Here is a 57,671-nt window from a genome sequence, read left to right on the forward strand (position 1 = left end):
ACCTGGGCACGGTCCGTCACGTCGGCCGCGGCGGCCAGGGCCCGGCCGCCCGCCGTCCGGACCGCCGCGGCCGTCTCCTCGGGGGCCTCCAGATCGGCCGCCACGACGGCCGCCCCCTCCGCCGCGCACCGCAGGGCGGCCGCGCGGCCGATGCCGCGCGCCGCCCCGGTCACGAGCACCGTCGTGCCCGCCAGGTCATCCACGACGGCCACCGGGCGCGGCCTGCCATCGCGCGAGCGCGTCCCAATTGAACCGCACGCCGTGCCCTGGCCGGGCCGGCGGGGTGAAATATCCGTCCGCTGTGCGAATGGGCTCCTCGAGCGCCTCGAGCTCCGTCAGGTTGCCGCCGTCCAGGTCCTCGATCATCGACGCGTACCGGATCGCGCAGCAGAGCTGTCCCGACAGCTCGAGCACGAGATGCGGCGCTGTGGGGATGCCGTAGGCTTCGGCGAGGTGCGCAATCTTGAGGAACGGGGTGATGCCGCCCACGCGCACCACGTCCGGCTGCACGACGTCCACCGCATCGTGGCGGAGGAACTCGTTGAACGCGGCCGCGGAGAACACGTTCTCGCCGAGTGCGATCGGGCACCGGACCTGCGCGCGCAGCCAGGCGTGGCCCGCGACGTCCTCCGCGGGCAGCGGCTCTTCGATCCAGTAGGGATCGTAGGGCTCGAAGGCCCGGATCCGCTGCGCCGCATCTCCCGCCGTCCACTTCTGATTCGCGTCAAGCATCAGGATCGCGTCCGGCCCAATCTCTTCGCGAACGGCCCGTACCCGCTCGAGGTCGCGCCGCGGGTCGTCCGACCCAACCTTCATCTTGAAGGCACGGAACCCGCGCGCCCGCCACCGGCGGAATTGCGCCAGCAGGTCCGGGACCGCGAGGTTCAGGTTGATGCCGCTCCCGTACGCCTGCGCGCGGTCGCGGCTCGCCCCGAGCAGCCGGTACAGCGGCTCCCGCGCGGCCTGGGCCTTCAGGTCCCACATCGCGACGTCGACCGCCGACAGGGCCAGCAACGCGAGCCCGCCGGGCGCGGCGTCGCGGACGGTCCCGTGCAGCGTGGTCCACGCCCGCTCCGTGAGCGCGGGGTCGAGGCCGTTCGCGGCCGGCAGGAGGTCGTCCGTGAGGAAGGCGGCGACCGCCGTCCCGCCCGCGCCGACGGTGAACGCCCACCCGACGCCCTCTTGCCCCGCGTCCGCGCGCAGCCGCGCCGTGATCAACTCGAAGACGGTGATCGTGTGGCCGGAGCTCTGCCACGGCTCGCGCAGCCGGATCCGGTAGCACGCCGCGTCGCCGCCGGTGATCTTCATCGTCCGGCACCCCGCGGCGCGGCCGTCACCCCGCCCCCGCCGGGCTCCCGCGCGGCGAATTCGGCGGCGGCCTCGTCCATGCGCACGAACGTCGCGCCGAGGCCGCGCGTCGCGTCGATCAGCCGCTCGAGCGCCAGCAGGCGGTGGCCGCGGCCGCTCACCTGGGGATGGAACGTGTAGGTCAGCACCCCCCACTCCGCGACGCGGGCCATGTAGCGAAAGTCGTCCACCCAGTTGTCGAGCACGCCCGCGGCGTGCATGAGCCCTGGCTGGAGGCCGTTCGGCCCCGCCGCCCGCTCGAAGTGCGGGTAGTCGTCGAGCGACCACGACACCGGCATCTCGATGAGCGGCGTCGTCTCGCCCCAGCGCACCGAGCCGTCCGGCCCGATCTGGTCGCCCTGCCGGGCCCGGTACGGCAGGTGGTCGTGCGCCATCATGCTCGAGTCGTAGACGAACCCGTGGGCGAGCAGGAGCGGAATCGTGTGCGCGCTCAGGTCCCACGCCGGGGAGCGGTAGCCGCGCGGTGCGCCTCCGGTGACCCGCTCGATCGCCTGCAGGCCGCGGGCGAGCACGTGCTCCTCATCCTCCCGGGAGAGCGCGGCCGGCGGTTCGTGCAGGTAGCCGTGGTGCCCGATCTCGTGTCCTTCGGCGTGGATGCGCCGGCACGTCTCGGGATACGTCTCGAGCGTGTGGCCGGGAATGAACCACGTGGCGATGATCCCGCGGCCGCGCAAGAGATCGAGAATCCGCTCCGCCCCGACCACCCCGAACTCGCCGCGGGACAGCGCGGTCGGCGTCGTCTGCCCGCGCCTGATCCAAATCGAGATCGCATCGAAATCGAACGTCAGGCAGACCAGATGCCGCGCCACCGCTCCACCCCCGCCTCCGGTCATTGATCGAACAGATTGTTGAGGGATTCCGCGAGCGCCGGATGGGCGATCACCGCGTCGCGCAGCGCGGTGTAGGGCAGACGGCCCATCATGGCGGTCTGCACCACCGTCATCACCTCGCCGCCCATCACGCCGAGCACGGCGCACCCGAGGATCTGCCCGGTCGCCGTGTCCACGACCGCCTTCATCAGCCCGCGCGTCTCGTCCATCTCGTCCGCGCGGGCGACGTGCGTCATCGGCATCGTAAAGACGCGGATCGGGCGGCCCGTCCCCCGCGCCTCCGTTTCGGTGAGGCCGACCCGGCCGAGCTCCGGGTCCATGAAGACGCAGTACGGGACGAGGCGGTCCCTCGTACTCGCCCCGCCGCCGTTCAGCAGGTTGGCCTGCACGATCCGGAAGTCGTCGTACGAGATGTGCGTGAAGGCGGGGCCGCCCTTCACGTCACCGAGGCCGTACACGCCCGGGGCGCTGGTCTCGAGCCGGTCGTTCACCCGGATGAAGCCGCGTCCGTCGGTCTCGATCCCGGCGGCGGGCAGGTCGAGCCGGTCCGAGTTGGGCGTCCGTCCGGCCGCCACGAGAAGGTGCGACCCCGCGAGCGTCCGCTCCCCGCCTCCCGCCTCCCGAACGGTCAGCCGGATCGCCCCGTCCGCGCCCCGCTCCACGCGGCGCGCGTCGGCGCCGAGCAGCACCTCGATGCCGTCGTCGCGAAGGATGCCCCCCACGGCCTGCGCGACGTCCGCATCCTCGCGCGCGAGCAGCTGCCCGCCCCGCTGCACGATCGTCACGCCCGCGCCGAACCGGCGGAACATCTGCCCGAATTCGATGCCGATGTACCCGCCGCCGAGCACCAGGAGGTGATCCGGCACGGAGTCCAGTTCCATAATCGAGGTCGAATCGAGCGCGGGCACGTCGTCGAGCCCGGCCAGCTTCGGCCGCGACGGCCGGCACCCCGTATTGATGAAAAAGAGGTCGCCCGCGAGCGCGACGGTTCCCCCGGCGGCCGGCGCCACGTCGATCGCCCGGGGCCCGGTGAAGCGCGCCTCGCCCCGGCGGAGATCCAGACGTTCCATCCGCGCGAGACCGCGCTCGCTGCCGCTGCGTGACCGGGCCACGACGGCGCGCTTGCGGTCCCGGACTGTGACCATGTCGATCGACACGGGACCGGTACGGACGCCGTAGCCGGCGGCGCGGCGCGCGAGATAGGCGACGCGGGCGCTCGCGACCATCGTCTTCGTCGGCGTGCACCCCTCGTTGACGCACGTGCCGCCGACGTGCTCGCGCTCGATGAGCGCGGTCCGGCGGCCGGCGGCGGCCAGGGCCCGCGCGAGCGGGGTCCCCGCCTGGCCCGATCCAATCACGATCGCGTCGTAGTGCGTGACTGCCGGGAGCATGCGCGTCCCTCCCGCTGGCGGCCGTCGAAGCCGGCCCAGCGTCGGTTCTTTGTTCCCGGGAGAGCATCGCCCTGCCGTGGAACCACCTGGACATGAGCGCGCCGGCACGCCCGTACACGATCGCGCTGATGGAAGGCGACGGCATCGGCCCCGAGATCGTCGCCGCGGCGCTGCCGGTGCTCGAGGCCGCGGCGGCGTCGCACGCCTCCGCCGCCGGGGCGCGCCTTGTGTGGCGGCGACTCGATGCCGGCACACGGGCCTACGCGCGCAGCGGCACGAGCGTCCCCCCCGACGCGCTCGAGGTCTGCCGCGCGGCGGACGCGATGCTGAAGGGCCCCGCGGGCCTGCCGGGCGTCCGGCACGCGGATGGCACCGAAGCCGGCATGGTCGCTGGACGGCTGCGCAACGCGTTCGTGCTCTTCGCCAACGTGCGGCCCGCCCGGCGAGTCCCCGGCGTCCCGGCGCTCGCCCGCGAGGGCACCGACTACGTGATTGTGCGCGAGAACACGGAAGGCGCGTACGCGACCCGGGGCGGCGGCGACGTCACCGACGACGTCGCCGAGGACCGTATCCGGATCACGCGCGAGGGCACGGCGCGGGTCGCGCACCTCGCGTTCGACCTGGCCCGGCGGCGGGCCCTGGCAAGGCGGCGGGCGGCCGGGGCGGACACCCCATCATCCGGCCGGGACGGGGATCCCGTGGGCGGGCCGCGGGTGACCTGCTGCGACAAGGCCAACGTGCTGCGGTCGTTCGCCTTCTTCCGCCGCGTCGTCACCGAGGTCGGCGCGGAGTATCCCGACGTGACGCTGGAGGCGATGCACGCCGACGCCGCGGCGGCCGCCATCGTAGAGCAGTCGCGCCGGTTCGACGTGCTGCTGACCGAGAACCTGATCGGCGACATCCTGAGCGACGCGGCGGCGGCCACGGTCGGCGGGCTCGGCTTCTGTCCGGCCGCGAACCTCGGCGGGCGGCATGGGCTCTTCGAGCCGGTCCACGGATCGGCGCCCGACATCGCGGGCACCGATCGGGCCAATCCCGTCGCGATGATCCTGGCCGGCGCCATGATGCTGGAGTGGCTCGGCCTTCCGGAGGCCGGAGACCGCGTCCGGCACGCCGTCGACCGGGCGGCCGTCGCCGGTGTGCTCGGTCTCAAGCCGGGCGGGACGGTTGCCTCGACGCGCGCGGCGGGACGGGCGGTGCTCGACGCGCTGCCTTAGGTTCACGGCGGCCCGGGGGGAACGGGCTGGAAACCGACCTCGCTCACGTCCCGCATCGCCTTGCGCCACAGCGTGTCGAACCCACCGGCGAGACTGCCGGCCAGGTCTCGATCCCGCACCAGCAGCGATGCGAAGCGCCCCTCGGGAACAAACGGATGGTCGAGCGGTAACACGACGGTCTCGTCGTCGACGACGTGAAACGGATGGCCGAGCTCGCCGGAGTAGCGCACGCCGGTCAGGTGGCGGATCTCCGCGCGGTGGCGCCGGAGGAATTCGATCAAGACGGGCGCGCTCTGATAGGAGAATCCGAAGACGACGCGGTGTTGAATCTTGCGTTCCCCGGCGTTACGGGCGATGCGCCGCAGAATCGGAAAGCCCGCCGTCACCGCCTGGTCGATCGCCGCGAGGTCGCCGCGTTCCATGTAGGAGAGGATCCGTGCCGTCGCGGTCGCCAGGTGCATGAGATGTCGCCGAACGTGGCTTTCCATACCGAGGGCGAGGTCGACGAAGGTCTGCCGGCCGCGCAGCCGCTCGGGAAGGGCGGCGAGGGTCCGCCGGAGGTCCTGGGTTCCGCGGGCGAAACGCTCGGTCCGCTCGCGGGCCAGGTCGACCACCCGATCGACGACCACGTCGGCCGGCAGCGCGGCGTACTGTTTCGGGCGGGTCGGCTGGATCTGCACGAGGCCGAGTTCCGCGAGTTTCTCCATCGCCCGGTAGATCTTGGACGAAGGGATCTCGCCTTCTCGGCAGAGCGTCGCCGCATCGGAGACCCCGAGACTCATAAGCGCGGCAAGGGCGCTGCGCTCGTCCCGCGAGAGGCTGATCTCGCCAAGCAGGTCCAAGTCCGGTAGTCTCATCTAACGACTTTCTACTACAAAAAGTAGTTGAAATGCAACCCCGGTATCCCCTAAGATCGAGCCGCAGGGTACGAATCAATGCCGGGGAGGGACGACATGACCAAGCAACCGGCCAGGACCGTAATGCCGATCATCGCCGTCGATTCCATCGACGAACTGCACGACTTTTACACGGAGAAGCTCGGATTCAAGCGGGTGATGGGGATGGTCGGGAAAGACGGACAGTTTGACTTCGTCTCGTACGATCTCAACGGAGCGCAGATCATGTTCACGCGCACGCGCCAGCCGATGGACGCCGCGAGGCCCTCCGCCGGCAAACGGCCCGTGGAGATCTACCTGGAAGTCGACGATGTCGACGCGTACCACCGCGCGGTCTCGCAGCACGGCGTCAAGATCACGACTCCGCTTACGACCCAGTGGTGGGGCGATCGGACCTTCACGATCATGGACCCATACGGCTACCAGATCTGGTTTCACCAGAAGCAGGTGGCCGAAATGAAGCCGCCGCAGGGCGCCAAGCTCGTCTAGCGCGCCGCGAGACGATCATGAGCAGCGTGATACGCAGTTACGCGGAGCGCATCTTCGCGTAACCCGCTAGACCCGGCCCAGCGCCTCCGCGGTCTCGAGCGCCAAGGCCGACGCATCCCGGAGCGCCGCCCGCACGCGGTTGCACTCCCGCACCAGTTGCGCCCGGAGGAACCCGTAGTCACGCGTACCGGCGAGCGACGGGAGCGCGGCGGCGGGGCTGAGCCCCGGCAGGACGTACCGGCCGCTCGCCCGCATGATCGGCGACCATTCGGCCGGGTCGTGGAAGAACCGCCCGCGGCGGCTGTACACCACCGGGTTCAGGACGCGGCTGAGGCGCAGGAGCGCCGCGTTGAGACGGCGTGCGGCCGGAGGATCCGCCGCACGGCCGCGCGCCTCGTCGAGACTTCGCGAGACCGCGATGAACGCGTCCGCGTCCGCGACGACCGGGCCTAGGTCGAGGTGCGATCCGAGCAGCGGCCGCAGGTCCGCGGCGACCGTGCGGATCTCTTGGCCGGTGTCCCCGGGCGCGAGCGGCAGCACGCGGGCGTTCGCGAGCTCCCCAACCGCCGTCACGCCGATCCGGGTGTCCGTGGCGAGGATCGCGGTGTCCGCCTTGTCGAGGGTATCGAAGGCCGTGTGCCACCACCACGCGTTGGCCGAGCCGCCGGTCCACGGCCGGTAGTGCTCGTGAGTCTCCGGCAGAAACGGATAGATCGAGAACGACGACACGCCGTTTGGCAGGAACGACTGGTCCGCGGCGCGCGCCGGTCGATGCGCCGGCGGATCGGTCAGTCCGGTCGTCCGGGTGATGATCTGCTTCGCGAAGCGTTCGAGGTCGGCGGTGGTGTTTCGCGCCACGTACCGGGTCGCGCCGCGCACGCCGGGCGAGTCGACGTTGTAGTAGGCGAGGCATCGCTCCGCGAGCTCGAAGAATTTGCTGTCAGCGTACCAGGTCGAGCCGCTGTACCGGCCGTGCGAGTGGCCCGGCCACCAGCAGACGCGGACGCCGCGCGCCAGCCCCGCCCGATGCTCCCACAGCCCGCGCGCCATCTCGAGCAGGCAGGCGTCCCCGGTCGCGTTGTCGGTGACGCCCGTGTTCCAGGCGCAGTAGTGCGCGCCGACCAGCACGAACTGATCCGCCTCGGCGCCGTCGCCGCCGCGGCCGGGAATCGCGGCCTCCGGCAGCAGCGAGCGGAACCATTCCGTGCGCACGTCCGCGACGATGCGCACCCGCACGGGGCCGCCGCGGCCGAGGATCTGCCGCAACGTCCGGCCGCCGTCCGCGTCGACCGAGACCGCCGGGCACTGCGGCAGCCGATCGGTCTGATCGAGGTCCGGCGTGCCCCAGATGGTCGTCCCGATCATGTTGTGGATGACGCGGTCCTGGTTGGTGAAGACGACCGCGGCGCAGCCGGCCCGGCTCGCCCGCAGCACCGTTACCGGCGTCGCGAGACCGCCGACCAGTGCGGCCCGCCCCGCGCCCCGCTCCACGTGGCCGTCCGCGACCTCGGTGAGCTCGGCGACGACGCCATCGGGCCCGGTGGCGCGCGCAAACGAGTGCGTCAGGCACGGCAGCGTAAGCCGCTCCGGCTCCAGCACCTCGAGCGTTGCGCGGATCGGGTAGCTGAGGAACGCGTCGAATTCGTGCACCTGGACCGGCACGCCCCCGTCGCGCAGCTGCGCTGCGATGTACTCCGCCGCCTGCCGCTCGCCCGGCCCGGCGGTATCCCGCCGCACCGTCGCAAACCACTCGAGATGGCGCGCCAGCCGTTGAGGCTCGACCGACGCGGCCGCCGTGTCTATCGCGCCCGCCACGGGACCGTCACCTCCGCCGGAGTCGCGCGGCGGATCGCGATCCCGTCGCGCCTTCCTCCCGGCAATTCGCAGCGCGCGGGGTGCGCCCCTTGGGGAGGCGGGGCGAGGGGCGCACGGCGCACGGGTCGAAGAGCCCTCGGACCGCACGGATCGTCAGGCCACACGCGCGACGAGGAGACCCGCCGATGAGTTCGCCGGAGTTGATCTCGGAGGCACAACTCACCGAGTTCAACCGGACGATCGCCCGCTGGACGCGGCTGTCCGGCACGCCGGACGAGCGCGAGGCCGCCGCCTACGTGGAGGAGCAGCTGCGGTCCTTCGGGTACGCGGCGCAGACCATCGTCCACGACGCGTACATCAGCCTCCCCGGCGCCGCGTCGCTCGCCGTCGTCAGGCCCGAATCGCGGGACGTGCCCTGCATCACGCACTCGATGGGCATCCCCACCGGTCCGGGCGGCGTGGCCGCGGAGCTCGTGTATGCCGGCAAAGGCACACCGGAGGACTACGCTCACGCCGGAAACGCGGCGGGAAAGGTCGCGCTGGTCGAAGGCCGGGCGACCCCGCAGCACGCCGTCAACGCCACCCGCGCCGGGGTCCTCGGCCTCATCTGCATCAGCGGGCGCCACGCCCACGAGATGTGTTGCTCGCCGGTGTGGGGCAACCCCTCCGAGACCACGAAGGACGCGCTGCCGCGCGTCCATCTGCTCTCCGTCAATCGCGGCGACGGCGAAGCCCTGCGCGGGCTGTGCGGGCGCGGCCCGGTCGAGGTCCGGTTCACCGCGGACGTGCGGACCGGCTGGACGGCGACCCCGATCGTCGTCGGCGACCTGGCGCCCGGACACCCCGACGCCGAGCCGGCCTTCGTGCTCTTCTCAGGGCACCTCGACGGCTGGTACCTCGGCGCCATGGACAACGGCAGCGCGAACGCCGCGATGCTCGAGGTCGCGCGGGTCCTGGCGCCGCAACGGGCGGCCTTCCGGCGCGGCCTGCGGCTCGCCTTTTGGTCGGGGCACTCCCACGGCCGGTATTCGTCGTCCGCCTGGTACGCCGACACGAACTGGTTCGATCTCGCCGACCGCTGCGTCTGCCACGTCAACGTCGATTCGCTCGGCGGGATCGACGCGGACACGTTCGCCACCAACTCGATGCCGGAAACGGCGCCGCTCGGCATCTGGGCGGTCCGGGAGGCGGCCGGCGCGGCGCTCGATGCGAGGCGCGTCGGCCGGAACTCCGACCAGTCGTTCCTCGGCGCCGGAGTGCCGTCGCTGCTCGGATCGGTCTCGCACCAGGCCGACGGCAGCCTCGGGTGGTGGTGGCACACGCCGTACGACACGCTCGACAAGATCGATCCCGCCCGGCTCGTCCGCGACACCAAGATCTTCGTCCTCGCGATCTCGCGGCTGCTCGCGGATCCGGTCCTTCCGCTCGACTACGCCGCCGCATCGCGCAACCTGACGCAGAGCCTGGAGGGATTGGCGGTCGCGGCCACGGCCGGCGGCCTCGATCTTCGCGCCGTCACCGCGGAGGCCGCGCGCCTCCAGGAGCTGTGCGGCCGGTTGAGTCAGGCGGCCGCGAGCGTGACCGGCGGGCCACGGGCGCGGGAGATCAACACGTGCCTACGGCGGGTGGGCCGCGCGCTGATCTCCGCCACCTACACGGCGTCGGGGCCGTTTGCCCACGACCCGGCCCTCGAGACCACGTTCCTGCCGCGCCTGGCGGGCGTGCGCCGGCTGGCCGCGCTGCCGCCCGGGAGCGACGAGGCGAAGTTCCTGCGCGTCGACCTTGTGCGCGGCCGGAACGCCGTCACCGCGGCGATTCAGGAGGCCTGCCGCCACCTGGACGCGTGTTTGGAGCGACTGGGGTAGCGCCATCCCGCGCCCCGGTGGTGCGGCCGGGGCGGCCCGCGGGATAGAATGGAAGGAGGGACGGCCTGGGGCGATGCGGATCATCCTCTATACGGGAAAGGGCGGCGTCGGCAAGACCACGGTCGCGGCGGCCACCGCGCTCACCATCGCGGCGCGCGGCGCGCGGACGCTCGTCATGAGCACCGACTCGGCCCACAGCCTGGCCGACTCGCTGGACGTGCCCATCGGCCACGAGATCCGGCACCTCGGCGATCACCTGTGGGCGCAGGAGATCGACGCGCTGCACCAGTTCGAGAAATACTGGGGCGTGCTGCGGCGGTACATCACGTCGGTGCTGCGCGCCCGCGGGCTGGACGACGTGGTCGCGGAGGAGCTCGCCAACCTGCCCGGGATGGACGAGATCGCCAGCCTGATGCAGCTCACGGCCGTGGCCCGCGAGGACCGGTTCGACGTCATCGTCGTCGACTGCGCGCCCACCGGCGAAACGATGCAGCTGCTGAGCTTCCCCGACATGGCGCGCTGGTGGCTCAACAAGCTCTTTCCGATTCAGCGGGCGGTGGCCCGCGTCGCCCGGCCGATGGTGCAGCCGTTCCTCGATGTCCCGCTGCCCACGGACGAGGTCTTCGCCGCGGTCAAGGATCTCGTTCTGAACGTGGACGAGATGCGGACGCTGCTCGCGGATCCGGACGTCACCTCGATCCGGCTGGTCGTGAACCTCGAGAAGATGGTGATCCGGGAGGCCCAGCGCGCCTACACGCACTTCAGCCTGTTCGGGTACGCGACGGACGCGGTCGTCGTCAACCGCGTGCTCCCCGACGTTCGGGACAGCGCGTTCCTCCGTAACTGGGTGGAGGCGCAGCGCGGCTACCGCGAAATGGTGGAGGAGGCGTTCGCCCCGCTGCCGATCCTGGAGCTGCCGCTCGCCGACCGGGAGATCGTCGGCCGGGCGCGGCTCCTGCAGGCCGGGCGCACGTTGTACGGGTCGCGCGATCCGGCGGCCCGCTTCTACACGGGGACCCCGCAGACGGTCCGACGGGACGGCGCCGGCTACGTCCTCTCGCTCGTCGCGCCGTTCACGACGCGGCGCGCCGTGGACATCCTCCAGCGGGGCGACGAGCTCATCGTGCGCGTCGGCGACTACAAGCGCCACCTCGCGCTGCCGCGGGCGCTCGCCGGACTCCGCGCGACGGATGCGCACGTCGACGAGGGACGGCTGCAGATCACGTTCAAGAAGGAGGCGACAACCGATGGTCGCGAGGATACGGCCGCTCAAGCGCGCCGCCGAGGCCGAGGACCGGTTTTGGAACGCCGTCGATGAGGTGATCCCGCCGCCGGTGCGGACCCACCTCCGCAACGCCCGCCGGGAGGCGCTCCTGGCGCTGCGGGCGATGCTGGACTACGCGATCGCGCACGCGGAGACGTCCCCCCGGCCCCGCAACCTGCGGCGCGTGCGCGTTCGCTGATCCGCCGCTACGCCGTGCCCCCGGTCCGCATGGGGCGGAGGGTGCGCAGCTGATCGCGCTCGAGGACGAGCGACGTCGCCGTCCCGACGACGAGCGACCAGAACAGCGAGCCGAACCCCAGGTACGAGAGATGGGAGACCGCGATGGCAAACGCCAGGAGCGGCCCCAGCACCAGCGGGCCCTGCAGCGCCTCCCGCAGCGTCGAGCCGAGGGCGCCGATCAGCGCCAGGCCCGCGAGCGCGAGCAGCACCGGGAGCGGCACGATGGTCAAGAGCTCGCCGGCGACCCCGGCGAGGACGGCCACCAGCAGCAGGCCGGCGCGCGTCCGAGCCGGAGCGTCCGGTCGAACTGCCCGCCCATCACAACGCCCGCGGGTCCAGCGCGTCCCGCACCGCGTCCCCCACGACGTTGAACGCCAGCGTCACGACGAGGATGGCCGTGCCGGGGATGATCACCAGTTGCGGGCTGCTGGTGATGTAGTCGCGTCCGACGCTCAGCATCGCCCCCCATTCCGCGGTCGGCGGCTGCACGCCCAGCCCGAGGAAGCTGAGGCCGGAGGCGGTGAGGATCGCGGTCGCCAGCCGCAGGGTCGATTGCACCAGCAGCGGCGACAGGATGTTGGGAAAGATGTGCCGCGCCATGATCGTCCGCTCGCCGGCGCCGAGGGCCCGGGCCGCCTGCACGTACACCTCCTGCCGCGCCAGCAGCGTGGATCCGCGGGCGATGCGGGCGAAGGGCGGAATGGAGTTGATACCGATCGCGATGATGACGTTCCCCATGCCGACGCCGAGCGCGGCGATCACGGCCACCGCCAGCAAGAACCCGGGGATCGCCAGCAGGACGTCCGTGGCGCGCATGATCACCGTCTCGCCCGCGCCGCCGTAGTATCCCGCGATGACGCCCAGGGCGGAGCCGGACACGAATGCCAGTACCACGGCCCCGAGCGTGATCAACAGCGTGGTGCGCCCCCCCCACAGGAGACGGCTCACGATGTCCCTGCCCAGCTCGTCGGTGCCGAGGGGATGGACCCACGACGGCGGCGCGTCCGGATTCCCCACGTCGACCAGGTTGGGCGGGTGCGGCGAGAGCCACGGCGCCGCCGCGGACACCACGATCGCGAGCAGCAGAACCGCCAGCCCGCCGACCGCGACCCGCCGGCGCGCGAACTGCCGCGCGGTCCGTGCCCACGGCGCCGCCGGGACAGGCCCGCGCGAGACTGGCGCCGCCCCGGCCGTCCGTTCAGTCAAAGCGGATCCTCGGATCGAGGTACGCGTACAGGAGGTCGACGGCGAGGTTGACGCCGATGAACGTCACGGAGAACAGCATCACGGTGGCCTGGACGACCGCGATGTCGCGCGTGCGAATCGCATCCACGACGAGGCGGCCCAGCCCTGGACGCGCAAACACCGTCTCCGTCAGGACGGTCCCAGCGAGCAGATAGCCGAGCTGCAACCCGACCACGGTGACGATGGGAATGACCGCGTTGCGGAACGCGTGCCGCATCACGAGCGTCCGGCCTGTGACCCCTTTGGCCAGGGCGGTCCGCAGGTAGTCCTGCCGCAATACGTCCAGCATCGCGGCGCGGGCCTGGCGCGCCACCGTCGCCGCCGACGCGGCGCCCAGCGTCAGCGCGGGCAGGATCAGCTGCGCCGGTGTGCCCGCGCCCGTGCTCGGCAGCCACCGCAGCGAGACGGAAAACAGCATCATCAGCATCAGTCCGAGCCAAAAGATCGGGACAGAGATCCCGAGCGCGGTCGCGAGTGAGGCCGCGGCGTCCCAGGCGGAGTGCTGGCGGGTCGCCGCCGTGACCCCGGCCCCGAGCCCGACGGCCACGGCGAGCGCCATCGCGGCGAGCGCGAGCTCGGCGGTGGGCCCGACGCGGCTGGCGATCTCGTAGGTGACCGGCCGCCGGGTGACCGCGGAGCGGCCGAGGTCGAGCCGCACGCACCGCCCGAGCCACCGCGCATACTGCACGTACACCGGCTGGTCCAACCCCAGCAGATGGCGGATTGCCTGGACGTCCGCGGCGGTGGCGTCCGGCCCCGCCATGACCTGGGCCGCGTCGCCGGGAATCGCCTTCAGAATGCCGAAGACGATGAGCGAGACGCCCAGCAGCACCGGGACCGCCCACAGGATCCGCTCCGCGATGTGGCGGAGCATCGTGCCGGCCGGCGGCCCTCAGCGCTGCAGGCGGGAGGGCACGAAGTCACCGGTCGGCAGCACCGTGAACCCCGATACCCCGTTGCGCGCGCCCCAGATGTTCACCAGCTGCAGCAGGTAGATGATCGGCTGATCCTGCCAGATCAACCCCTGCGCCTCCTTGAGGATCGGCAGACGCGCCGCGGGGTCGAACGTGCGCCGCTCGGCCGCGATCAGGGCGTCCACCTTCGGATTCGCGTACCCGGTCCGCTGCTGCGTCGCCGGGACGTTCGTCGCGGCGGAATCGTACATGCGGTAGAGGTGGTAGTCGATGAAGGGGCTGCCCTTGAGGAGGCACGTCGCCGTCCCGGGCCGCCCATCCGGGTCCGACGAGCTGAACGCGAGCAGGTCGGCGAACGCCATCTCCCGGATGGTCATCTGCACGCCCACGTTCGCCCAATAACCCTGCACCGCCTGGACCACCTGCGCGTCGCCGGCCCACCGTCCGCTCGTGAGGTTCACGGTGACGTGCATGCCCGACGCGTATCCCGCCTCCGCGAGCATCCGCCGCGCCCGGTCCGGATCGTAGCGAAACGGGGGGAAGTCGAAACTGCCCCACAAACCGGGCACCCCCGGGCTGTGGAGTGACCGGGCGAAGCCCTTCATGATGCCCTTGACGATCGCGTCCTGGTCGATCGCCATGTTGAGCGCCCGGCGGACGCGGACGTCGGAGAACGGCGGCTTCGTGTCGGCCGTCTCCAGCTCCGCGATCGTCTGGCTGGGGGTGGCGCGGACGTAGAGCCCGAACGTCTGCCTGAGCGCCGGCACGTCCGCGGGCGGGAGGTTGAGGACGGCGTCGGCCTCTCCGGTCTTGAGCACGATCACGCGCGCCGCCGGCTCGGGGATCGGCCGGTAGACCAGGCGGCGCATCCGCGGCTTGGGCCCCCAATACTCCGGGTTGGCCGTCGCGGAGACGTGATCGTTCGGCACCCATTCCTCGAACTTGAATGGCCCCGTCCCCACGGGATGCCGGCCGAAGTCCTGCCCGTACTGCCGGACGGCGGCGGGGCTGATGATCTTCGCGGAGACATCGGCCATCAGCAGCGGGAAATCCGGGTTCGGCGGATCCGTCGTGAAGCGCACGGTGTGCTCGTCGACCGCGGCGACGTCCTTGATCAGGAGATAGTTCCCGCGGCGCGTGGCGGGCACGCTCCGATCGAAGATGCGGTCGACCGTCGCCCGGACCGCCTCGGCCGTCAACGGCGTGCCGTCGTGGAACTTGACGCCCGGGCGCAGCGCGAACGTCCACGTCCGGCCATCGGCGCTCGGCTTCCACGAGGTCGCAAGCTGGGGCACGACCTGTCCCTTGTCGTTCCACGCCACCAGGCCCTCGTACATCGCGTTCATGATCGCCTGAAACGGCCCCGTACCGACGGCCGGTTCGAGGCTGTTGGGCTCGGTGCCGTCGACCACCACAAACGTCTGCGCCCGCGGCACCGCGGGCGCCACGTCGGCGCGCACCGGCCCGACGCCCGCGCCCGCGGCCAGCACGACCGCCGCCGACCCCAGCGCCCCCTGCGTCAACAGCTCACGACGGCGCCACCGTCTCATCGCCCGCCTCCTTCGAATGGCTCAACAGTACGCGTCGTACTCGCGGCCGTCGACCGGCACGGCCACGACGGCCGGACGATCCGACGCCAGCGCCGTCGCGACCATCCGGCCGAGCGCGTCCAGCGATTCGACGCGCGCGCCCTCGATCCCGAACCCGCGGGCGACCGTCTCGAACTCGGGCGGCGGAAAGTCGACGCCGTAGGGCTCGAAGCCGCGGCGCCGCTGGCCGACCCGTATCAGGCTCAGGCTCGCGTCGACGAAACAGACGATCGTCACCGGCACCTCGTACTGCCGCAGGAACGTGAGGTTGTGCAGCATCATCTGCAGCCCCCCGTCGCCCGCGACCGAGAGCACCGGCCGGGCGGGAAACTGCAGTTTCGCCGCGATCGCCGCCGGGACCCCGTAGCCCATCCCCGACAGGCCGTTCGACATGAAAAACGTGTGCGGCCCGTAGCTCTCCCAGAACTGGCCGCAGTAGTACTTGTGCGACCCGACGTCGCAGGTGAGGACGGTATCGCGCGGGGCGGCCTCGCGAAGGACGCGCATCGCGGCGAGCGGACTTAGGCCCGCTGCGCCGTCGCCCACCGGCGTCCGAGGCTCCGGACGCAGCCGGGCGCGGCAGGCCGCCAGCACCGTCTCCGGCCACGGGCGCGGAGGCAGGCCGCCCAAGGCGGCGAGTGATTCCCCGACGTCTCCGATCGCTTCGACCGGCCGGTAGGCGCCTTCGCCGGTCGGGGCGCACGACAGGTTCGCGATGCGCCGCCGCACGTACCAGTCTTTGTCGCACTCGACCGGATCGAAGCCCGCGCCGAGCAGCGCGTCGGCCCGGTCGACGGTCTCCATCACGGCGCCGTCGAGCGCCATTCCCCCGACGACGCCGAGGAACCCGGGCGCGTCTTCCGGCAGCATCCCCTTCGCCTTCGGCGTCACGACGAACGGCCAGCCGGTCCGGTCGATGAACGCCCGCAGGACCGGCGCATCGCGCGGCGTGCAACCGATGCCCACGACGACGAGAGGACGCTCCGCGCCGTCGAGCAGGTCCCGCACCTCGGCGAGGCCCGCCGACGATTCGGACGCGGCCGCGCCGGCGGGCGACGGGTGGGACGGGGCGAGGTCGGCCGGCGAGGCGCCGCCGCCGGCTGCCGACCCGGCGAGATTGCTGGGGAGGGCGAGGTGCACCGGTCCGGGGGGCGGCGCGACCGCGAGCGCGACCGCGCGGCGAACGAGGTCTTCGGTGCCCCGGCCGTCGACGGTTGCGCTCGACTTCGCGATCGCGCCGAACAGGCGGCGGAGCGGCAGCCGCTGATGCGGAAACTGGGGCGCGAGCGCGGTCGAAACCTCGGCCGTGATAGCGAGCATGGGAGAACGGTCCAGCAGCGCGTTCGCGACGCCGAGGCTCAGATTGACGGCACCCGGTCCGAGCGTCGCAAGACACACCCCCGGGCGCCCCGTGATCTGCCCGGTGACGTCGGCCATGAACGCCGCGCTGGCCTCGTGGCCCGTGAGGTAGAATCGAATGCCCGCGCGGCGGCAGGCCTCGATGAGCACCGTGATCTCGCCCCCCGGCAGGCCGAACGCATGCTCCACGCCGGCGTCCGCCAGCGTCGCGGCGATCACCTCGGCGTTCGTGGCCATCCGTCCCTCCGGCGCCGCGCAGACGGGCGCGGTGCGCCGCTTATCGTATCAGCAGGGACGGCGAGGCGACAACCGTTCGGGGACTATTCGTACCGCAGGGCGACGATCGGGTCGAGCGCGGCGGCGCGCTGCGCCGGGTAGAACCCGAACACGACGCCCACCAGCAGCGACGATACGAAGCCCAGCACGATCGACACCGGTGAGACCAGGGTCGGCCAGTGGGCCACGACCGACGCCCCCTGGGCGGTCGCGACCCCCATCACGATCCCGATCACGCCGCCGAGGCAGGCCAGCGTCAGCGCTTCGACGAGAAACTGCATCAGGATGTCGTGGCCGCGCGCGCCCACCGCCATGCGCAGGCCGATCTCGCGCGTCCGCTCGGTCACGGACACCAGCATGATGTTCATGATGCCGATGCCGCCCACGACGAGCGACACCACCGCGATCCCGGCGAGCAGCAGCGCCTGGGTCTGCGACGTCGCGAGCCGCACCTGCTGGATGTCGGCGATGTTCCGCACGGAAAAGTCGTCCGGCTGGGAGGGCGTGAGGTGATGGCGGAGACGCAGCAGGCGGTCGGTCTCATCGATGACCCCGGGCACGCTCTCGGGCGTGCTCGCGGAGACGAGGATCGACCCAATCCACGACTGCCCGGTCAGGCGGTCAAGGAACGTCGTGATCGGCACCATCACGAAGTCGTCCTGGTCGCGGCCGAAGCCGGATTGGCCCTTGGACGTCATGACGCCGATGACCCGGAACGGGACGTTCTTGACGACGACGGTCGCGCCGATGGGCGAACCGGTCGGAAAGAGATTCTCGGCGACCGTCGATCCGAGGACGGCCACCTTGGCGGCCTGATCGGTCTCCTGCTGGGTGAAGAAACGCCCGGTCGCCACCGGCCAGCTGCGGACGTCGGTCCAGGCGGGCGTGCTGCTCTGGACCTGCGTATACCAGTTGGTGCCGCTCGCCACGACCTGCGCGTTCGTTTCGGACAGCGGCGCCGCGGCGGCCACTTCCGGCACGGCCTGCGCGATCGCCGCCACGTCGGGCAGTTTGAGCGTCGTCCGGCTGCCCCCGCCGAGACGGACGCCGCTCGCCGTGATCGAGCCGGGGATCACCACGACGAGGTTCGCCCCCAGGCTCTCGATTTGCGCGAGCACGGCGGCCTGGGCGCCGGCGCCGATGGCCATCGACGTGATCACGGCGCCGACGCCGATGATGATGCCGAGCATGGTGAGGAGCGAGCGCGTCGCGTTGCGCCGGAGCGCCTGCCAGGCGACGCGGAGCAGCAGCCCGAGACTCATACCGGCGCCTCCTGCCGCACCGTGGCGCGCGCGGCCTGATCCACGCCGGCGCGAACGCCCTCCGGCACCGCCTCGGCCACGGGTTTGTCGGAGACGATCCGGCCGTCGTAAAACGTGACGACCCGCTTGGACCACGCCGCGATGGCGATGTCGTGCGTGACCACCACCACCGTCAGGCCGTGCTGCGCGTTGAGCCGCCGGACCAGGGACATGATCTCCGCGCTGCTCGCGCTGTCGAGATTCCCCGTCGGCTCGTCGGCCATGAGCAGCGGCGCGCCGTTGGCCAGGGCGCGCGCGATCGCGACGCGCTGCTGCTGGCCGCCGGAGAGCTCGCTCGGCCGGTGGTCCAGCCGGTTGCCCAACCCCACGCTCGCGAGCAGCTCTTCCGCCCGCGCCGCCCGCGCCTCTCGCGCGATCCCGGCGTACAGCATCGGCAGCTCGACGTTCTCGAGCGCCGTGGTCCGGGCCAGAAGGTTGAAACTCTGAAAGACGAAGCCGATCTGGCGGCTGCGCACGGCCGCCAGGGCATCGGCCGACAGGCGCGACACTTCCTGCCCGGCGAGGCGGTACGAGCCCGATGTCGGATGATCAAGACACCCCAGAAGGTGCATGAAGGTCGACTTGCCGGAGCCCGATGGCCCCATGATCGCCACGAATTCGCCGCGGCGCACCTCGAGACTTACGCCGCGGAGCGCATGGACCGCCATCTCGCCGGCACCGTACACCTTGGTCATGTCGCGGACTTCGATCAGCAGATCCGAGGTGGCCATCACGGCGTCCTCCCCGGCGCGCTGCTCGGCTGGCCGCCCTGACCGCCGCCTTGTCCGCCGCCGTTCGAACTTCCGCCCTGGCCGTTCCCGCGCGCCCCGCGGCTGCCGCCGCGAACGGCGGAGATGATCACGCGGTCCCCCGCCTGCAGATTGCCGGCGGTAATCTCGACGTTCTGGCCGTCCGAGACCCCGATCGTGACCCGGACCGGGACGGGCCGCCCGTTGCGCAGCACCCAGACGACGACCTGCGATCCCGGGGCGCCCGCCACCGGTGCGGCGCCGGCGCCGCCGCCCGCACTACCGCCGGGACCGACGAAGAAGGTGCCGCCGCCGAGGGGACCACCGCTGGTCGACGACGTCGGCCGCGCGCCCTGCTGCAGCGGACGGAACAGCAGCGCCTGCAGCGGAACGGCGAGCACGTGAGTGCGCGTCGAGGTGTTGACGATCACCTGGGCCGTCATCCCCGGCAGGAGCCGGCCCGACTCGTCATGGACCAGCACGACCGCGTCGTAGGTCACCACGTTCTGCGTGACGGTCGGGTTGACGCGCACCTGCTGAACCGTCCCGGCGAAGTTGACGTTCGGGTACGCGTTCACCGTGATCGTGGCATTCTGCCCCGGACGGACGTTGCCCACATCGGCCTCGTCGACCGAGGTATCGACCTGCATGTCTCTCAAATTCGACGCGATCGTGAACAGCGTCGGCGTCTGCAGGGATGCGGCGACCGTCTGTCCGACGCTCACGTTGCGCGCCATCACGACGCCGTCGATCGGGCTAGTGATCACGGTCCGCGACAGATTGTACTGTGCCTGCTGGAGCTGCGCGGAGGCCGAGCCGGCCTGGTGCTGCGCCGCGGCGGCCTGCGCGGCGGCGGTGTCGACCTGCTGCTGTGCGGCGCGGACCTGCGAGGCCTGCGCCGCGGCCTGGGCCTGCGCCACGGCAATCGCCGCCTGCGCCGCCGCGTAATCGTCCGACGCCGCCTGCGCCGCCGTCTGGTCGGTGTCCATCTGATTCTGCGCGATGTACCCTTGCGTCAACAGCGACGAATCGCGCCGCACCGTCGTCTGGGCGAGGGCGAGCTGGCCCTTCGCCTTGGTCGAGTTGGCGCCCGCGCTGCGCAGGCCGGCCAGCGCCTGCAGGTAGTTGGCCTGCGCGGTCCGCACCGCCACCTGCGCCTGCGCCAGGCTGCTCGCCGAGGCCGCCGCGGTCGACTGGGCCGCGGCCAGCGCGGCGCTCTGCTGCTCCACGGTCGCCTGGAACGACGTTGGATCGAGCGTCGCGAGCACCTGGCCCTTCTTGACCCGCGAATTATAGTCCGCGCCGAGCGTGGCCACGGTCCCGGACACCTGGGTGCCGACCTGGACCTGGTCGACCGGGTTCACGGTGCCGGTCTCGCTCACGGTCGACGAGATGTTGGCGTACTGGACCGGCCGGGTGACGTACCGGACCGCGGCCCGCCGCTGCCCGAGGCGCTGCACGGCCACGATCCCGCCGGCGACCAGCGCCGCGATCACGGCGAGCGCGACCGCGCGCCGGCCGGTGAAAAATCTGGACCACGTCATTGCGTACCTCCCCCGACTCCCGCGACGATGGGCGCTCCCTGGGCATGCTCGAGCGTGATGAGCGCGGATTGGTAGTCGTAGACGGCCGACGTCGCGTTGACGTCGGCCTGGGCCGCCGTCGTCTCCGCGGTAATCACCTCGATGATCGTGCCGACGCCGGCGCGGTAGCGGCCCTGGGCCACGCTGAGCGCCTGGTCGGCGGCGGTGCGCGCGGCCTCGGTCGCCGTCACGTTGGCGGCCGCCTGCACGGCGTTCAAGTACGCCTGATACGCGTCCTGGCTGACGGACGCCCGGGCGGCGTCGAGCTGCGCGCGGGCGCTCTTCAGGCCGGCCTGGGCGCTCGCGATCTCCGCCTTGCCCTTGCCGCTGTCGAACAGCGGCAGGCTGATCGTCCCCGTGAGACCGTAGGAGGTGGTGTTATTGAGGTCCCGGCTGGTGCTGACCGGCGTGTAGCCGGCGCCGACATTGATGCCGATCTGCGGACCGGCGTTCACGTACGCCGTGTCGAGCTGGGCCTGCGATGCCTGCACCCCGGCGTTCGCTTTGGCGATTTCCGGCCGGCTCGCGAGCGCGGTGGCGATCACCTGACCGGACGCAACGGCCACGCGCGCCGCGGGCGCCTCAGGGCTCGCCGCCTCGATCGAGGCGGTCGTCTCCGCGCCCATCGTGCCGGCCAATGACGCCTTGGCCGTCAGGACGTTGGCCCGCGCCTGGAGGAGGGCGACCTCGGCCTGCGCGACCTGCGCCTCCGCCTGAATGACGTCCGACTGCGGGGCCACCCCGGCGCGCACCTTCGCCTGGGTCATCGCCAGTTGGGCCTGGTTTTGTGTGAGCACCTGCTGCTGGACGTTCACGAGGCCCTCGTCCTTGAGGACCGTGAAGAACTGCGTGCCCGCCTGAAGCGCCAGATCCTGCTCGGTCTGCCGCAGCGCCGCCTGGGCCGACGCCGCCTGCGCCTCCGCCGACTCGACGGCGACCCTGGTCTTGCCACCGTCGAAGATCGGCAGGCTGGCCGCGATCGTGGCGGTCCCGGTCCCCGTCACACTCGATGCCGGGGCGCCCGTAACCCCGGACGAGGTCGACGCCCCGAACGTGCCGAGGCTGCCGTTCCCGTTGACCGACAGGGTCGGCCCGTAGCCCGCGCGGGCGGCCAGGACGCTTTGTTGCGCGGCCTCGAGCGTCTGCTGCGCCGCGGCGATCTGCGGATTGTGGGCCAGCGTGGCCGCCACCGCCTGCGCGAACGTGTACGTCTGAGCCGGGGCCAAGGGAGCGGGCGCGGCCGGCGCCGGGGCGACGGACGGTTGCGCGGCGTCGGCGCGCGGCGCAGCAAACGCCTGCGCGCCCAACGACAGGGCGACCATCGCCACCGCGGCGTGACGGACCAATGCGATCATAGAGCGGCCTCCTGAGGGACGGCGGCGTCGTGCCGGCCGGGGAGTGTCACCGTAAAGGTGCTGCCCTTGCCCGCCGTGCTTTCCACCGCCACGCGGCCGCCGTGCGCCTCGACCAGCGACTTCACGATCGCGAGGCCGAGACCGGTGCCGCCGCTCGCGCGGGCGCGCGACTGGTCGGCGCGGTAGAAGTGCTTGAAGATGTGCGCGAGGTCGGCCGCGTCGATCCCGACGCCGGTGTCCGCGACCGCGAGGCGCACGCCGGCCGGCCCCGCCGTCCCGGGCTCGACCCGCATCGTCGCGCGGACCTCGCCCCCGGCCGGGGTGTGCCGCACGGCGTTCTCGACGAGGTTCTGGACGATCTGCCGGAGCCGGTCGGGATCCGCCTGGATCCGGGGCACGTCCCGCGGCACGTCCGCATGCAGCGTGACGCGGCGCTCGTCGGCGAGCGGAGCGAGGGCCTCGAGCGTCTCCCGCACGATCGTGGCCGGATCGACAGTGCTCAGGTTCAACCTGAGCTGCCCGGCCTGCGCCAGCGAGAGATCCCGCAGATCCGTGATGAGCCGCGCGAGCAGCAGCGACTGACTGTGCAGCGTCGCGATCCGCTCCGACGACGGTTGCAGGACGCCGTCGAGCATCCCTTCGAGCGTGCCCTGAATGACCGACAGCGGCGTCCGCAGCTCGTGGGCGATGCCCGCGAAGAGACGGCGGCGCTGCTCCTCGTCCGTGGCGAGGCGGTCCGCCATTTTATTGAAGGCGCGGGCGAGCTCGGCGATCTCGTCCTGCCCCTCGACGGGAACCGGCGAGGGCGTCCCGCCGCTCGTGATCACGCGCGCGGCGCGCGTCAGGTCGCCGACCGGCCGCGCCATCCGTCCGGCCAGCAGCAGCGCGAGCAGCAGACCGAGGCCGGCGGCCACCGCCGTTCCGGCCCAGATGCCGTTTCGGATGCGGCTTCCGAACAGCACCTCGCGGGCGCCGAGCGGACGCCGGAGGGGCCGGACCACGACAATCGGGCCGCCCGCCTGGGGCAGCCGCCCGCCCACCTCGGGGATCTCGCGGCGCTCCACGTACTGCCGGAACGTCCGGTGCGCCTCGTAACTCGCAAACGTCGCCGACAGCACGGTGGTCAGCACCGCGATCGCGATGAACGCGATACTCAGACGGGTCCGCAGGCTACGCATACGCCGCGTGCTGCCGGCGGTCGTCCTCCGGTCGCTGGAATTTGTAGCCGACCCCGTACACGGTAAGGACAAAGCGCGGGTTGCGAGGGTCATGCTCGATCTTGCTCCGCAGGTTCTTGATGTGGGCGTCGACGGTGCGCTCGTAGCCCTCGAACGCGTGGCCGTGGACCCGGTCGATCAGCTGCATGCGGGTGAAGACCTGGTTGGGATGGCCGGCGAGCGTCTCGAGGAGCCGGAACTCCGTCGGCGTCAGGTCGACCGGCCGGCCCGCCAGCGTCACCTGATGGCCGCGCAGGTCGATGATGAGCTCGCCGAGCCGGAGCACGTCCGGCGTCTCGTGGCTGCCGCGCCGCAGGACGGCGCGGACGCGGGCCACGACTTCGCGGGGGCTGAACGGTTTCGTGATGTAGTCGTCGGCGCCAAGTTCGAGCCCCAGGAGCTTGTCCGACTCCTCGTCCCGGGCCGTGAGCATGATGATCGGCGTGCGGGCGTGTTCCCGGATCCGCCGGCAGACCTCCCGCCCGTCGAGCCGCGGCAGCATGAGGTCCAGGATCACGAGATCCGGCCGGACGCGCTCGTGTTCCGTGAGCGCGGCGTCGCCGTCCGCCGCCTGGGCGACGCCGAAGCCCTCCCGTTCCAGATACGTCCGCAGCAGTTCGACGATCTGCGGCTCGTCATCGACCACCAGCACGGTCGGCACGCCGTTCAATCCCCTTGACGCGGCGACGGTCACGACAAGGCCGCCAGCCGCTTCCGGTACTCTTCTTCGTTGATCTCGCCGCGCGCGAACCGCTCCCGGATGACCTGCACGGCGCCGTCCGGGCGGCCCCACAGCGACTGCAACGTGATCACCTTCCAAGCGATCACGAGCAGCGCGACCAGGAGCAGGAATCGGGCCAGCATGTGAAGCGCGAACGCCGCCGCGGCGACGCCGGCGCCGGGTCCGAAGCCGCGCCCCTGGAAGCGGGGACCAAACCGCGGGCCGTACCCCGGTCCGAACCCGGGACCGTAGCCGGGATACCGATAGCCCGGACCGTACCCCGGACCCCCGGGACCCTGCGGGGTGCCGGGCGCCGGCGCCCCCTGAGCCGTAAGCCGCGGGTTCGGCTGAGCCGGGGCCGGAGCGGACAGAGCGGCCACTACGGCGACAATCACTACAAGGCCTGCCGCGGCCGCCAGGGCCGCGAGCCACCGCTTGCGCATCGCCACGCCTCCTTAATATTTCCCTTGTCGGTACCGCTATTTGCTTAGCGTTTGGGCGACTCTTACTGTATCCGGACGCCGTGTATGAATTGTGAAGGTCTCATAGGACTGTCGTGAACCTCATCGAACAGTCGAGCGTGCCCGAATCCGGTCCATCCGCGCCCGATCGCGTCACCGTCTCGGTCGTGCAGCACCGCCTCTCCGCGATTGTGGCCGAGATGGGAGAGGCAATGCTCCGAACCGCCTACTCCCAGATCCTGAACTCGAGCCGCGATTTCTCGACCGCCCTCTGCGACGCCGGCGGACGCCTGCTGGCCCAGGCGGAACACGTGCCGATCCACGTGGGGGCCCTGCCGTGGGCGGTGCGGTCCGTCCAGGCGTTCTTTGCCGGGCGGATCCGCGCCGGCGACCTCTACCTGGTCAACGATCCGTACCACGGCGGCAGCCACCTGCCGGACCTCACCGTGGTGCTGCCGGTCTTCACGCCTGCTCATGGGGAGGCCGGCGGCCGGCTCGTGTGCTGGACGGTCAACCGGGCGCACCAGAGCGACATCGGCGGCGCGACGCACGGCAGCTACAACGCGGCCGCGACCGAGATCTGGCAGGAAGGCCTGCGCGTTCCTCCGCTCAAACTGTACGACGCGGGCGCGGAGCGCGACGATGTGCTCAACATGGTGGCCACGAACGTCCGCCACTCCCGCGACTTCCTCGGCGATCTGCGCGCGTCGATGGGGTCGGCGCGGCTCGGCGAGCGGCGTCTGCTGCGCCTGGTGGACGAGTACGGCGTCGACGTCCTGCTCGAGGCGGCGCGGGAGGTGCTGGACGGGACCGAACGGCGGACGCGCGCGTGCATCCGGCCCTGGCGGGACGGCGTCTACCGCGGCGAAGCGGTGCTGGACGACGACGGACACGGGGCCGTCGACATCGCCGTGCGGGCGACGGTGACCAAGCGCGGCGACAACCTCACCGTCGACCTCCGGCGCAGCGACCCCCAGGTGACGGGCTTCGTCAACTCGTCGCTGCCGAACACGATGTCCGCGGTGCATCTGGCGATCGCGTACCTGATCGATCCCGATATTCCGAAAAATGACGGGACGTTTCGGCCGGTCACGGTCCTCACGCGCGAGGGCACGATCGTGCATCCCCGTCCGCCGGCGCCGGTCACGCTGTGCACCAACCACAGCGGCCAGGAGATCTGCGAAGCCGTGCTCAAGGCGCTGGCTCCCGCGTGCCCGGAGCGCGCCGTTGCGGGGTGGAGCCGCCGGTTCCGGATCGCGATCCGCGGTATCGACCCGCGCAGCGGACGTCCGTTCATCTGGCATCTCTTTCACGCGCGACCCGGCGGCGGGGCGTCCGCCGCCGGGGACGGCTGGCCCACGGCGGGCGAAGGCCAGGCGGCCGGCGGGCTCAAGTTCGGGAGCGTCGAGGTGACAGAAGTGCGGTTTCCGCTGCGCCTCGAGCGCCACGAATTCCGGCCGAACTCGGGCGGCGACGGACAGTTTCGCGGCGGCGTGGGGTCGCATCTCCGCATGCGCGTCGAAATCGCCGAACCGGCGGTCGCGAACACCGCGGGCGACGGCGTCCGGCATGCCCCGTACGGCCTCTTCGGCGGCCGGGACGGCGCCGTGCACCGGTATCGCCTCATCTCGCGCCGCCGGACCCGGGTGCTGCGCACAAAGGAAGTCGGGATCCCCGTCCTGCCCGGTGACGTGTTCCACATTGACTCGTCGGGAGGCGGCGGTTACGGACCGCCGGCGCGGCGCGATCCGGGCGCTCGAGCCGCCGACCTCGAGAACGGCTTCGTGACGGCGCGCGCATCCGGCCGGCGGCCCGCCCGCACCCGATGATCGGTTCCTACCGCATCGGCATCGACGTCGGCGGCACGTTCACCGACGCGGTGTGCGTGGACGAGGCCGGCCGGGCCACGCTCGTCAAAGCGTCCTCCACGCCGGCCGACCCGTCGATCGGTGTCCTCGACGCGATCGAAGCGCTCGCCGGCCGGCTCGCCGTCGACCTCCGCGCGCTGCTGGCGAACACGTCGCAGATCGTCCACGGGACCACGGTTGCCACCAACGCGCTCCTCGAGCGCAGGGGCGCGCGCGTCGGCCTGCTGACCACCGAGGGGCACCGGGACGTGCTCGAGATGCGGGAAGGACTCAAGCCGGACCGCTACAACCTCCGGATGCCGCCGCCGGTCCCGCTCGTGCCGCGCGGGCTCCGGCTCGGGGTCCGCGAGCGGACCCTCGCCGACGGCACCGTCGCCGTCCCGCTCGGCCGGGCGTCCCTCGACCGGGCGATCCGCCGGCTGGAGCGCGCCGGGGTCGACGCCGTCGCGATCTGCTACCTGCACGCCTACCGCAACCCGCGGCACGAACTGGCGACGCGGGAGGCCGTGCGCCGCCGTTTGCGCGGCGCCTACGTGTCGTCCTCCTGGGACGTCCTGCCGCAGATCAAGGAATACGAGCGCGTGTGCACGACCGTGATCACCGCGTACGTCGGCCCGGTGCTCCGGCGCTACCTGACCCGCCTCGCCTCGCGGCTGCGCGCGGCCGGCTACCCGCGCGACGTGCTCGTCATGCAGTCACACGGCGGCGTGGCGGCGATCTCCGAAGCCACGCGCCTCGCCGCGGGCGCGATTCTCTCCGGCCCGGCCGGCGGCATCGCCGGCGGACAATACGCCGCGCGGCTGCTGGGCGAGGGGAACCTCATTACGTTCGACATGGGCGGCACCAGCACGGACATCGCGCTCCTCGAAGGGGGACGGCCGCGGACGACCGGCGACCGCCGGGTGAGCGGCCACACGCTCGCGCTGCCGAGCATCGACATTCACACGATCGGCGCGGGGGGAGGCTCCCTCGCCCGCGTCGACGCGGGCGGCATTCTGCACGTCGGCCCCGAGAGCGCCGGCGCGGAACCCGGGCCGGCCTGCTACGGCCGCGGCGGAGCCGGCGCCACCGTCACCGACGCGAACGTCGTGCTGGGCCACCTCGATCCCGACACGTTCTGGGGCGGACGCCGGCGGCTGGACGCCGCGGCGGCGCACCGGGCCGTCGAGGCCGTCGCCGCGCGCCTCGGGGGAACCGTGATCGACGCGGCCCGCGGCATCTACGAGGTGGTCAACACGGCGATGGCCGAGGGGATCCGCGTCGTGTCGGTCCGCCGGGGGATCGACCCGCGGCGCTTCGCCCTCCTCGCGTTCGGCGGGGCGGCCGGCCTCCACGCCACCGCGGTCGCCGGGATGCTCGAAATCGCTCGGGTCGTGGTGCCGCGGCAGGCGCCGGTGCTGTCCGCCTGGGGCATGCTCGCCGCGGACCTCCGGTACGACGTCGTGCGCACCCACGTCGGGGAGATCCACAAAGTCGGCCCGGCGCGCCTGCGCCGTCTGTTCGCGGAGATGGAACGGGAGGGACGCCGGCGGCTCGAGCCCGCGGTCCCGGACCATCTCGAACCCGGGGGACGCGTCGGGGCCGGCACGGGCGCGCCGGGACGGAACGGCGAAGATGCCGGGCCGCACTTCGACGTGCTGCGCTCACTCGATCTGCGCTACGGCGAGCAGATCTTCGAGATCGACGTCCCGCTCGACGGGATCCCGCTCCAGGAACCGGGCCTCATCGACCGCATCGTCGAGCGCTTCCGCCTCCGGCACGAAGAGCTGTACACGTACAGCGCGCCGGATCAGGAAGTGGTGCTCGTCAACGCGCGGCTCGCGGTGGTCGGACGTCTCGCGTCGCCGCCGGTCGAACCGCCGCTCGAGCGGCGGGGCACGCGCGCGTCGGCCGCTTCATCGCCCGCGCCGCCCGCGACCGCGACACGCCGCATCTACGCCGACGGGTGGCTCGACGCGCCCGTCCATCGGTGGGACGCCCTCCGGGCCGGCGCCACGATCGACGGGCCGGCGATCGTGGAGTCGGAGGCGACGACGGTGCTGGTCCGGCCGGGCGAGCACGCGCGCGTCACGCCGCGCGGGTGGCTCGACGTCACCGTCCTCGCGATCGCGCCGGCGCTGCGGGGATGACCGCCGGCGGTCATGCGGGCGGAATCTCGGCCCCGACGATCGCCGCGATCTTGTCCATGAACAGCGCCTGGCTGTCGTCCTCCGGGACGTAGCCGAGCTTGTCGCGCGCGTTGGCGATGCTCCAGAACCGGTGCGTGTTGCCGCTGATGCCGTAGACGATCAGGAACGGCACGCCGTGCTCGTCGGCGATGTGCTCGGTCTCGACCATGCGGATCGCCTGCTGCACCTGGTCGCGCCGGGAGAGAAACGCGCCGAGCGCGCGGTGCATCGTGGCCGTATCCCCGGGACTCACGCGGTCGATATCGTCGTCGCGCGGGCCCCCGATGCGCCACTGCACGACTTCGAGGTGGCGGTCGCCGACGCGGCCGGTGGCAAAGACGAAGCCGAGGAGCTCGTAGGCCGCCTTGGCCCAGCCGTAGAAATTGTCGGAGCGCGGCGGCAGATCCGGCGTGACCATCTCCATCCGGCCGTTCCAGATCAGCCGCTCGTAGTAGTCCGTGGCGTGGTTGGAGCTCGCGACGACGACCCGGCGCACGCCCTCCTCCAGCGCCGTGCGGTAGACGTTGTAGGCGAGCGCGATGTTCTGGTGCTGGGCCCAGAACTTCTCGTCGCTGTTGTTCTGCCACATCGTCGCGTCCGGGTCCGGCGCCTTGATGTAGCCGCAGTGGATGACGGCGTCGGCGCCTCGGAAGTGCCCGCGGTACTCGTCGCGGTTCGGTCGCGTCAAGTCGCAGACGACGATCCCGGGAATGGGGGTCCCGTCCCGGGTCGTCTCCGTCACGTCGATCGGGACGAGGTCCCACCGCTCGTGCAGCTCCGCGAACATGCGCTGCGCGATGTAGCCGGCGGCTCCGACGAGAACAACACGGCGCTTCGCCATGAGGCCACCCCCTTGTGAAGACATGGTGAAGGACGATCGCGAACGGCGCGACCCACGGGAACTTCTCGGCCGCGCCGCCCGACACCCGCGGGACCGCGTGTGTCGCCGCGCGATCCACGGAGTTTTGCCCGTGACCGAACGGGGAACAATAACGCTGAGCCGATATTACACAGGGAGGTGGGCTCGCTATGCCGGAGTGGGTTGTGTGGTGGCTGGCAGGTATCGTAGTGACCGCCGCGGTCATCAGCGCAGGCGGCAAATAGACGAACCGATCGTTAGCAGGCGAGGGGCCAGGTCCTGAGGACCGGCCCCTCGCGGCTTTTCCGGCGGGAAGTGACTATCCACCGGACGTCAATGGACGGGACGCGGGATCCGGGTTCCGGCTCCTCGTCGTGGTGGCGGCGCCGCCGCTCGGCACAAAGCCCAACGTTTTGTCCACGACGTTCAGCAACGGCGCGGCGCGCCGCCACCGGCGGTAGTTCTCCATGAACAGCGCCGACAAGGCGGCGGTCCACCCCCGGAAGTCGCCGCACATGTGGGGCGACACGATCAGTCCCGGCGCGTCCCAGAAGGGATGGCCTTTGGGAAGCGGCTCCTGCATGAAGACATCCAGCGCCGCGCCGGCGATCCGCTTCGACCGAAGCGCCCGCAGGAGCGCGGCCTCGTCCACCACGGGCCCGCGCCCCACGTTGATCAGCCGCGCGGTCGGCCGCATCCGTTGAAAGGCCGCCGCCCCGAAGAGCCCCTTCGTCTCCGGCGTGAGGGGCGTCGCGATGACCACGTAATCGGCCTGCCCCACCACCTCCGGAAGGTTTCGCACGGCCGTGATCCGGCCGAGATCGGGGTCGGACGCCCGAGCCGTCCGGGCGACCCCCGCGACCCGCATCCCCGCGCGACACGCCAGCCGGCCGATGGTCCGTCCGATCCCGCCTGCGCCCACGATCAGCACCGATTGCCCGCGCAGATGCTCGGTTTCCCGGTGCCGCCACACGCGGCGCCGTTGCAGATCGAACGTGGTCCAGAAATCCTTCGCGAAGACCAGCATGAGCCCGAGCACGTACTCGGCGATCGCCTGGTCGAAGACCCCCCGAGAATTGGTCAGGACGACGCGGCTTGACGCGAGTTCGGGAAACAACACGGTGTCGACGCCGGCGCCCGCGACGTGGATCCAGCGCAGCCGCCGGGCGCCCGGCCACGCCGCGCGCAGCTTCGCCGATCGAAAATCCCACACGAGGAGCACTTCCGCCTCGGCGAGGCCCCGCGCGAGCGCCCGGTCCGATACCGCATAGTGAATCGCCGCGTCCTTCGCCAGACGATCGAGCCCGACCGGCCGCGGCCCGCGCGCGGCCGCGAGCACGACGACGGCGGGCTTCCGCCCCGCGCCCGCCGCGCCGTCACTCAATGACCACGAGCCGCCTGGCGGCGAGCCGGCGGGTGTCGCCGGGCCGGGGCGCGTGCTCCCGCTCCGGCACCGCCGCGGCCGGGACCTCCCCGGTGAGCTCGGTGGAGAGGTAGCGCAGCCCGTTGTCGTTGATCATCGTCACGATCGTTTTGAGCTCCGGGTAGCGCCGGCTGAGCTTCAGACAGGCCGCCACGTTGCACCCCGAGGAGATACCGCAGAAGATCCCCTCCTCGCGCGCGAGACGGCGCGCCATCGCGATCGCCTCATCCGAGGACACCGTGACCACCCCGTCGACCCATCGGAGGTCCAGCACGTCCGGGATGAAGCCGTCCCCGATCCCTTCGATTCGGTGCGGACCCCACCCGCGCCCCGACAGGATCGCGCACTCCGCCGGCTCCACCGCGAAGCACCGGACGTCCGGCCGCCGGCCCTTCAGGTACGCGGCCACGCCGGTGAGCGTGCCGCCGGTGCCCTGCGCGGCGACGAAGGCGTCGAGGTGCCCGTCCGTCTGCTCCCAGATCTCGGGCCCGGTCGTGTCCGCGTGCGCGCGGACGTTGTCCGGATTGACGAACTGTCCGACCTCCCAGATTGTCCCGCCGTATCGGGCCTTGAGCTGCCGAACCTTGTCCAGGACGAGATCGACGTCGCTTTCGCCCCCGGGCGTCAGCACCAGCTCGGCACCGTACGCCCGGATCACCTGCTGCCGCTCCCGGCTCATGCCCTCGGGCATGACGATGATGACCCGGTAGCCTTTGGCCGCCCCCACCATCGCGGTCGCGATCCCGGTATTCCCGGTCGTCCCTTCGATGAGGATCATGCCGGGGCGCAGCTCCCCCCGGCGCTCCGCCTCCGCGACGATAAAGGGCAGGACGCGGTCTTTGATGCTTCCGCTCGGTCCGAAGTACTCGAGCTTGCCGAACACGGCGGCGGTGGCCGGCTCGGCCACGCGGCGAAGCCGCACGAGCGGCGTCAGCCCTGCCGTCTCCAGAATGCTCTCTGCCGGATGCCGCCGGCGCTCCCAATCCATCCGCGAGGACTCCCGCTCCACCAAGATAGGAATGGGAAAGCGTTCTCACCGCGCGCGCGCTCGCCCTGCCGGGCGCGGGAGAGGGCCCGCCGCGGCGCGGGCCGAAGTAGTCGGCCTTCGATGGAGCGACGCCGCGTGGACATCTCAGCGGACATGGGCGAGTCGCTGGGCCCCTGGCCGATGGGACAGGACGACGACATCGCGCCGTATCTCACGTCGGCGCACATCGCCTGCGGCTTTCACGCCAGCGATCCCGGCACGATCCGCCGGTCGGTGGAGCTGCTGCGGCGGCACCGGGTGGCGATCGGCGCCCACCCCGGCTATCCCGACCTCATCGGGTTCGGACGGCACAAGATGGACCTGGTCCCTCACGAGGTCGAGAACCTAGTCCTGTATCAGGTGGCCGCGGTCAAAGGCATGGTCGAGGCGTTCGGGGGCCGCCTGCAGCACGTCAAGCCGCACGGCGCGCTCTACAATGTGGCCGAAGTCGATGACGGAACGGCCGAAGCCATCGCCGCCGCGGTCAAGCGCCTGGATCCCCACCTCATCGTCGTGGCCACCCCGCACTCGCGCCTGCACGCGCACGCGGCGGCGGCCGGCCTCCCCGTCGCGCGCGAATTCTTTCTGGACCGAGCCTACATGGCCGACGGGACCCTCGCGAGCCGGCGGCGCGCCGACGCGATGCTGCCGGATCCCGAGGCGATGTGCCGTCGCGCGGTCGGCGCTGTGCGGGACGGACGCGTCCCGGCCGTCGAGGGGACGGACGTGGAGGTGCAGGTGGACACGATCTGTCTGCACGGGGATCACGCGCCCTCGCGGGCCGCGGCGCGAATCCTCCGCGGGATGCTGGAACAGGCGGGCATCGACGTCGCGGCCATGGGCACGTGGATAGCCACCGCCTAGCGTATCGGGTCGTCGGCAGATCCGAGCCCCGATTCGACGCGGTGGACAAGGTTCAGGGGATCACCCGCTACGCCGCGGACTGGCATCTGCCCGGCATGCTCGCCGGGCGCATCCTCCGGTCGATCCACGCGGCGGCGCGAATCCGACGCCTCGACACGTCCGGGGCCCGGTCGCTGCCGGGCGTCGCGGCGGTGCTGACCGCGGACGACGTCCCGCACAACGCCGTCGACGAGGACCCCACGGGGCTGGGCCTCCTCCGGTTCGCCACGCCCGTCCTGGCCGCGGGGCGCGTGCGGTATCAGGGCGAACCCGTGGCGATCGTGGCCGCCGCGTCCGAGGCGCAGGCCCAGGCGGCGCTGGAGGCCATCGACGTCGACTACGAGCCGCTCCCGGGGGTGTTCGAGGCCGGCGCCGCGCTGCGGCCGGACGCGCCGCTGGTGCACGACGACCGGGAGCACAACCTGCTCATTCACTGGAAGCTGCGGCGGGGCGACGTCGCGGAGGGGTTTCGGCAGGCGGACGTCATCGTCGAACGCACGTACCGCACGCAACGCGTCGACCACGCGTACCTCGAGCCGGAAGCCGGCGTCGCCTGGACGGACACGCACGGCGTGATCAACATCCGCTCGTCGTCCCAGGTGATCGAGCACTTCCGGGAGATCGCCGAGATGCTCGGGCTGCCGCACAACCGGGTCCGGGTGGTCGCCCCGTTCGTCGGCGGCGGATTCGGCGGCAAGGAAGACATGACGGTTGAACCGTACGCGGCGCTGCTGGCCTGGAAGACGGGCCGCCCGGTCCGCATGATCTGGAGCCGGCACGACTCCCTGCTCGCCCGGCCGAAGCGGCACCCGTTCACGATGCGGTACAAGAGCGGCGCCCGCCGCGACGGCCGCCTCACGGCCCACGAGATTGAGCTGATCGCCGACGCCGGCCCGTATCCCCTCCTCAGTCCCCGCGTGCTGTTCGCGGCGCTGGTCGCCGGCGCGGGCCCGTACAGGGTGCCCCACGTCCGCATCGACGCGAAGGCCGCGTTCACCAACAACGTGCCGTCCAGCGCCATGCGTGGATTCGGCGCGATGCAGGTCACGTTTGCCTACGAATCGCAGATGGACGCGCTCGCGGAGCGGCTCGGCCTCCCGCGGGAGGAGATTCGGGCCCGCAACTTCCTCAAGAAGGGCGATCGCCTCCCCACCGGGGAAGCCGTGGAGACCCACGTCGCGCTTCCCGATCTCGTGCGCCGCGCGACGGCCGCCCTCGGCGAGCGGAGCCGGCCGTCCGGCCCGTCGGCGCGGGTCGGACGGGGATTCTCCTGCAACATCCAACCGTACGGCCGCACGGTCTGGTTCCGGGATCGCTCGGGCGCGTGGCTCGGGTTCGAGGCCGACGGGTCGCTGGTGATCCGGTCCGGCGTGCCGGACCTCGGCGGCGGGCAGACGGCGGCGCTCGCGCAGATCGCATCCGAAATCCTGGGCGCGTCGCTCGACCGCGTCACCGTCCACTTCGGCGACAGCGCCCTCACCCCGCTCGCGGGCGGGACGTTCGCCACGCGCCAGCTCTACATGTCGGGGAACGCGGTGCTCCGCACCGCCCGCGAGTTGCGGGCGCTGGTGGCCCCCGTGGCCGCCGCGTTGCTGGAGGCCTCCGAGGCCGACCTGGACTTCGCCGACGACCACGTCGGGGTCGCCGGCAGCGCGCAGCGGCGCGTCACGCTGGCCCAGGTGATCGCCGAATGCGGCCGGCGCGGCGTGCCGACGTCCCACCTCGCGACCTTTCACGCGGAGCACTCGCCGCCCGTGGATCTCGAGACCGGCCAGGGGCGGACGTTCCCCGACTACACGTTCGGATGCCACGCCGTGGAAGCCGAGGTGGATGCCGAGACCGGTGCGGTCCGCGTCCTCAAATACGCGGCGTGCCACGACGTCGGCCGGGCGATCAACCCGCAGAGCGTCGAGGGTCAGATCCAGGGCGGCGCGGCGATGGGGATCGGCCAGGCGCTCACGGAGGAAGTCGCGGTCGAGAACGGCAACAACCTGACCACGTTGTTTGCGGCCTACCTGATTCCCACCGCCCTCGACCTGCCGGACGTACAGGCGCTGGTCGTCCAGTCCGGCGAGGGGAAAGGCCCGTTTGGGGCGCGCGGGATCGGCGAGCCGCCCACCGGACCGCCGCCGGCCGCCGTGGCGAGCGCGATCGAGGACGCCGTCGGTGTGCGGCTCCGGGAGCTGCCGATGACGCCGGAGCGCGTGCTCGTCGCGATGGACGCCCGCGACCGGCCGCCATGCAATCAACACCGGCGCGGCGGAGCGCCGGACGGGGACGCGAAGGAGGAACCGTGATGCGGGAGCCACAGTTCGGGGTCGCGCTGGAGAACTTCTGTCCCGCGCCCGGCGCTCCCAGCGTCGACGGGATCCTCGCCTACGCGGCGCACGCCGAATCACTCGGCTTCACCTCCGTGTGGGCGTGGGACCACATCCTGCTCGGCACCAAGCGGCCGGTCCCGTTTCTCGAGTCGCTCGCGACCCTCACCGCGGTCGCGGCGACGACGAGGCGGATCCAGCTGGGCATCGGGGTGCTCGTGTTGCCGCTGCGCAACCCCGTGGTCCTCGCGAAGGAACTGGCGAGCCTCGACCAGATCTCCAAGGGACGTCTGGTGCTCGGGCTCGCGGCCGGCTGGTACGAGCGGGAGTTCCAGGCGTGCGGCATCTCGTTCGCGGACCGCGGCAAGACGTTCGTGCGCAATCTCGAGGTCCTGCGGCGGCTGTGGACCGAGGAGCAGGTCGACGGCGCGATCGGTGACTACGTCTTCAAGCGCGCCGCGATGTTGCCGAAGCCGGTCCAGCGGCCGCACCCGCCCATGCTGATCGGCGGCTACGTCGACCGGGTCCTCCGCCGCGTCGCCCGGCACGGCGACGGTTGGCTGACATACTTCTACACGCCGGCGAGCTTTCGTACCGCGTGGGCCAAGATCCGGGCGTTCGCCGAGGAGCTGGGGCGCGATCCGGCGGAACTGCGGACCGTAAGCCAGCTGCCCATCTGCGTGGCACCGTCGTTCGAGGAGGCCGACCGGCGCGTCCGGGACTTCATCGCCCGGTACTTCGACGTCGCGCCGTGGAGCGAGTCGACCCCGGACAGCGCCGTCCGGGGAACGCCGGCGCAGTGCGCCGAGCAGCTCGCCGCGCACCTCGAGGCCGGCGTCGAGCACGTCGTCCTCATCCCGTGCGACTACCGGACGGAGCAGCTCGACGTGATCGCGCGCGAGGTCGTGCCGCGCCTGCGGCCGGGTGCGAGGCCGGTGCATGCCTGACCCGGGCCGGCCGGCCGTGACCTTCGTCGAGGCCCGCCGGCGGCTCGAAGCCAAAGCGCGGCCGCCGCGGGACAAGCGGATGCCGATCGCCGATGCCGCCGGGCTCGTGCGCGACGGCGATCACCTCGCCATCGGCGGTTGTCTTTACTCCCGGACGCCGACGCTGCTGCTGCGGGAAGTCCTGCGCCGGCGCCGCCGCGGCGTCGTGCTGTCCCGCAGCCTGATGTGCTACGAGGGCGAGCTCTTTCTGGCCGCGGGGGCCAGCCGCGAGATCGTCACGAGCTGGGTCGGGATCGGCCTGCCGTGGGGACTGTCGCGCATTGTCCGCGAGTTCGTCGAGGGCGGGCAGGCCCGCTACGAAGAGTGGAGCCATCTCGCGATCGGCCTACGCTACCACGCGGGGGCGATGGGCGTCCCGTTTCTCCCCACGCTCTCGATGCTCGGCTCCGACCTGCTCCGCACCACCGGCGCCAAGACGATGACATGCCCGTTCACGGGCGAACAGCTCTGCCTCGTCCCGGCGCTCTTTCCCGACGTCGCGCTGATTCACGTCCACCGCGCCGACCGCTTCGGCAACGCGCAGATCGACGGCTATCCCCACATGGATGCGGACATCGCCGCGGCCGCCCAGACCGTCATTCTCACCGCAGAAGAGATCGTGGATCCCGACGAGATCCGGCGCACCGCCGACCGTACGGTCATCCCGTTCTTCGCCGTCGATGCGGTCGTCGAGGCGCCCTACGGCGCCTACCCGCACGAATGCTACGGCCTGTACGAGGCGGACCTCGAACACATCGACGCCTACGCCCGGCGGGTCGGTGCGGACGGCGTCGCCGCGGCGCGCGCGTATCTCGACGAGTACGTGTACGGACCGCCGACCCCGGAGGCGTACCTGAGCAAGTTCAACGCCGCGCAACTGGCCCGGCAGCGCCGGGCGGCGGAGGAGCTGACCGGCCGGTGAACGCGCCCTACGCCCCGTCCGAGCTGCTCGCGGTGTCGGCGAGCCGGCTGCTCGCGAACGGCAAAGTCGTGTTCGCCGGGGTGGGCATTCCGCTGCTCGCGTCGGCGCTCGCGCGCGTGACGCACGCCCCCGGCCTGACGGTCGTCGTGGAAGGCGGGTCGATCGGACTGGAGGTGGAGCCGGGGCGGCTGCCGATCTCCACGAACGAGATGCGGGCAGCGCGCCGGGCCGTGGCGCTGCCGTCGATCACGCAAATCTTCCTGTACGCGCAGCGCGGCTATTTCGATTACGGCTTCCTCGGCGGCGCGCAGATCGATCCCTACGGCAACATCAACACGAGCGTCATCGGCACGGTCGAGCGGCCCAAGGTGCGCCTCCCGGGCAGCGGCGGTGCCTGCGACATCGCCTGCCTCTGCCGCGAGATCATGATCGTCACGCGGCACGAGCGGCGCCGGTTCGTCGAGCGGCTCGACTTCGTGACGAGCCCCGGTCAGGTCGACGGGGAGGGCGGGCGGCGTCGCGCCGGGCTGCTCTTCGGCCGGGTCACCGCCGTCGTCACCGATCTCGCGCTCTTGGACTTCGACCCCGGGACCGGACGGATGCGCCTTGCGGCGCTGCAGCCGGGCGTGGAGGGCGAGCAGGTTCGCGAACAGACGGGATTCGAGCTGGAGGTCGCCTCGGACATCCGGCGCCTCGCGGCGCCGACCGGGCAGGAGCTCGCGCTCGTCCGCGGCCTCGATCCGGCGCGCGTCTTTCTCGGCTGAACCCCGGGCTGCGCGGGGCGGGACGGCCGCGGAGCCGGTGCCCACGCCGTTACCAGCGGGCGAGGCGCGTGATCGCTTCGAAGATGCGGTCGACGCTCGGCAGATAGGCCGTCTCGAGCGGCGGCGCGTACGGCACCGGCGTATCGGGCGCGCCGATGCGTGAGATCGGAGCGTCGAGCGACGTGAACAGATGCTCGCCGAGATAGGCGGCGATCTCCGCGCCGATCCCGCCCCGCAGCCGGTCCTCGTGAACGATGAGCACGCGGCTCGTCCGCCCGACGGACTCGGCGATCGTCTCGAGGTCGAGCGGCAGGAGCGTCCGCAGGTCGATCACCTCCGCCGCGATGCCGTCCGCGGCGGCCCGCTCCGCGGCCTCGAGGCTCCGGTGCGCCATCATCCCGTAGGTCAGGAGCGTGAGATGCCGGCCGGGCCGGCGCACCGCGGCGCGGCCGAGGGGCTCGATCATCAGGCCGTCCTCGACGGGTCCGCGCTGCGACCGATACAGCGCCTTGTGCTCCAGGTACAGGACGGGGTTCGGATCGCCGATCGCCCCGAGCAGGAGGCCCTTCGCGTCGGCGGGCGTCGACGGCATCACGATTTTGAGCCCCGGCGTGTGAAAAAAGTAGCCTTCGATCGACTGCGAGTGAAACGGGCCGCCGTGGGTGCCGGCTCCGCACGGCGCCCGCACGACCATCGGCACGCAGCCGCCCGCCCGGTAGGCGGACGTGGCGGCCACGTTGACCATCTGAGTGAATGCGTTCGAGATGAAGTCCGCGAACTGCATCTCGACGACGGGACGCAGGCCGACGAGCGCCGCGCCGACCGCCGCGCCCACGATGGCCGCCTCGCTGATCGGCGTGTCGATCACGCGGGACGGTCCGAACTCCTCGAGGAACCCCTTGCTCAGCTTGAACGCGCCCCCGTAGACGCCGACGTCCTCGCCGAAGAGAATCACGGAGGAGTCCGCGCGCATCGCGCGGCGCAGCCCGTCCGCGATCGCCTCGAGGTACGTCATTACGGCCACGGCGTGCCCTCGCAGTACACGCCGTGCTCGAGCTCCGCTGGGTCGGGCGGCGGGCTCGCCTCCGCCCAGGCCTGCGCCTCGTCCACCTCCGCGAGCGCCTGGGCGCGCAGTTCCTCGAGTCGCGCCGCGGTGGCCGCGCCGGCGTCGACGAGATACCGGGCGAACCGCTCGACGGGGTCGCGACGGCGGCCCTCTTCGATCATCGGGCGCGGCACGTACGAGGCGTCGTCGGCTTCGGAATGCCCCCGCACCCGCATCGTGCGCCCCTCGATGAACGACGGCCCGCCCCCGGTTCGGGCGCGGTCCACCGCCTCGCGCGCGGCGCGGTACACCGCCAGCGCGTCGTTGCCGTCGATCGAGCACGCGTGCATGCCGTAACCGGCCATCCGGACGTCGAGCGGTCCGACGACCTCGCGCGCAAGCGGCGTGGAGAGCGCGAACTGGTTATTCCAGCAGACGAGCACCAGCGGCAGCCGCAGCACGGCCGCGAGGTTCGCCGCCTCGTGGAACTCGCCCGTCGCGAGCGTCCCCTCGCCGAAGAACGCCATCGCGACGCGCGGCTCCGTGCGGACGGTGAAGCCGAGCGCGGCGCCGGCGGCGATGGGCACGTTGCCGCCGACGAAGTCGGTGTGGAGCAGGATGCGCGGCCCGAGGCCGCCGATGTGCAGGTTGCCCTCGCGGCCGCGCGTCGGCGAGCCCGTCCGTCCGAGAAAATTGGCGAAGTAGTAGCCGAGCGGCATCCCCAGCACGAGCCGCGCGCCGAGATCGCGGTGCAGCGTGGCCGCGACGTCGTGCGGCCCCAGCGCCGCGGCGCCGCCGACCGCGATCGCCTCGTGCCCCCAGCCGGTAAAGCAGGCGCCGACGATCTGGCCCGTCTGATAGAGCTTCACGACCCGCTCCTCGGCGAGCCGCTGGAGCATCATGTAGTAGCAGAGGCGCTCGAGGTCCGCCGGTACGAGATCGGGCGTGATCGCCGCGGGTGGCTCCGCGCGTGTGTCGTCGGTCATGCGAGGATGCGGCGGCCTACCACGTGACGAGGATGTCGCTTCGGATCTTCGCCTAGCGCAGCTCGGGAATCACGTCAGTCGCGACCCGCTCAAGGACCGCGAACTGCTCGGGGCGCGGCTGATCGATGATGAACTCGTTGATCCCGACCGCGCTGTACAGGCCAACGATCTCTTGGAACGCGGACGCGCTCGACCACGGATCGGGCAGTCGCTGACTCGCCATCTGACTCGCCCATCCGTAAAACGACCGCCAGATCGTCTGGGGATCCCGCCCGATTGCCGCGCACTGCTCGTCCAGAATCCGGTTGCGCTCACGAATCTCCTCCACGGTGCCGAACGAGTTCCAGGCGTCTGCGTACTCGGCACAGATCCGAAGCATTCGCGGTCCGTGGGCCCCGAGCGTGAGCGGCGGGCGTGGCTTCTGCACCGGCCGCGGCCGCACATAGGCTCCCTGAAGCTGATAGTACTTGCCGGCGAAGCGCGTAGTCTCGTTGCGCAAGAGGCTGTCGAGGACCTGTACCGCTTCGCGGAAGCGAACGACCAGCTCGCCGCTCGGCGGAAAGGGAATGCCGAAGCGCTCATGCTCGGGGACGAACCACCCGGCCCCGAAGCCTAGCTCGAGGCGGCCGTTCGAAATGTGGTCGACAGTGACCGCCTCTTGGGCGAGTAGGCCGGGGTGGCGGAACGTATTGCAGCTCACTAGGACGCCGACGCGGATCCGCTCCGTGCGCGCCGCGAGGGCGGCAAGCAGCGTCCATCCCTCGTAGTACGGTCCTGTTGGGTTGCTCGGCTGGTTCAGGTGGTCGCAGTCCCAGATGCTGTCGAAGCCGAGGCGCTCGAAGTACTGCCACCGTTCGACGAGCGTGGGCCAAGGCAGGTTCTGATCCGTGCAGATGCCAAAGCGCATCCCGCGGCGGGCCATACTGACCTCCGAGTGCTATGTAACGGATTGGTCGGAATTTCCGTCTTGGTTCCGGCACTCCTCTAGCGTCCGGCCGATTCGGGCGAACGCAATCCGTGCCCGCCCCGATAGTCGACGGGCGGACGCGGCGCCCAGCCTTCGAGCAGCCGCGGCGCGGGCCGGAACACCTCCACCGCGAGCGGCCGGCAGGTGGACAGCGGGTCCCCGCGGTGCGGGCCCATGATCGGCGCCGAGAGATCGCCGCCGGGGCAGGTCGAGAGCGCGCAGAGCAGGTCCATCTCCGCGAAAAACTCGAGGTAGTCGCCCTTCTTCGCCGGGCATGCCTTCGCGAAGTACCGCCCGTCCTTGCGCAGACCGGTCACCATGAACACGTTGAGGACGTCGTGGACGTCCAGTTCGGTGAGATGATACGGCGCGACGGCGCGCGTGAGGTTGGAGTGGCACGAAAAATCGAAGTCGTCGCCGTTCAGCATCTTATACACGTACGGATCGCACCGTGTCCCCAACAGGTCGTGGCAGCCGGCCCCGTCCTCGTCGACCCGGTAGTTGACCGTGTCCGCGGTGATCGTCAGCATCGGCCGCAGGTACGGCAGGCACGACCACAGTCGGTCGAAGGCCGTCACATGCGTGCCGTGCAGCTGGCGGGTGCGCGAGGCCCAGAAACGCTCGCGGGGATTGTGCCGGTTCCAGGCGTTGAAGTCGCCGACCTGCGGGCCGTCGACGGTGATCATGCGGCACAGGTGCCCCGCCGGGACCGTCCAAGCCCGGCCGGACCGGATCGGGATGACGAACCGTTCGGTGAGCGTCCGCCCTTCCACGTCCTGGGCGAGCCGGCCGTAGAACGCCTTGTCGACCTCGAGCGGCGTCCCGGGGCCGTGATCGTACAGCGCGGGCGGTTCTGCCACGTGCCACCTCCACGAAAACTCGTCAGGCGCCGGCGCCTGTTGATCCACCGCTTCCCGGATCACGGGCGGGGGCGCGCCCCGATGCCCAGGTAGGCGCGCCGGACCGCCTCGTTCCGCGCCAGCTCGGCGGCGGGCCCCTCGAGCGCGATGCGGCCGTTCTCCAGGACGTAGGCGCGGTGCGCCAGGCGCAGCGCGGCGCTGGCGTTCTGCTCGACGAGAAGGACCGTCGTCCCCTCCCGATTGATCTCCGAGATCTTCTGAAAGATCAGATGGACCAGCACGGGCGCGAGGCCCATCGAGGGTTCGTCGAGCAGAAGCAGCCGCGGCCTCGTCATGAGCGCGCGCGCCATGGCCAGCATCTGCTGTTCGCCCCCCGATAGCGTGCCCGCCAGCTGCCCGCGCCGCTCCGCGAGACGGGGAAACAACGCAAAGACGCGGTCGAGGGCGCCCCGCGGCAGGCGCCGCTCGATGTAGGCGCCGAGCCGAAGATTCTCCTCGACCGTCATCAGCGTGAAGATCCACCGTCCTTCCGGGACCTGCGTCAGGCCCAGGCCGACGATCTCATGCGCCGGCCGGGTGTCGATCCGCTCTCCGGCGAAGTGCACCTCGCCGGACCGCGGCCGCAGGAGGCCGGAGATCGTGCGCAGCGCGGTCGTCTTGCCGGCGCCGTTGGCGCCCAGGAGCGCGACGATCTCCCCCTCGTCGACGTGAAAGGACGGCCCGTGCAGCGCCTCGATGCTGCCGTACGCGGTGACGACGTCGCGCACCTCGAGGAGACTCACTCCGCGTCCTCCCGGCCGAGGTAGGCCTCGATCACCTTGGGATCGCGCTGGATCTCGTCCGGAACGCCCTCGGCGATCTGGACGCCGTGGTCCAGCACGATGATCCGGTCGCTGATCCCCATGACGACGCTCATGTCGTGCTCGATCAGCAGCACCGTGACGCCGGAGTCGCGGATCCGGGCGACGAGCTGCACGAGCCCGGCTTTTTCCGCGGGGTTCATGCCGCTCGCCGGTTCGTCGAGGATCAAGAGGCGCGGACCGGTCGCAAGCGCCCGGGCGATCTCGAGGCGCCGCTGGTTGCCGTAGGCCAGCTCACGCGCCTGCCGGCGCGCATGACCCTCCAGTCCAACGAACGCCAGGCCCTGGCGCGTCTCCTCGCGGACCCACGCCTCCTCCCGCCGGTGCAGGGGCGTGTGCAGCAGCGAGTCGAGGGTGCCCGCGCGGATCCGGCCGTGGAGGCCGATCATCACGTTCTCATCCACGCCGAGATCGGGAAACAGGCGGATCATCTGGAAGGTGCGCGCGATCCCGTGCCTGACCACGAGATCGGGACGCAGCCCCGTGAGGTTCTTCCCCTCGAAGGTGATCCGGCCCGAGGTGGGGCGCAGAAATCCGGTGATGCAGTTGAACACGGTCGTCTTCCCGGCGCCGTTGGGACCGATGATGCTCAGGATCTCCCGGGACCGGACGGTCAACGACACATCGCTCACGGCGACCAGGCCGCCGAAGCGCATCGTGAGGTGCTCGACGTCCAGAACGGCGCCGGTCTCCAGGGCCGGCGGCTGGTCCGCCGGCTGTGATTTCATCGTGGCCGGCGGCTGGTCCGCCGGCGGGGGAAACGCGGCGGTCATGACGGGGCTCCCGACGCCGCCGAATCGGCCGCAGACGCGCCGCCCGCGGAGACCCCGGCCGCGGCCTCCGCCTCCGAGCGCTCGACGGCCAGTTGCTCGATGCGGCCGTAGCGGCTGGGCCACAGTCCCTGCGGCCGCAGCAGCATCATGACGATGAGGCCGATTCCGAACGCGAGCATCCGGACCTGATCGAACGCGCGGAGCACCTCGGGCAGGATGATGATGACGGCGGCGCCCAGGATCACGCCCGGCAGGCTCCCCCGGCCGCCCAGAATGATGACCATGAGGATGGTCACGGATTGAATGAACGTGAAGCTCGACGGGTTGATCGCCGTGAGCTTCGCCGCAAAGAACGAGCCGGCCGCGCCGGCGAAGATGGCCCCCAGGACGTAGGCCAGCAACTTGAAGTACACGGTATTGATGCCGGCCGCCTGGGCGGCGGCCTCGTCCTCCCGGATGGCGAGCCAGGCGCGTCCCAGCCGCGACGTGGAAAGATTATAACTACCGATGAGGACGACGAGCGCGAACGCCATCCCGAGAAAGTACAGCGCCTGCGGCGACCGCACGACGAGCGCGCCGATCTTCGCGTGGGGAATGCCGTAAATGCCCTCCGGCCCGCCGGTAAACGTGAGATTCGTGGCGGCGATGCGGACGATCTCGCCGAAACCCAGCGTGACGATCGCCAGATAGTCGCTGCGCATCCTGAGCGTGGGCGCGCCGATGATGACGCCGGAGACGGCGGTGAAGCAGGCGGCGATCGGGAGCGTGAGCCAGAACGACATGTGCGTGTTGACCATGAAGTATGCCGTCGTGTAGGCGCCGATCGCGAAGAACGCCGCGTAGCCGAGGTCCAGCAGGCCGGCAAACCCGACCACGACGTTGAGGCCGAGGCCGAGCATCACGTAGACGAGGACGAGCGTCCCGACGTCGATCAGATAAGGCGTGCCGAACACGGGTAGTGCGATCGCCGCCAGGACGGCCGCTCCGGTCAGCGCGGTCTGATACAGGGGGCGCGACGGATCGGGGCGGAGGTTCACATCCGCTCGACCACGCGTTCACCGAGGAGTCCCCGGGGCCGCACCACCAGGATGATGATGAGGATGGCGAAGGCGACGACGTCCTTCCACCGGCTGGAATAATAGCCGGCCGCCAGGCTCTCGAGGATCCCGAGCAGGAATCCGCCGAGGACGGCGCCGGGAATGTTGCCGATGCCGCCGAGCACGGCGGCCGTAAATGCCTTGAGCCCGATCAGGAAGCCCATCAGGAATGAGATCTGGGAGTAGTAGAGGCCGGTCAGGACGCCGGCGAACGCGGCCAGCGTGGATCCCATGAAGAACGTCAGACCGATGACCCGGTTGACGTTGATGCCCATCAGACGCGCCGCGTCCTGGTTGATCGCCAGCGCCCGCATCGCCATCCCGGTCTTCGTGCGATGCACCACGACGTACAGCGCGGCCATCAGCACGAGGCTCGACACGAAGATCAGGACCTGGAGCCACGAGATGCCGATGCCGGCGAACGACGGGCCCTCGCGGCCGAACAGGTGCGGGTAGACGAGAAACGACGGGCTGTAGATGAGGAGGAGGCCGTACTCCAGCGTCAACGAGGCGCCGATCGCCGAAATGAGGATCGAGAGGCGCGCGTGCAGCAGCGGGCGATAGGCCAGGCGGTACATCAGCATCCCGAGCAGCCCGGTGCAGCCCATCGACACGATCAACGCCAGCAGGGTGGTCAGGAGCGCGTTCTCGATATGCAGGAGCGCCATCAGCCCGTACGTCGACAGCCCGAGGAACGCGCCGACCGCGTAAATGTCGCCGTGCGCGAAGTTAATGAGGCGGATGATGCCGTACACCATGGTGTACCCGAGCGCGATCAGGGCATAGAACGCCCCGACCGTCAGCCCGTTGACCAGCTGTTGCAGGGCGATGTCCATAGACCTAGGACGGTGGTCCCGCGTCCCGCGGGACAGGGGCAGTCGGGGCCGCCTCTCGCAAGAGACGGCCCCGCGACGCTACGAAGACCTCACATTCCGGTGGGCACGAACTTGTCGCCCTTGATAATGTACGTGATGTAGAGCACGCTCGTCCGGTCGCCCTTCTTGTCGAAGGCGATCTTCCCCGTGGCGCCTTGATAGGCCGTGGTGGCCGCGAGGGCCTTGATGATGGACGCGCGGTTCGCACTCTTGGCCCGCTGCATCGCGTTGATCACCACGCCCACGGCATCGTACTCGAGCGCCGAGTACGGGCCCGGATCCGCCTTCCACCGCTTCGTGTAGCGGGCGATGAACGACTTGGCCGTTGACTGGTCCTGCGGCAGCGGGGTCGACGTGATGTAGACTCCCGTGGATGCTGGGCCGGCCTCCTTGATGAACGTGGGGTCGTTGTTCGCGTCGCCGGCCATGAACTTCCCGGAGACGCCCAGATCCTTGAACTGCTTGGCGACCAGGCCGCCTTCGGGGTAGTACCCGGTGAAGTACGTGACGTCGGGGTTGAGGCTCTTCACCTTGGTCAGCGCGGCCGAGAAGTCCTTTTCACCCGGCGTGATCGCGTCGAAGAAGACGACCTGCACGCCCGACATCTTCTTGAGGGCGTCCTGGGTAGCCGTGGCCAAGCCCTTGGCGTAGAGCGTGTTGTCGTGGATGATCGCGATCTTCTTCGCGTGAAGCTCCTTCGTCATGAAGCCGGCGGCGTAGGGACCCTGCTGGTCGTCACGGCCGATGACCCGGAACACGTTCTCGAACCCCTGGTCGGTGAGCTTGGGGTTGCTGGACGCGTCCGCCACGAACGCGACCCCCGCGTCGTGATACACGGCGCTCGCCGGAATCGCCGCCGACGAGCAGTAGCCGCCGGCCACCGCGACCACGCCGGCATCGATCAGTTTGTGCGCGGCCGTCACGGCCTGCTGCGCGTCGCAGGCGTCGTCGAACGACACGATCTCGAGCTTCCGCCCGAGGACGCCGCCCTTGGCATTCTGTTCATCCGCGGCCATCGTCGCCGCCTGCACGATATCGCTGCCCATCTTGGCGTTGCCGCCCGAGAGCGGAACCGGCACCCCGATCTTGATCGTCGCGGCCTGCGCGCCGACGCCGGAAACCGTGACGGACAGCAGCAGCGCAAGCATCGCCGCCGCCGCAAGAACGCTCCGCATCCCCCACCCCCTCCGCGGTCGGGCGCGTGACCCCTGCTTGGGGGCGCCCGTCGCTACGTGCCCGCGGCCCTTCTCAGAAGAAGGTGGCAAATCCTTCCCGCCAGAACAGCCGCGTGGAGACGCATCTGCGGAGGTGGCGCGGTGGAGCATCCCGGGATCACGCCGTCGTTGATCGCCTTTGAGGAAACGATTCCGCCCCGCGGGGGCACGGCGTTTCCGATCAAGGCCGGGCAGGTGTGCCGCGTCGTGGACCTCGAGGGGAAGCAGGTGGCGGACTTCATCTGCTTCAACCTCCACGATTTCGCCGACAAGCTCTCCCCCGAGAACACGCAGTTGCTCAACGGCACCCTGTTCCTCACGACGGGCCACCACCTGTACTCCACGAAGGCGACGCGGCTCATGACGATCACGGCCGACACCTGCGGCGTCCACGACCTGATCAGCGGATCCTGCAGCGAGCAAACAAACGCGTTCCGCTACGGGGTGCGCGGCACGCCCAACTGCCGCAGCAACTTCGAGCGGGTGCTCAAGCCCTACGGGATTCCGCCGGCCGAAATCCCCTACTCCTTCAACGTCTTCATGAACACCCCGATCTCGGCCGAAGGGCGGACCGGCATCCAGGAGCCGGAATCGAAGCCCGGGGACTACCTCGACGTGCGCGCCAACGTCGATCTGCTCATCGCGATCTCAAACTGCCCGCAGGAGCGGAACCCCTGCAACGCCTTCAACCCCACGCAGCTCGGGGTCGTGGTGTACGAGGTGGAACCGACCGGCAAGGGCGCGGCCATCCAGGCGCCCGGCGTGGGCTAGAACGCGGCGCCGTTGACCGGCTCCACCCGGGGGACCGGCGCGAACGTCCGGGGCGACAGCCCCTCGAGATCGTGCGCCGGCGCGCGGCCCGCGACGAGATCGGCGACGATCCGGGCCGAGCCGCATGCCATCGTCCACCCCAAGTGCCCGTGGCCCGAGTTGAAGAAGAGGTTGCGGTGGCGGCCCGCTCCGAGCACCGGCGGACCGCCCGGCGTCATCGGCCGCAGGCAGGCGCGGTACTCCCCGCGCGTGTAGTCGGCGGCGTCGGGAAACAGATCGCGCGCCAGCCGTTGGATGTTCGCAAAGTTCCGCGGGCTCCAGCTCCAGTCGTACCCGGCGAATTCGGCGGTGGACGTCAGCCGCAGCCGGTCGCCCATCCGGGACCACGCCACGAGCCAGCGTTCGTCGACACCCGGGACGCTGGGCGCAAGCCCGCCCGGCCGCAGGGGAAAGGTCGATGAGTACCCCTTGGCGGGATAGATCGGCAGCCGTGCGCCCACCGTGCGGGCGATGATGGGACTCGAGACGCCGAGCGCCAGCACGTAGGCATCGGCGGCCAACACGCCGCGGTCGGTCAGGACACCGGAGATGCGATCCCCGCCGGCGCGCAACGCTCGCACGCGGGTGCCGAGCCGGAACGTCACGCCGAGCTTCTCGCGGCACACGCGTCCCAACTCTTCCGTGAACAACCGGGAGTCGCCGCTCGAGTCGGTCAGGTCGAGCACGGCGCCGGCGATCTTGTGCCTGACCGGCTCGAAGACCGGATCGAGCTTCGCCACCGCGTCGGGGTCGAGCACTTCCTGCCGCTGCCCGTGCTCGGCCAGAAGGCGCATCTTCTTCACGCCGGCCTCGAGTTCGGCCGCGTCGCGGCAGAGGTACAAGGCCCCGCGGGCAATCGCGTGGTAGGCAATCCCCTCCCGGCGCACGAGCTCGGCCATCACCGCCTGGCTGTACTGGCACAGCCTCAGCTTCACGAGCGTGTTGCGGCGCGCGCGGCCGGCCGTGCATTCGCGGAGGAAGCGCAGGCCCCAGGAGTACAGCCGGGGATCGGGCCGCAGCCTCACGCGGATCGCGGTTTGCTGTCCGAGAAGCGACCGGAGCAGCATGGCCGGCGCCCCCGGAGACGCCCAGGCAAATGCGTGGCCCGCCGCGACGATGCCCGCGTTGCCGCCGCTGGCTTCCTGCCCGACCCCGTCCCGCTGCTCGACCAGGACCACCTCGCATCCGTCCTGCGCGAGGTAGTACGCCGTCGCCACGCCGATGACGCCGCCGCCGAGGACAAGGACCTTCATTCGCGCCCGCGGACGGGCCGCTCGCCGCGCGCCAGCGCCTGCGCCACCCGCTCCGGCGTGATCGGGAGCTCGGTAATGCGCACCCCCACCGCGTCTTCGATCGCGTTCGCAATCGCCGCGGCCGGCGGCCCGATCGGCGGCTCGCCGATGCCCCGCGCCCCAAACGGCCCCCGGCCGTCTCCCGATTCGAGCACGATCGGTTCGACGTCCGGGACGTCGAGCGAGGTCGGGATCAGGTAGCCGGCAAAATTGGTGGACAGGTTGACGCCCCGATCGACCACGACTTCCTCCATCAGCGCGTACCCCAGCCCCATCACGGCGCCGCCTTGAATCTGCCCCTCGACGCTTTGGGGGTTGACGGCGCGACCGACGTCGTGGCACGCCGCGTGCCGGACGACGGCGACGGCGCCGGTCTCCGTGTCCACCTCCACGTCGACCGCGTGGGCCCCGAAGGTGAAGTCGGGGAAGATCCGGCCGCCGCCGCGCTCGAGATCGACCGGGTCGCCGGCCGGGGCGTGATACACGCCCAGGTGGCTCCGTGCGACCCCGCGGCGCGCGCATTCCCGCACCACCTCGGCCAGCGGGACGCGCCGGCCGCCGGACTCGGCGGCGCCGCCGTCGCGAAGGTCGACCCGGTCGGACGGCGTCTCGAGCATCTGCGCGGCCACCGGCAGGATCTGCCTCCGCAGCTCGGTGGCCGCTTGGAGCACGGCGTTGCCCGACATGTAGAGCTGGCGCGTGGCCGTCGTCGTGCCGGCGAGCGGCGTCAGCGCGCTGTCGCCGACGTGCACGGACACCGCGTCGGGCTCGACCCCGAGGATCTCGGCGGCGATCTGGCACAGGGAGGACGCCTGACCGCCGCCGACGTCGGGGACGCCCGTCCGGACGACCACGCTCCCGTCCATCTCGAACCCGACCCACGCGCTCGCCCAGTCGTGCAGCCAGACGATGCGGCCGTAGGGCTGGATGTTGCAGGCCAGGCCGCGGCCGGCGCGATGGGATGGCGTTCGAGGGGCGCGGCGCGGACCGAGCGCCGCCCAGGCGCGCTGCGCCGCCTCCGCCACCGCGACGTGCGTGTCCAGTTCCTGGCCGATCGGAAGCCGGTCGCCCTTGCGGAGCGCGTTCTGCACGCGCACCGCGACGGGGTCCAGTCCCAGGCGCCGCGCCAGCCGGTCCATCTGCGACTCGTAGCCGAACACCATCTGCATGGCCCCGAATCCCCGCATCGCGCTCGTCGGCGGGTTGTTCGTGTATGCGGCGCGCGCGTCCACCGCGACGTTGGGCACCCGATAGGGCCCGGCGGCGGTGACGGTCGCGTACATCAGCACGAGGGCGCTGAGGTAGGCGTAGGCGCCCGAGTCGGCCAGGAGATCCACCGCCTGCGCCAGGAGCGTGCCGTCGCGCGACGCCCCGGTGCGATAGTGCAGCACAAACGGATGACGCTTGGGACGGGCGAGGAGCGACTCCTGACGCGACCAGACCATCCGCACCGGCCGGCCCGTCCGGCGGGCGAGGAGACCGAGGAACACCTCGACGGTCACGTCTTCCTTACCGCCGAAGCCGCCCCCCACGTACGTGCCGATCACCCGCACTTTGTTGTGGGGAAGGGCGAGCGCCTCCGCGACGTCTCGAAAGTGCTCGATCACCTGGGTGGAGACCCGAATCACCAGTACACCGTCGGTGTCCACCCACGCGACCCCCGCCTCGGGCTCGAGGTAGGCGTGGTCGATGAACTGGCAGCGGTAGGTATGCTCCACCACCACGTCGGCCTCGGCGAGCGCCCGCTCGACGTCTCCGCATCCCGCGTGCCAGCGCGCCAGGAGGTTGCCCTCCTCGTGCACCTGGGGCGCGCCGGGACGCAGCGCGTCGGCCGAGTCGAACACGCCCGGCTGGACCTCGTAGTCGACGTCGATCGCTTCGAGCGCCCGCCGCACCGTCTCGGGCGTCTCGGCCGCCACCAGGGCCACCGGCTCTCCCTGATATCGCACGACCCGCTCCGCGAGCACCTGCAGCCGGGCCCGCAGGGCGCCGACCTCGCTGGTCTGACCGGGCACGTCCGTCCACAGGGTATTACGCGGCACGTCGTGGGCGGTCAGCACCGCGGCGACGCCGGGCAGCGCGGCCGCGCGCGAGGTGTCGAGGCGGCGGATCCGGGCGGACGGGTACACGGAGCGCAGCACGCCGCCGTGCAGCATGCCCGGCATCTGCCAGTCGGCGGCGTACAGCGTCCGCGCCTGGACTTTGTCCCGGGCGTCGTGCCGCGCAATGGTCCGGCCGACGACGCGGAGGTGTGCGGCCGGCAGGACCGCCGGGCCCTCAGCCACGGGACGCCGCCATCGTCCCGGCGGCGGCTTCGATCGCGTCCACGATCTTCGCGTAGCCCGTGCACCGGCACAGGTTGCCGGCGATGGCCCGGCGGATCTCCTGGCGCGTCGGCCGCCGGTGTTCCCGGAGGAACGCGTCCGCGGTCAGGATGATCCCCGGCGTGCAAAATCCGCACTGCGCCGCGCCGTGGGCGACGAACGCCTCCTGCAGCGGGTGCAGGCGCCCGGCGGGCGCGAGCCCGCGCAGCGTCGTCACGCTCTTGTCCGCGACGCGGGCGGCGAGCACCAGGCAGCTGCTCACCGGCTCCCCGTCCAGCAGCACGGTGCACGTGCCGCAGACGCCCTCGCCGCACCCTTCCTTGACTTCCATGGCGCCGAGATCGTCGCGCAGCACCTCGAGCAGCGTCTGGTGCGCGAGGACGCGCGCCTCGCGCCGGTCTCCATTCAGGGTGAAGGCGATCCTCAGCTCGGTCACGGTCCCGCTCCCTTCGCCGCCTGCGCTGCCGCCCGCACGAGAGCCCGCCGGGCCATCACGCGGGTCAGGTGCCGGCGGTAGTCGGCCGACGCGTGCACGTCGCTCTCCGGCTCGATCTCCAGTGGATGATCCGTCACGGCGCGCCGGAACGTCTCCTCCGACGAGTCGGCCCCGGCCAGGGCGCGCTCCGCCGCGAGCAACCGCACCGGCGCCGGCCCGGCCCCGGCGATCGCCACGCGGGCGCGGGCCGTCTGTCCGCGGGCATCCAGCTCGACGACGGCGACCGCCGCGACAATGGCGAAGTCGCCGGCGCGCCGGGTGAATTCCTCCACGGCGTAGCCGGTCCGGCCGGCCGGCACGGGCAGCCGCACGGCGACCAGCAGCTCGTCGGCGCGAAGCGCGGTGGTGAGCAGGCCGGTGAAGAACTCCGCCGCCGGGATCTCGCGCCCGCCGCCGGGACCCCGGACGACGGCGATCCCGTCGAGCGCGCGCACGACCGCGGGCCACTCCGCCGCGGGGTCGGCATGCGCCAGGCTGCCGCCGATCGTCCCCATCGTGCGCACCCGCACGTTGCCGATGAGCGCCGCCGCCTCCTGGAGCAGCGGGCACTCCGCCAGCGGTCCGTCGCCGCGCTCGAGCGCCCGGTGGCGGACGAGCGCGCCGATCTCGAGCGTGTCGCCGTCCCGGCGCACGGCCCGCAACTCGTCGAGGCCGTAAATGTCCACGACCGCCCGCGGGCGCGCCAGGCGCAGCGTGAGCAGCGGCACGAGACTCTGTCCGCCGGCCAGCACCTTCGCCTCCTCGCCGAGGGATCCGAGGAGCGACAGCGCCTCGGCCAGCGTCGCCGGAACATGGTAGTCGAACGGCGCCGCCGGCATCCCTAGACGTCCCAGCCGCCGTCGACGACCAGATCGTGGCCGGTGATCTGCCGGCTTTCGTCCGAGGCGAGGAATACGACGGTGTGCGCGACGTCCGATTCGTCGGAGAACCGGCGCAGGGCCATCTCCCGGACGTACTCGTCGAAGACCGCCTCGGGCGTCGTGTCCCGCACCCGGGCCTTCTCCCCGATGATGGTCCGCATGCGCTCGCCCTCGACGACGCCGGGACAGATCGCATTCACGTTCACGTTGTAGGGACCGGCCTCGAGGGCCAGCGTGCGGGTCAGTCCGCGGACCGCCCACTTCGACGCCGAATAGGCGGCGCGATTGCGATAGCCGCGCAGCCCCGAGGTCCCGGCGATGTTGACGATCTTGCCGTACCGCTGCTCCATCATCGTCGGGACGACGGCCCGGCAGCAGAGAAAGACGCCGCGAAGATTCACGGCCAGTACCTGGTCCCACTCCTCGGGCGCGATCTGGTACAGGGGCGTCTCAATCGGACCGATCACACCGGCCGCGTTCACCAGGATGTCGATCCGGCCGAACTCAGCGCGCGCCCGGCGGGCGAGCGCCGACACCTGATCCTCCCGCGTCACGTCGGCGGGCACCGCGAGGTGGCGGTGGCCTGCCCCGCCTGCCTCGCCTGCCCCGCGCGAGACGGGGCGTGAGCCGGGGCCCCCTTCCAGATGCTCGAGCCGCTCGACCAGCGCCGCGAGCGGGCCGGCCTCGCGCGCGGCCGCGACGACATGCGCCCCCTCGCCGGCGAGCGCGGCGCAGATCGCGTCGCCCATACCCTTGGCGGCACCGGTGACGATCGCTACCCGATCCGCAAGCCTCACCTGGTCTCCCCCCCATCGCCCGCCGTCACGTATCCGTTCCGCAGGTCCGCCTCGCGCAGCGCCGCCGGGCGTTCCTCCGGCGGTCCGTACCCGCCCCCGCCGGAGCTCTCCAGCACGATCAGGTCGCCCCGGTGGAGGTCACGGTTCTCCTTTCCGCCGATCGCGATCTGCCCGCCCGCGCGGTCGCAGGCCACCCGGAACGGCGCTCCGTCCGCGCCGCCGAACACCCCCCACGGCGGCACGCGCATCCGCTCGACCATCGTGGACAGCTCCGCGTGCTCGCAGAGCACCCGGTACGATCGGCGCAGCCCAAGCCCGCCCCGATGCCGGCCGCGGCCGCCGCTGCCGGGGCGCAACTCGCAGCACTCGACCCGCAGCGGGTACTCGCTCTCGATCACCTCGACCGGCGTATTCATCACGTTGCTCATGTGCACCCGCACGGCGTTGGTGCCGTCCCGGTCCCGGCCCGCGCCCTCGCCGCCGCCGTGCACCTCGTACAGCACGAACGGACGGCCGTCGTCGTGGCGCCCGGCGAGCATCACCAGGCCCGAGGTCCCCGGACCGCCGGCGACGATCCGGTTCGGGAGCACCGGGGCGAGCGCGCGGAGGAGCGCGTCGACGACGCGCTGCGAGGTCTCGTGGTTGCCGCCGACCCGGGGTGCCTCCGGCCCGGGGTTGAGCACGCACCCCTCGGGGATGCGCAGGCGAATGGGCCGGTAGCAGCCGGCGTTGGCGGGAATCTCGGGGCCCAAGAGCGCCCGGACGGCGTAGAACACGGCCGACGCGGTCACGAACCGGGTGGCGTTGAGGGGCCCCCGCGTCTCCGGCGCGGTGCCCTCAAAGTCGACGTCGAGCGCATCACCGGCCGGACGGACGCGGGCGGTGATGCGGACCGGCCCCTCCCCGGCGCCGTCGTCGTCGAGCCAATCCTCGCCCGCGTACTCGCCGGCCGGCAGAGCGGCGATCGCCGCCCGCATCAGCCCTTCCGACTCGTCGAGAAACCGGCCCAGGCACGCCCGGACCGTCTCCGCGCCGAAGCGGTCGAACATCTCCCCGAGGCGCGCCGCGGCCACCGCGTTCGCGGCGTACTGGGCGAGGATGTCCCCCCGCCGCTCCTCCCGCCCGCGGACGTTCGCCAGCACCATCTCGAGCATCGTCTCGTTCGGCTCTCCGCGCTCGAACAGCGGCACCGGGGGAATGCACAGACCCTCCGCGTAGCGGTCGCGGGCCGCCGCCACATAGCTGCCCCGGCGCGCGCCGCCGACATCCGGCCAGTGGGCCAGGTTGATGGCAAACGCGACAAGGTCTCCCCGGTGGAACACTGGGGTGATCGCTTTGACGTCCGGCAGGTGGTTGCCGCCGACCTCGGGATCGTTGGTGAAGTACACGTCGCCCGCACGGAGCGCGGAAGCGGGCACGCGCCGCAGAAACTCCTCGACGGTGAACGCCATCACCCCGAGGTGGATCGGGATGTCGCGGCCCTGGGCCACGAGCCGCCCGCGGGCATCCGTGAGCGCGCAGGAGAGATCGCCGGCCTCCTTGAGGACCGGGGATCGGGCAGAGCGCATCAGAATGACGCGCATCTCCTCGGCGACCGAGAAGATCGCGTGGCGCACGACCTCGAGCGTGACCGGGTCGATCATCGGAGCGCCTCGCCTCCCACCGCCCTGCGATCGGGAGCCGCCGGGATCCGCGGCGCGGCCGTCACGCCGCCTCGATCCACAGCAGACCGGCGCGGTCGCCGCGCAGGACCTGCCCCGGATCGACCACGACGGTCGACCACGCGTCCTCGATGACCGCCGGGCCGCGCACCTCGCTGCCGGGACCGAGATCACCGCGAAAGCATCGCGTGGCCGGTGTCCATCCGCGCCCATAGAAAAAGGCCCGCCGCTCGGCGCGGATCCCGCCGCGGCCATCCCCCGCCCCGCCTCGCGCCCCCTCTCGCGCGGGGCCCCTGGTCAGGGGCAGGCAGGCGGGGACGGCCGGGAGCCCGCCGATCGCCGACGGGATGATGGCGCTCGCGCGGAGGTTCACACACTCCACGGGGTCGCCGGTCACGTACCCGAACCGAAGCCGGTGACGCTCCGCAAATCGCCGTGTGATCCCGGGGCCGTCCACCCCGGGCACCGTCGTGACCTCGAGTTCGTAGTTCTGACCGCGATACCGGAGGTCCATGGAGCGCTGCACGATTGCCCCGCCGGCCTCGAGCCCTTCGTCCGCGAACCGGCCCAGTAGTTCGGCCTCCATGTCCCGAAAGGGCGCCTCCCAGCTGTCGGCCCGGCTCGAGGCCAGGTCGAAGCGGACGGTCCGCACGGCGTCGTAGCGCATGTCGGCCGTCAGGCACCCGTACGCCGAGAAGCCGCTGGAGTACGGCGGGACGAGCGCACGCGGCATCCCCGCACGCTCGATCAGCCGGCCGGCGTGGATCGGACCGGCGCCGCCGTATGCGATGAGCGTGAGCCCGCGCGGATCGACGCCCCGTTCAATGGACACGACGCGCAGCACCCGGTTCATCGCCGCGTTGGCGATCTCGAGAATCCCGGCCGCCGCGTCCGGGACGGATAGGGCGAACCGCGTGGCCAGCGGTTCCAGCGCCCGCCACGCCCGGTCCGGGTCGAGGCGCAGCCCTCCCACGCCGCCGTCGGTGTTGAGATAGCCGAGCACAACGTACGCATCCGTGACGGTCGGCTCTTCTCCTCCCCGGGCGTAGCACGCCGGACCCGGAGTGGCCCCGGCGCTGCGCGGTCCGACCCGCAGCGCCCCGCCCGGGTCCACCCACGCGACGGATCCGCCCCCCGCCCCGATGCTCTCGACGGCGAGCGACCGGAACCGGACCGGCCGGCCGGAAACGCGGCGTTCCGACAGCGTCTCCACCTGTCCGCCCTGAATCAGGCAGACGTCGGTGGACGTGCCGCCCATGTCCAGGGCGACCGCGTCGGTCACGCCGGCGTAGGTCCCGGCCGCCCGGGCCGCCGCGACGCCGCCCGCCGGACCGGACAGCAGCATCGCGAGCGGGGCGCGCCGCACCTGGCCGGGCGCCGCCATCCCGCCGTTGGACTGCATCAGACGCAGCGTCCCGCGCACGCGCTGCCCGGCGAGGCCCGCCGTCAGATCGGCCAGGAACCGGTCCACGAGCGGCATCAGCTGCGCGTTCACGCATGCCGTGTGCGTACGCTCGTATTCACGAAACTCGGGGTTCACCTCCGACGAGAGGCAGACGTGCGGCACCATCGATCGCAGCAGCGCGCCGGCCCGCTGCTCGTGCGCCGGGTTCGCGTAGGCGTGAAGGAAACTCACCGCGACGGCTTCGACACCGGCCTCGCGAAGGGCGCCGGCGAGGCCGGTCACGTCGGCCTCGTCGAGCGGCACGAGCACCTGTCCCCGATGGTCGACCCGCTCGGTCACCTCGAACCGCAGCACCCGGGGCACCGCGGACGGCGCCCGTCCGGGCAGGTCCAGCCGGTAGAGGTGGTCGCGCTGCTGCCTGCCGATCTCGAGGACGTCGCGGAAGCCGCGCGTTGTCACGAGGGCGGTTCGGGCGCCCCGGCCCTCCAGGACGGCGTTGGTCACCAGGGTCGTGCCGTAGGTCAGACGCGCGACGTCGTCGCCGTCCCGGCCGACCGCGCGCAGGCCCTCGCGCAGTGCGTGGGACGGATTGGCGGTGGTCGGCACCTTGCAGAAGCGCAGGGGGCCGCCGTCCGCGGGCTGCGCCACGAGGTCGGTGAAGGTCCCGCCGACGTCGACCCCGATGCTCACGCCGTCCGACGCCACGGGGGCTACGGCGGCGGGAGCCGGCCGATTGCGAATAGACTCAGATCGAACCGGCTCGTCCCGTCCAGCACCAGGTCGGCCATGATCTCGCCGACGACGCTGCAAAACTTGAACCCGTGTCCGGAGAACCCCGCGGCGACGCCCACGTTCGGCCGGCCGGGGAGCCGGTCGAGAATGAAGTGCTCGTCCGGGCTGTTGGTGAAGAGACAGGTCTTCATCGCCATGGTCGGCCCGTCGGCGTCCGGAAAGTAGCGGCGGATCCCTTCCCGCAGGACCGCTTCGTCTTCGGGATGGATCTCGCGGTCCACCGTGCCGGCATCGGTGTGCCCGCCGCGATGGTGATACTTCCCGATCTTGAACCCGGGGACGCTGTAGATGGGAAACCCGTAGAACCGTCCCTCGGGACCCTCCAAGTTGAAGACGGGAAACGCGCCGAGACGGAAGTACTCGGGTCGCAGCGGTTGGGCCCAGAGCAACACCTGCCGCTCCGGCACGGCCGCCCGGGCCAGGGCCGGCACGAGGCCCGCCGCCCACGGTCCCGCGGTGATCACGAGCCGATCCGCGGCATACTCACCGCGCGGCGTGTGGACACGCACCCCGTCGCCGCCGCCCTCCCACCGCAACGCCGGCTCCCGGGCGCGCACTTCCGCGCCGAGCGTCTGCGCCGCCGCCACGTGGGCGACGATCGTGCGCTCCGACAGGACGAACCCGCCGTCCGGTTGGTAGACGGCGATCATGTCGCTCGCGAGACGATACCCGGGATGGCGCCGGTGTAGCTCCGCGGCATTCCACCTTTCGTGGGGCAGGTGATGACGCTCACACGAGAGGAGCGATCCCGTGACCGTCCGGCAGCCGTCCGGGCCGGCGTCGATGCTGCCTGTCACCACCAGCAGGCGCTCGCCGGCGAGATGTTCCAACTCCCGCCACAGCTCATACGCGCGGCGGAGCAACGGGACGTATGATGGGTGCTCCCAATACGCCAGGCGGATGATGCGGTTCGTCCCGTGCGACGAGCCGCGATCGTGGGGAATGTCAAACTGCTCCAGGCCCAGCGTCCGGAGACCGCGTCGCGCCAAATGGTGGACGGCGGCGCTGCCCATGCCGCCCACACCGATCACGATGGCGTCGTAGTGGCGCGTCATGTCGCGACACCGGGCAGCCGGCGGGCTAGACCCCGCTGAACGCGCTGAACCCGCCGTCCACCGGGATGACCGTCCCGTTCACGAACCGGCTGCCCGGGCCGCACAGCCAGATCACGGTT

The 57,671-nt window shown here is 71.5% G+C and carries 51 protein-coding genes and 1 pseudogene (1 of these 52 running past the window's edge); 13 read left to right on the forward strand and 39 right to left on the reverse strand.

Going from position 1 to position 57,671, the window contains the following annotated elements:
* From VGZ23_17745 to VGZ23_17760, 4 genes are all read right to left on the reverse strand, one after another.
* The coding region (locus VGZ23_17745; protein HEV2359437.1) for an SDR family NAD(P)-dependent oxidoreductase at window positions 1–203 on the reverse strand (203 nt) is incomplete at its 3' end.
* Entirely contained in the window at window positions 196–1,308 is a 1,113-nt protein-coding gene (locus VGZ23_17750; protein ID HEV2359438.1) for a mandelate racemase/muconate lactonizing enzyme family protein, read from the reverse strand. The genes VGZ23_17745 and VGZ23_17750, both read right to left, overlap by 8 nt.
* On the reverse strand, window positions 1,305–2,177 hold the full coding sequence (locus tag VGZ23_17755) for a polysaccharide deacetylase (GenBank protein ID HEV2359439.1): 873 nt from the start codon (window positions 2,175–2,177) through the stop codon (window positions 1,305–1,307). Before VGZ23_17755 ends, VGZ23_17750 begins: the two co-directional genes overlap by 4 nt.
* A 20-nt stretch (window positions 2,178–2,197) precedes the next feature.
* The gene (locus VGZ23_17760) at window positions 2,198–3,589 is read right to left on the reverse strand and encodes a mercuric reductase (protein ID HEV2359440.1); all 1,392 of its coding nucleotides are present in this window, start codon (window positions 3,587–3,589) and stop codon (window positions 2,198–2,200) included.
* Between the two features lie 92 nt (window positions 3,590–3,681).
* On the opposite strand from VGZ23_17760, the gene VGZ23_17765 reads away from it, so the two are divergent.
* Entirely contained in the window at window positions 3,682–4,806 is a 1,125-nt protein-coding gene (locus tag VGZ23_17765) for an isocitrate/isopropylmalate family dehydrogenase (protein ID HEV2359441.1), read from the forward strand.
* A 2-nt stretch (window positions 4,807–4,808) separates the two neighbouring features.
* On the opposite strand, the gene VGZ23_17770 is transcribed toward VGZ23_17765, so the two are convergent.
* Window positions 4,809–5,663 (reverse strand): helix-turn-helix domain-containing protein, encoded by an 855-nt coding sequence (locus VGZ23_17770; GenBank protein ID HEV2359442.1) that lies wholly within the window; start codon window positions 5,661–5,663, stop codon window positions 4,809–4,811.
* Between the two features lie 96 nt (window positions 5,664–5,759).
* On the opposite strand from VGZ23_17770, the gene VGZ23_17775 reads away from it, so the two are divergent.
* The gene (locus VGZ23_17775) at window positions 5,760–6,191 is read left to right on the forward strand and encodes a VOC family protein (protein ID HEV2359443.1); all 432 of its coding nucleotides are present in this window, start codon (window positions 5,760–5,762) and stop codon (window positions 6,189–6,191) included.
* Window positions 6,192–6,257: 66 nt separating this feature from the next.
* Here the strand turns inward: VGZ23_17775 and VGZ23_17780 are convergent, their stop codons facing one another.
* On the reverse strand, window positions 6,258–8,006 hold the full coding sequence (locus VGZ23_17780; GenBank protein HEV2359444.1) for a M28 family peptidase: 1,749 nt from the start codon (window positions 8,004–8,006) through the stop codon (window positions 6,258–6,260).
* Window positions 8,007–8,191: 185 nt separating this feature from the next.
* On the opposite strand from VGZ23_17780, the gene VGZ23_17785 reads away from it, so the two are divergent.
* From VGZ23_17785 to VGZ23_17795, 3 genes are all read left to right on the forward strand, one after another.
* A complete protein-coding gene (locus tag VGZ23_17785; protein ID HEV2359445.1) occupies window positions 8,192–9,871 on the forward strand; it encodes a M28 family peptidase in 1,680 nt (559 codons plus the stop codon).
* Window positions 9,872–9,944: 73 nt separating this feature from the next.
* Entirely contained in the window at window positions 9,945–11,189 is a 1,245-nt protein-coding gene (locus tag VGZ23_17790; protein HEV2359446.1) for an ArsA family ATPase, read from the forward strand.
* A complete protein-coding gene (locus VGZ23_17795; protein HEV2359447.1) occupies window positions 11,119–11,334 on the forward strand; it encodes a hypothetical protein in 216 nt (71 codons plus the stop codon). The genes VGZ23_17790 and VGZ23_17795 overlap by 71 nt, the downstream gene beginning before the upstream one ends.
* A 7-nt stretch (window positions 11,335–11,341) precedes the next feature.
* Here VGZ23_17795 and VGZ23_17800 read toward each other — a convergent pair.
* The 12 genes and pseudogenes from VGZ23_17800 to VGZ23_17855 form a co-directional block, all read right to left on the reverse strand.
* Window positions 11,342–11,674 (reverse strand): annotated as a pseudogene (locus VGZ23_17800) (benzoate/H(+) symporter BenE family transporter).
* Window positions 11,675–11,693: 19 nt separating this feature from the next.
* On the reverse strand, window positions 11,694–12,581 hold the full coding sequence (locus tag VGZ23_17805; protein HEV2359448.1) for an ABC transporter permease: 888 nt from the start codon (window positions 12,579–12,581) through the stop codon (window positions 11,694–11,696).
* Window positions 12,574–13,494, reverse strand: a complete 921-nt coding sequence (locus tag VGZ23_17810) for an ABC transporter permease (GenBank protein HEV2359449.1) — start codon at window positions 13,492–13,494, stop codon at window positions 12,574–12,576. Before VGZ23_17810 ends, VGZ23_17805 begins: the two co-directional genes overlap by 8 nt.
* 18 nt (window positions 13,495–13,512) lie before the next feature.
* The gene (locus VGZ23_17815; GenBank protein HEV2359450.1) at window positions 13,513–15,084 is read right to left on the reverse strand and encodes an ABC transporter substrate-binding protein; all 1,572 of its coding nucleotides are present in this window, start codon (window positions 15,082–15,084) and stop codon (window positions 13,513–13,515) included.
* Window positions 15,085–15,105: 21 nt separating this feature from the next.
* Window positions 15,106–16,719 carry a thiamine pyrophosphate-binding protein gene (locus VGZ23_17820; protein HEV2359451.1) on the reverse strand — a complete coding sequence of 538 codons (1,614 nt, stop codon included), beginning with the start codon at window positions 16,717–16,719 and terminating at the stop codon, window positions 15,106–15,108.
* A gap of 83 nt (window positions 16,720–16,802) precedes the next feature.
* Entirely contained in the window at window positions 16,803–18,020 is a 1,218-nt protein-coding gene (locus tag VGZ23_17825) for an ABC transporter permease (GenBank protein HEV2359452.1), read from the reverse strand.
* Window positions 18,017–18,790: an ABC transporter ATP-binding protein gene (locus VGZ23_17830; protein ID HEV2359453.1), complete on the reverse strand. Its 774-nt coding sequence runs from the start codon at window positions 18,788–18,790 to the stop codon at window positions 18,017–18,019. Before VGZ23_17830 ends, VGZ23_17825 begins: the two co-directional genes overlap by 4 nt.
* Complete coding sequence (locus tag VGZ23_17835) at window positions 18,790–20,352, reverse strand: efflux RND transporter periplasmic adaptor subunit (protein HEV2359454.1); 1,563 nt, start codon at window positions 20,350–20,352, stop codon at window positions 18,790–18,792. The genes VGZ23_17830 and VGZ23_17835 overlap by 1 nt, the downstream gene beginning before the upstream one ends.
* The gene (locus VGZ23_17840; GenBank protein ID HEV2359455.1) at window positions 20,349–21,746 is read right to left on the reverse strand and encodes a TolC family protein; all 1,398 of its coding nucleotides are present in this window, start codon (window positions 21,744–21,746) and stop codon (window positions 20,349–20,351) included. The genes VGZ23_17835 and VGZ23_17840 overlap by 4 nt, the downstream gene beginning before the upstream one ends.
* On the reverse strand, window positions 21,743–22,924 hold the full coding sequence (locus VGZ23_17845; GenBank protein ID HEV2359456.1) for an ATP-binding protein: 1,182 nt from the start codon (window positions 22,922–22,924) through the stop codon (window positions 21,743–21,745). The genes VGZ23_17840 and VGZ23_17845 overlap by 4 nt, the downstream gene beginning before the upstream one ends.
* Window positions 22,917–23,657 (reverse strand): response regulator transcription factor, encoded by a 741-nt coding sequence (locus VGZ23_17850; protein ID HEV2359457.1) that lies wholly within the window; start codon window positions 23,655–23,657, stop codon window positions 22,917–22,919. The genes VGZ23_17845 and VGZ23_17850 overlap by 8 nt, the downstream gene beginning before the upstream one ends.
* Window positions 23,654–24,127 carry an SHOCT domain-containing protein gene (locus tag VGZ23_17855; protein HEV2359458.1) on the reverse strand — a complete coding sequence of 158 codons (474 nt, stop codon included), beginning with the start codon at window positions 24,125–24,127 and terminating at the stop codon, window positions 23,654–23,656. The genes VGZ23_17850 and VGZ23_17855 overlap by 4 nt, the downstream gene beginning before the upstream one ends.
* 113 nt (window positions 24,128–24,240) lie before the next feature.
* On the opposite strand from VGZ23_17855, the gene VGZ23_17860 reads away from it, so the two are divergent.
* Window positions 24,241–25,974, forward strand: coding sequence for a hydantoinase B/oxoprolinase family protein (locus VGZ23_17860; protein HEV2359459.1), 1,734 nt, complete (start codon window positions 24,241–24,243; stop codon window positions 25,972–25,974).
* Complete coding sequence (locus VGZ23_17865) at window positions 25,971–28,142, forward strand: hydantoinase/oxoprolinase family protein (protein ID HEV2359460.1); 2,172 nt, start codon at window positions 25,971–25,973, stop codon at window positions 28,140–28,142. The genes VGZ23_17860 and VGZ23_17865 overlap by 4 nt, the downstream gene beginning before the upstream one ends.
* A gap of 10 nt (window positions 28,143–28,152) precedes the next feature.
* On the opposite strand, the gene VGZ23_17870 is transcribed toward VGZ23_17865, so the two are convergent.
* From VGZ23_17870 to cysK, 3 genes are all read right to left on the reverse strand, one after another.
* Window positions 28,153–29,022: an NAD-dependent epimerase/dehydratase family protein gene (locus VGZ23_17870; GenBank protein HEV2359461.1), complete on the reverse strand. Its 870-nt coding sequence runs from the start codon at window positions 29,020–29,022 to the stop codon at window positions 28,153–28,155.
* A gap of 337 nt (window positions 29,023–29,359) precedes the next feature.
* The gene (locus tag VGZ23_17875; GenBank protein HEV2359462.1) at window positions 29,360–30,424 is read right to left on the reverse strand and encodes a D-2-hydroxyacid dehydrogenase; all 1,065 of its coding nucleotides are present in this window, start codon (window positions 30,422–30,424) and stop codon (window positions 29,360–29,362) included.
* A complete protein-coding gene (gene cysK / locus VGZ23_17880; GenBank protein HEV2359463.1) occupies window positions 30,417–31,451 on the reverse strand; it encodes a cysteine synthase A in 1,035 nt (344 codons plus the stop codon). Before cysK ends, VGZ23_17875 begins: the two co-directional genes overlap by 8 nt.
* Before the next feature lie 135 nt (window positions 31,452–31,586).
* Between cysK and VGZ23_17885 the strand changes: the two genes are divergently transcribed.
* From VGZ23_17885 to VGZ23_17905, 5 genes are read left to right on the forward strand one after another with little or no spacing between them, the layout of a single operon-like run.
* Window positions 31,587–32,354, forward strand: a complete 768-nt coding sequence (locus tag VGZ23_17885; protein ID HEV2359464.1) for a 5-oxoprolinase subunit PxpA — start codon at window positions 31,587–31,589, stop codon at window positions 32,352–32,354.
* A gap of 41 nt (window positions 32,355–32,395) precedes the next feature.
* The gene (locus VGZ23_17890) at window positions 32,396–34,690 is read left to right on the forward strand and encodes a xanthine dehydrogenase family protein molybdopterin-binding subunit (GenBank protein HEV2359465.1); all 2,295 of its coding nucleotides are present in this window, start codon (window positions 32,396–32,398) and stop codon (window positions 34,688–34,690) included.
* Window positions 34,690–35,658, forward strand: coding sequence for a TIGR03619 family F420-dependent LLM class oxidoreductase (locus tag VGZ23_17895; GenBank protein HEV2359466.1), 969 nt, complete (start codon window positions 34,690–34,692; stop codon window positions 35,656–35,658). The genes VGZ23_17890 and VGZ23_17895 overlap by 1 nt, the downstream gene beginning before the upstream one ends.
* On the forward strand, window positions 35,651–36,619 hold the full coding sequence (locus tag VGZ23_17900; protein ID HEV2359467.1) for a CoA-transferase: 969 nt from the start codon (window positions 35,651–35,653) through the stop codon (window positions 36,617–36,619). The genes VGZ23_17895 and VGZ23_17900 overlap by 8 nt, the downstream gene beginning before the upstream one ends.
* The gene (locus tag VGZ23_17905) at window positions 36,616–37,383 is read left to right on the forward strand and encodes a CoA-transferase (protein ID HEV2359468.1); all 768 of its coding nucleotides are present in this window, start codon (window positions 36,616–36,618) and stop codon (window positions 37,381–37,383) included. The genes VGZ23_17900 and VGZ23_17905 overlap by 4 nt, the downstream gene beginning before the upstream one ends.
* A 49-nt stretch (window positions 37,384–37,432) precedes the next feature.
* Here the strand turns inward: VGZ23_17905 and VGZ23_17910 are convergent, their stop codons facing one another.
* The 9 genes from VGZ23_17910 to VGZ23_17950 all read right to left on the reverse strand — a co-directional run bounded on the left by VGZ23_17910 (window position 37,433) and on the right by VGZ23_17950 (window position 46,021).
* Window positions 37,433–38,398 carry an alpha-ketoacid dehydrogenase subunit beta gene (locus tag VGZ23_17910; protein HEV2359469.1) on the reverse strand — a complete coding sequence of 322 codons (966 nt, stop codon included), beginning with the start codon at window positions 38,396–38,398 and terminating at the stop codon, window positions 37,433–37,435.
* Window positions 38,398–39,414, reverse strand: coding sequence for a thiamine pyrophosphate-dependent dehydrogenase E1 component subunit alpha (locus VGZ23_17915; GenBank protein HEV2359470.1), 1,017 nt, complete (start codon window positions 39,412–39,414; stop codon window positions 38,398–38,400). Before VGZ23_17915 ends, VGZ23_17910 begins: the two co-directional genes overlap by 1 nt.
* 52 nt (window positions 39,415–39,466) lie before the next feature.
* The gene (locus tag VGZ23_17920) at window positions 39,467–40,336 is read right to left on the reverse strand and encodes an LLM class flavin-dependent oxidoreductase (GenBank protein HEV2359471.1); all 870 of its coding nucleotides are present in this window, start codon (window positions 40,334–40,336) and stop codon (window positions 39,467–39,469) included.
* A gap of 62 nt (window positions 40,337–40,398) precedes the next feature.
* Window positions 40,399–41,241, reverse strand: coding sequence for an urea carboxylase-associated family protein (locus tag VGZ23_17925; protein ID HEV2359472.1), 843 nt, complete (start codon window positions 41,239–41,241; stop codon window positions 40,399–40,401).
* 59 nt (window positions 41,242–41,300) lie between these two features.
* Entirely contained in the window at window positions 41,301–42,023 is a 723-nt protein-coding gene (locus VGZ23_17930) for an ABC transporter ATP-binding protein (protein ID HEV2359473.1), read from the reverse strand.
* On the reverse strand, window positions 42,020–42,874 hold the full coding sequence (locus VGZ23_17935) for an ABC transporter ATP-binding protein (protein ID HEV2359474.1): 855 nt from the start codon (window positions 42,872–42,874) through the stop codon (window positions 42,020–42,022). Before VGZ23_17935 ends, VGZ23_17930 begins: the two co-directional genes overlap by 4 nt.
* Window positions 42,871–43,911 carry a branched-chain amino acid ABC transporter permease gene (locus VGZ23_17940; protein HEV2359475.1) on the reverse strand — a complete coding sequence of 347 codons (1,041 nt, stop codon included), beginning with the start codon at window positions 43,909–43,911 and terminating at the stop codon, window positions 42,871–42,873. Before VGZ23_17940 ends, VGZ23_17935 begins: the two co-directional genes overlap by 4 nt.
* Window positions 43,908–44,807 (reverse strand): branched-chain amino acid ABC transporter permease, encoded by a 900-nt coding sequence (locus tag VGZ23_17945; protein HEV2359476.1) that lies wholly within the window; start codon window positions 44,805–44,807, stop codon window positions 43,908–43,910. Before VGZ23_17945 ends, VGZ23_17940 begins: the two co-directional genes overlap by 4 nt.
* 89 nt (window positions 44,808–44,896) lie before the next feature.
* Window positions 44,897–46,021, reverse strand: a complete 1,125-nt coding sequence (locus VGZ23_17950; GenBank protein HEV2359477.1) for a branched-chain amino acid ABC transporter substrate-binding protein — start codon at window positions 46,019–46,021, stop codon at window positions 44,897–44,899.
* Window positions 46,022–46,162: 141 nt separating this feature from the next.
* Between VGZ23_17950 and VGZ23_17955 the strand changes: the two genes are divergently transcribed.
* Entirely contained in the window at window positions 46,163–46,831 is a 669-nt protein-coding gene (locus VGZ23_17955) for an urea carboxylase-associated family protein (GenBank protein HEV2359478.1), read from the forward strand.
* Here the strand turns inward: VGZ23_17955 and VGZ23_17960 are convergent.
* The 9 genes from VGZ23_17960 to VGZ23_18000 all read right to left on the reverse strand — a co-directional run.
* Entirely contained in the window at window positions 46,828–48,123 is a 1,296-nt protein-coding gene (locus tag VGZ23_17960) for a D-amino acid dehydrogenase (GenBank protein HEV2359479.1), read from the reverse strand. The genes VGZ23_17955 and VGZ23_17960 overlap by 4 nt on opposite strands.
* Entirely contained in the window at window positions 48,120–50,447 is a 2,328-nt protein-coding gene (locus VGZ23_17965) for a xanthine dehydrogenase family protein molybdopterin-binding subunit (protein ID HEV2359480.1), read from the reverse strand. Before VGZ23_17965 ends, VGZ23_17960 begins: the two co-directional genes overlap by 4 nt.
* Window positions 50,440–50,922, reverse strand: a complete 483-nt coding sequence (locus tag VGZ23_17970; protein HEV2359481.1) for a (2Fe-2S)-binding protein — start codon at window positions 50,920–50,922, stop codon at window positions 50,440–50,442. Before VGZ23_17970 ends, VGZ23_17965 begins: the two co-directional genes overlap by 8 nt.
* Window positions 50,919–51,800: a xanthine dehydrogenase family protein subunit M gene (locus VGZ23_17975; GenBank protein HEV2359482.1), complete on the reverse strand. Its 882-nt coding sequence runs from the start codon at window positions 51,798–51,800 to the stop codon at window positions 50,919–50,921. The genes VGZ23_17970 and VGZ23_17975 overlap by 4 nt, the downstream gene beginning before the upstream one ends.
* Before the next feature lie 2 nt (window positions 51,801–51,802).
* Window positions 51,803–52,639 (reverse strand): SDR family NAD(P)-dependent oxidoreductase, encoded by an 837-nt coding sequence (locus VGZ23_17980; protein HEV2359483.1) that lies wholly within the window; start codon window positions 52,637–52,639, stop codon window positions 51,803–51,805.
* Complete coding sequence (locus VGZ23_17985; protein ID HEV2359484.1) at window positions 52,636–54,282, reverse strand: hydantoinase B/oxoprolinase family protein; 1,647 nt, start codon at window positions 54,280–54,282, stop codon at window positions 52,636–52,638. The genes VGZ23_17980 and VGZ23_17985 overlap by 4 nt, the downstream gene beginning before the upstream one ends.
* 61 nt (window positions 54,283–54,343) lie before the next feature.
* On the reverse strand, window positions 54,344–56,395 hold the full coding sequence (locus VGZ23_17990; GenBank protein HEV2359485.1) for a hydantoinase/oxoprolinase family protein: 2,052 nt from the start codon (window positions 56,393–56,395) through the stop codon (window positions 54,344–54,346).
* A gap of 20 nt (window positions 56,396–56,415) precedes the next feature.
* Window positions 56,416–57,552, reverse strand: coding sequence for an N-methyl-L-tryptophan oxidase (gene solA / locus VGZ23_17995; GenBank protein HEV2359486.1), 1,137 nt, complete (start codon window positions 57,550–57,552; stop codon window positions 56,416–56,418).
* 25 nt (window positions 57,553–57,577) lie between these two features.
* Window positions 57,578–57,671, reverse strand: the 3' end of a protein-coding gene (locus VGZ23_18000; GenBank protein ID HEV2359487.1) for an SDR family oxidoreductase. 728 nt of this gene lie beyond the right edge of the window; 94 of the gene's 822 nt are visible here — the last part of the coding sequence; the start codon falls outside the window, past its right edge — the gene reads right to left on this strand; it ends in the stop codon at window positions 57,578–57,580.

The sequence above is a fragment of the bacterium genome (genome assembly GCA_035945995.1).
GTDB lineage: Bacteria > Sysuimicrobiota > Sysuimicrobiia > Sysuimicrobiales > Segetimicrobiaceae > DASSJF01.

Bases quoted from the DNA above. Each gene is read 5' to 3' on its own strand.
- VGZ23_17750 (HEV2359438.1), bottom strand. From the start codon at position 1,308: ATGAAGATCACCGGCGGCGACGCGGCGTGCTACCGGATCCGGCTGCGC.
- VGZ23_17760 (HEV2359440.1), bottom strand. From the start codon at position 3,589: ATGCTCCCGGCAGTCACGCACTACGACGCGATCGTGATTGGATCGGGC.
- VGZ23_17765 (HEV2359441.1), top strand. From the start codon at position 3,682: ATGAGCGCGCCGGCACGCCCGTACACGATCGCGCTGATGGAAGGCGAC.
- VGZ23_17770 (HEV2359442.1), bottom strand. From the start codon at position 5,663: ATGAGACTACCGGACTTGGACCTGCTTGGCGAGATCAGCCTCTCGCGG.
- VGZ23_17775 (HEV2359443.1), top strand. From the start codon at position 5,760: ATGACCAAGCAACCGGCCAGGACCGTAATGCCGATCATCGCCGTCGAT.
- VGZ23_17785 (HEV2359445.1), top strand. From the start codon at position 8,192: ATGAGTTCGCCGGAGTTGATCTCGGAGGCACAACTCACCGAGTTCAAC.
- VGZ23_17790 (HEV2359446.1), top strand. From the start codon at position 9,945: ATGCGGATCATCCTCTATACGGGAAAGGGCGGCGTCGGCAAGACCACG.
- VGZ23_17795 (HEV2359447.1), top strand. From the start codon at position 11,119: ATGGTCGCGAGGATACGGCCGCTCAAGCGCGCCGCCGAGGCCGAGGAC.
- VGZ23_17810 (HEV2359449.1), bottom strand. From the start codon at position 13,494: ATGCTCCGCCACATCGCGGAGCGGATCCTGTGGGCGGTCCCGGTGCTG.
- VGZ23_17815 (HEV2359450.1), bottom strand. From the start codon at position 15,084: ATGAGACGGTGGCGCCGTCGTGAGCTGTTGACGCAGGGGGCGCTGGGG.
- VGZ23_17820 (HEV2359451.1), bottom strand. From the start codon at position 16,719: ATGGCCACGAACGCCGAGGTGATCGCCGCGACGCTGGCGGACGCCGGC.
- VGZ23_17825 (HEV2359452.1), bottom strand. From the start codon at position 18,020: ATGAGTCTCGGGCTGCTGCTCCGCGTCGCCTGGCAGGCGCTCCGGCGC.
- VGZ23_17830 (HEV2359453.1), bottom strand. From the start codon at position 18,790: ATGGCCACCTCGGATCTGCTGATCGAAGTCCGCGACATGACCAAGGTG.
- VGZ23_17835 (HEV2359454.1), bottom strand. From the start codon at position 20,352: ATGACGTGGTCCAGATTTTTCACCGGCCGGCGCGCGGTCGCGCTCGCC.
- VGZ23_17840 (HEV2359455.1), bottom strand. From the start codon at position 21,746: ATGATCGCATTGGTCCGTCACGCCGCGGTGGCGATGGTCGCCCTGTCG.
- VGZ23_17845 (HEV2359456.1), bottom strand. From the start codon at position 22,924: ATGCGTAGCCTGCGGACCCGTCTGAGTATCGCGTTCATCGCGATCGCG.
- VGZ23_17855 (HEV2359458.1), bottom strand. From the start codon at position 24,127: ATGCGCAAGCGGTGGCTCGCGGCCCTGGCGGCCGCGGCAGGCCTTGTA.
- VGZ23_17865 (HEV2359460.1), top strand. From the start codon at position 25,971: ATGATCGGTTCCTACCGCATCGGCATCGACGTCGGCGGCACGTTCACC.
- VGZ23_17870 (HEV2359461.1), bottom strand. From the start codon at position 29,022: ATGGCGAAGCGCCGTGTTGTTCTCGTCGGAGCCGCCGGCTACATCGCG.
- cysK (HEV2359463.1), bottom strand. From the start codon at position 31,451: ATGGATTGGGAGCGCCGGCGGCATCCGGCAGAGAGCATTCTGGAGACG.
- VGZ23_17895 (HEV2359466.1), top strand. From the start codon at position 34,690: ATGCGGGAGCCACAGTTCGGGGTCGCGCTGGAGAACTTCTGTCCCGCG.
- VGZ23_17900 (HEV2359467.1), top strand. From the start codon at position 35,651: ATGCCTGACCCGGGCCGGCCGGCCGTGACCTTCGTCGAGGCCCGCCGG.
- VGZ23_17910 (HEV2359469.1), bottom strand. From the start codon at position 38,398: ATGACGTACCTCGAGGCGATCGCGGACGGGCTGCGCCGCGCGATGCGC.
- VGZ23_17915 (HEV2359470.1), bottom strand. From the start codon at position 39,414: ATGACCGACGACACACGCGCGGAGCCACCCGCGGCGATCACGCCCGAT.
- VGZ23_17920 (HEV2359471.1), bottom strand. From the start codon at position 40,336: ATGGCCCGCCGCGGGATGCGCTTTGGCATCTGCACGGATCAGAACCTG.
- VGZ23_17935 (HEV2359474.1), bottom strand. From the start codon at position 42,874: ATGACCGCCGCGTTTCCCCCGCCGGCGGACCAGCCGCCGGCCACGATG.
- VGZ23_17945 (HEV2359476.1), bottom strand. From the start codon at position 44,807: ATGGACATCGCCCTGCAACAGCTGGTCAACGGGCTGACGGTCGGGGCG.
- VGZ23_17950 (HEV2359477.1), bottom strand. From the start codon at position 46,021: ATGCGGAGCGTTCTTGCGGCGGCGGCGATGCTTGCGCTGCTGCTGTCC.
- VGZ23_17960 (HEV2359479.1), bottom strand. From the start codon at position 48,123: ATGAAGGTCCTTGTCCTCGGCGGCGGCGTCATCGGCGTGGCGACGGCG.
- VGZ23_17975 (HEV2359482.1), bottom strand. From the start codon at position 51,800: ATGCCGGCGGCGCCGTTCGACTACCATGTTCCGGCGACGCTGGCCGAG.
- VGZ23_17985 (HEV2359484.1), bottom strand. From the start codon at position 54,282: ATGATCGACCCGGTCACGCTCGAGGTCGTGCGCCACGCGATCTTCTCG.
- solA (HEV2359486.1), bottom strand. From the start codon at position 57,552: ATGACGCGCCACTACGACGCCATCGTGATCGGTGTGGGCGGCATGGGC.